Below are 57,671 nucleotides of genomic sequence, written 5' to 3' on the forward strand. Positions count from 1 at the left end.
CGTAAGCTCATCATCATGCTCAACGCCATCATCAAAAACCCAAACTATAAAATAGCATGAGCCAAAACAAAGACAGTCGCTCCAGCGCGCAGGATGAAACATTGAAACGGCAGGGCCAGCTTACACATACGCGCTCGTCATGCGGCGCCAGTAGTAGCCGCGGTGGGCTTCTTCGTTCCAGGTGTGGAGGTTGTGCGGGATGCCCTTGCGGCGGAGGCTGGTGCTGAAGTCCACGTTGTGGCGATAAAAGGCGTCGTCTCGGCCAATGACGATTTGGATGTCCATGCGACGCATAGCTTCGAGGATGTCATGGTCGCGCAGGTTCGGAATGAAGTGCGCCGGCGTATGGTAGTAAATGTCCTGGTCGTAATAGCCGTCGAAGAGGTCGCGAAAGCCATTCATGTGCGTGGTCAGATCGAACCGACCGCTGAATGAGCACAGCTTGCAGAACAGGTGCGGATGGCGAAGCGCAATGTTGGTGGCGTGGTAGGCACCCAGGCTACAGCCAAACGAGATGACTGGCGTGCCCGGATTCTTATACTCCATGAGCGGGAATACCTCTTCGAGCACGTATTGCTCGTATTTCATGTGGCGCTCGATGCGGCCACGCGGCTCAGCCCACCAGCAGTAGAAGCTCTCGCCGTCGATGGAATCGAGGCAGTAAACCTGGAGATGGCCGTCGGCAATCTTGTCGCGCAAGCGGTCGATGATCCGGAGGTCCTCGTATTGATAAAACGTGCCGCCGGCGGTGGGAAACATCAGCACTTTCGTCCCCGAGTGGCCAAAGACAAGTAGCTCCATTTCGCGCTCCAGACGCGGGCTGTGCCACTTGTGATATTCACGGTGAATCTCGCGCAACTCAGGAGCTGCCGGAGCTTTGGCCTTGGGCTGTTTCTTCATTGCAGACGTTTTATGCGCGGAGCGCTTGTCGCGTGTGATGGTTTTCGCTCTGGTAGCTTTAGCAGTGGTGCTCATGAGTGGATTCGTGGTCGAGTGGTGGTTGTTGAAGGGTGGCTAAAGGTCTTCAAAAAAGGCTTCGATCGCGTCCATGATTTCCTGGCCTTGCTGGGCCTCGTTGTCATACGAAAAATGCCCGGCATCCTGCACGTAGAGCTTCTTTTTCTTGCCGGGGATGGCATTGTAGACCGCGAACTGGCCTGGCGGACAGACGTTGGGGTCAAACAGAGCGCAGGCGCAGTGAACGGGAATTTTGATGTGCGTCGCGGCGATGGCGGCGTCGTAGTAAGGCAGTGTCCGCTCAGCGACCCAGGGATGTTTCTGGTGAAACTTGCGGACGGACTCACCGCTGCCCTGCCCCACGCACTGGAGCCGGATCGGGTGGTGGCCAAAGGTCGGTACCCTCAAGTGCGCCTTGCTGATGCGATCATCCCACGGAAGCGCCAGCGCGCCCAGCCCCCCGCCGAAACTACCGCCAAGGTAGCCCACGTGGCCCTCGACCTGCGGGAACAGGTTCAGCATCGCCGTAACGGCGACCCAGATATCCTGCACGCAGCCACGAAGGACGTATTTGTCCGGCTTGTCGATGTCGTGCAGCACGTGATACTGCGACTCGTGCGAGATGGGCGGGTTCATACTGCGCGACCACTGCCCCCGCATGCAGGGGTAAAAGATCACCGACTCGCGCAGCGGATAATGCGTGTCGCAGCCACCGCGACCACCGTAACCATGGCCAATGACGAAGCCACGCCGGATGGGGCCCTTGACGGGGACGCCAACCCAGCCACCGATCTTCATGCCACCGGTCGAGGTGTAATTAAGGTCGTAGATACGCCAGCCGTTCTCGGTCTTGCCGGTGTCGGCAAGCCGCGCCATGGGCTGGGCATTTTTAGCCTCTTCGTAAGCACGCTGCCAAAATTCTGCAAAGCCCTCGGGCTCCGCTGGCGGGGTGATATCCAAGAGCGTCTCCAACGTGTAACCATACGTTGGGTCGAAAGAATAAGGATATTTCTTCGGTACCATAGTGACAGGAAACTGACAGTCCCGCCAAGAACAACGCGCTTGGCAAGACAAACGCCCACCGAAAGCAATTATGCTACCAAATCGTCAAATTTGCATGAAAAGATTTAATGACGAGCCGAGGGTGAAGCTGAAATACCTCTCTCTGAGTCCACGTGTCTTTAATAAGTGAAGCATTACTCGGAAGATTTCCTATATGCCGACTTGACCGTGTGCCTGAAAGGCATACTATTATTCAGTAGTGAAATTCGACTGGAACCCGGAGAAAAACGAATGGCTAAAAGCGGAAAGAAACATTTCATTCGACGAAATCGCACTGCTGCTTTCGGAAGGCCTACTTTGGCGAGTCATGGAACACCCCAATCAGGAGCGCTACCCCAATCAGCAGATATTCTTAGTCCCGATCGATGATTATGTTTACTTAATCCCATTTGTAATGGATGGAGAAACCATCTTTCTGAAGACCGCAATTCCAAGCCGTAAAGCAACGCGAGACTACCGCAAAGAGATGGAGGACATGTAATGGACAGTGAAGAAAAAGAAATTCTCGATAGCTATGAGAAGGGAGAGGCAACACTCTCGCGCCCCTCGCCGGAGCTAATGTCTCAATTAAAAACGGCGGGTGAAAATACCTTCAAAAAGGACAAGCGCATCAACATTCGACTCAGCAGCCACGATCTATTAGGCATACAGCGTAAAGCGATTCAGAAGGGCATCCCCTACCAAGCGCTCATCTCCGGCTTAATTCACCAATACGTCGAAGGCAATCTGACGGAAAAGCGATAACCCCGGTTGCGTCTAGCGCCAGAAGGCTGGCGCACTCCATAACTGAGGCAAAAATCGTGGTATAATACCCGCTAAATCTGTAGGCGGCCTGAGATCGGTGCATCGATGTCGGTTTCGTGGGCGGCGCAGGCTTCGATAGCGGCTTTAAGGCCGGCTACTTGCGTTTCGAGAGCCATGCTGGGGAGGCCGACATTTTTGTCCAGCGCGGCGGTTTCCGGCAGAGAAGGCAAATGGACCCAGCCAGCGCGCACAGGTAAGTCATTCACTGAAATGTGGTGCAACACGCCGAACATCAGCAAGTTACACCCAAAGGTAGCGGCGGTGTCCGAGATATCCGCCGGGACGCCTGCATCGCGCATCGCTCGGACCATGGCGCGCAGCGGAACCGTGGCCGGGTAGGCATACGGGGCACCGGGGACGACGGGCGCGTCCTGCGGCATGTCGCCAACGTCGTCGCTCATGTTGTAGCGTGTGGCGTCGATGATGTTCTGGGCAATGCGCTCCACGGTGATCATGGTGCGGCCATTGTATTCGCCCATGGACAGGACGATGTCGGGCTGATGCTCGTCCATTGCGCGGACCACGCAGGGGATCATTTCCTTGAAAATGGAAGGGGCAATGACACTCGTCACGATTGCCCCGTTGAGCTTGGCACCGTCAAGCGCCTTGGCGACCTCGCCTGCTGGATTGGCGCAGCTGCCGGCCCAATCGCCGAAGCCGGTCAGGAGAACTTTTTTCATGACGCAGAATGCTAGCAAAGCCCGGATTTGCATCAACCTCATTCATCTTTGAGAATAAAGTTATCTTATCGGTGTCCGATGCAGTATTTCCCATTGAAATTCAGCTACGGGTGTGCGTCTTTTTATCAACACTTGAACAAGCGATTACAGGACCCATTATTTAGACGCATCCGCCTGCACGCAGATAAGCGGCTGACCTTTGGTCCCGATACGCCGTCGGGTGAGCGCCTGAAGCAGCTCAAGGAATATCAGCGCCTGGAGCACGAGATGCTGCAGCGCTACCACGACAAAGGCGATGGCGGCCTGCGCGTCGCCAAGGCGCACACCATGATGGTCGATGTGCTGATCGAGCGGCTGTTTCTGAACGCCTTGGCCGTGTATGAGAAAAAGAAAGGCCCGCCCCCCTACTCCGTCGCCATGTTGGCGCTGGGCGGCTACGGGCGTGCCGAGCTTTGCCCGCTGAGCGACATCGACATCATGTTCCTCTACCCGAAGAAGGCTAAGCCGGAGCTGCTCAAGCCGCTACAGGAGGTCATGTCCGATGAGATCCTTTACCCACTATGGGACCTCGGCCTGAAGGTCGGGCACTCCAGCCGGACGGTTAAAGAAACCGTTTCCGAGGCCAAGGCGGACGTCCAAACGCTCAACGCCCTGCTCGAAGCACGTCACATTTGCGGCGACGCCGAGCTATTCGACGAGTTCGAGAAAAACTACCGTAAATATTACCGCCGCACGGATCAGCGTGCCTACGCCAAGCAACGCCTGGCCGACCAGGCGGAGCGCCGCGAAAAATACGGCGGCAGCGTCTTTTTGCAGGAGCCCGACATCAAGAACGGCGTCGGCGGGCTGCGTGATTATCAAAACATCCTTTGGATGGCCGAAGTGCGCATTGGCGACGGCTCGCTGGACGCGCTGGTGGAGAAGAAATTCCTGAGCCACCAGGAGCGCGACCACCTGATCGCTGCCTACGATTTCCTCCTGCGCGTGCGCAACGAAGTCCACTTCAACAGCAAGCGCCCCAATGACACGCTGAGCCTGGAGGCGCAGCCCAGCATCGCCTGGGACCTCGGCTACAAGCAGCACGACATTTTCCGCCGCGTCGAGGCCTTCATGCAGGACTACTACCGGCACGCCAATTACATTTACCAGACCTCGAAGCTGCTCGAACAGCGCCTGGCCTTTAGTAACCTGGACGCCAACCGCGGCTACACATTCCAGGCCGTAATCGACTCCCGCCGCCAAGACCGGCAAAAGGACCTCGATGGCTTCCTGATCACGCCCAACACGCTCTCGGCCGAGTCCAGGAACACCTTTAAGGAAGACAAAACGCGCATCATTCGCGTCTTCCGCTATCTCCAGCAATATGATCTGGAGCCCGATCTCGACCTGCGCGTTCTGATCAGCCAGTCCCTGGATTTGATCGATGCCAAGCTGATCCATAACGAGTCGGCCAACCGCACCTTCCGCTCTATTTTGCAGACGCGGGGCAACGTTTATCCAACGCTCTTGCTCATGCACGAGACCGGCGTTTTGGGGCGTTTCGTGCCGGAGTTTGGCGATATCACCTGCCTCGTGCAGCACGAGTTTTATCACCGCTACACAGCCGATATCCACACACTGAACACTATTCGCAAGCTCGACGAAGTCTTCCGTGAAGAGGGCAAAAACGGTGCCAAATACCACCAGGCGCTGATCAAAACCGAGACGCCGGCGCTGCTGTATCTCATTCTCCTCGTGCATGATCTGGGAAAATCCGACGGCGTCAGCGGCCACTGCGAGAACGGGGTAAAAGTCGCCGAGCCCATCCTGCGCCGACTCGGCATCGACGACAAAAGACGGAAAATAATTTTAACAATCGTCGAAAATCATTTGGAAATGGCACGATTCTGGCAACGGCTGGATATTGATGACCCAAGAACCATCGCTTCTTTTGCTCAATTGGTGGGAGACGAAGATACCCTTCGCTACCTTTACGTGCACACTTATTGCGATGCTTCGGGCACAGCCAGTAGCCTGTGGAACAGCTACAAACAAACCCTCCATGAGAATCTTTTCCATGCTACCCTTGAACACCTTCATCACGAGCCGGATGCGATGGTCAAACGCAGGAAGGAGCGCAAATCGATGATCTACCGCGAAATCATTGAGCGACGCCTGCCCGACATCGAGAAGGACCAGATCGACGCCCACTTCAATCTGCTGCCAGAGCGGTATTTCATCCATAACGACGCGGACGACATCATCCTCCACGTCCAGATGGTGAACGAGCTGCTGGAGACCATTTCGGAGGCGGATAGTATTGGCTCTCTGGTGCCCGTCATCAACTGGCGCACCGATGAGGACCAGGGCATGACGGTCGTCAACGTCGTCACCTGGGACCGCGCCGGTCTGTTCTACAAGCTCGCTGGTGCCCTCACGGTGGCCGGGGTCAACATCCTTAGCACCAAGGCGATTTCCCGCAACGACCACATCACCATCGACACCTTTTATGTGGTCGCCGCTGACGGTGGACCCGTGCAAGACGCCAAGGCCGAAGCCAAGTTCCGCGAACAGCTCGAAAAGGCGCTCCTGCACAATACCGACCTGATGCCAGCCATCAAGGAGCAAGCCCGTAAGCTTGCCTCCGCCTTTGGCTCCGGCAAGATGAACCGCCTGCGCGCACCGATCCCGTCCAAGGTCGACGTCTACCACGAGCTCTCGCTCAAGCGCACCATTGTCGAAGTCCAGGCAAACGACCACCTGGGCCTGCTCTACCAACTGGCGCACGCGATTTTCAAACACGGCTACGACATCAGCTTCGCCCGCATCTCCACCGAGCGCGGAGCTGCGCTGGACACCTTTTACATCGAGCCGACACGTCCATTGGCAATCAGTAACACCGACACCCTCGTTCCGCTCCGAGACGAGATCGAGCGCATTATTTCCCACGACGAGTTCGAAGCCGCTGCGGGATAGCCCGGCCTGTGGCCGGGCGTTCGAAGGTTCGAAAAGTTTGTAATGTTCGAAGGTTGAGAGTTGTAGTCGACATTTGGAGGTTTCCATAACTCGGCACGTCACTTAAGGTTTTCATTTCCAAACCTTCGAACCTTTCGAACTTTCAAACCTTTCGAACCTTAAAAATTCCCCATGGAAACAGCCGCGCCTGAACGCTCCGTTATCGATTCGCTTTACCGCATTAGCCGGCTGGTTAGTGAAACCGATGATGCGCGCGAGGCCCTGGAAGCCATTTTGCAGGAGTTGGTCGATGTGCTCGGTGCCTCCAGTGCGTCCGTTGCGCTGACCAACCCGGACACGAATCTGCTCGAAATCGAGGTTACCCGTGGCCTGCAGCTGAAGAATAAATTTTCACTACCGCTGGGCATCGGCATCACGGGCTGGGTTGCCCTGCACGGTAAGCCGCTACTCGTACCCGACGTCCACCGCGAGCCGCGCTACATTGCGGTCAAAGATTCCGTCCGCTCCGAAATGGCCGCACCAATGCTGATCGATGGCTCACCGGTCGGAGTGGTGAATGTCGACAGTGACCGCGAAAACGCCTTTAGCGAACAGGACCTCAAGCTCCTTTCTCTGCTCACGATTGAAGCAACATCGGTGGTCAGCCGCTTGTGGCTGATCCGGCAACTCAAAGAGAAAAACCACCAGTTGCAGACCCTGCTGCGCATTGGCCAATTACTTGGCGGCAAGCGCGAACTGCGCGACGTGCTGAAGTCGCTCACCCGCGAATCGCGTAAGCTCATGCATTGCAGTATTTGCGCGATTTACCTGCTGACCGAGGACCGCAAACGCCTGAAGCTGGAGGTCGTCTCCGGCACCGAAGGCCCGATCGATTATCAGGAGGAGCTGCCAGTCAACGAAACTGCAGTCGGCGTGGCGATCGACCGCCGTAAGCAAGTGGCGATTCAAAACCTGCCCCAGACCGAGGAGCATCATTTTATCGAGATCACGCAAAGTGCCGGCCTGGCCTCCCTGCTGGCGACGCCCATCATCGTCGACGGACGCGCAATTGGCGTGCTCAATGCCTACACCGACACCCCCCACCGCTTCAACAACGACGAGCGCCAGCTCTTCACCTCCATGGCGTCCATGGGGGCCGTGGCTATCCAAAACAGTAAGCTTTACGCCCGCGTTTTCCAGAGTGAGGAAAGCCTGCGCAAAAACGAACGCCTGACCACGCTTGGCTTGCTTTCGGCGGAGATCGCGCACGAAATCCGCAACCCGCTCACCGTGATCAAGCTGCTCTTTGAGTCGCTCACTCTGGACTTCGACGACGCCGATCCACGCCACCAGGACACGGTGGTGATCAGCGAGAAAATCCTCCAACTTGAGGAAATTGTCGGCCGCGTCTTGTCCTTTGGCAAAAGCCGCACGGGCATGCATTCGCTCTACGACCTGAATAAACTCGTCGAGGAAACCATCCTGCTGGTGCGCCTCAAGGCGGAGCAAACCGGCGTCGAGCTCGTCTGTAAAACCCACAAGGGTCCGCTCAGCGTCGAGGCGCACAAGGGGCAAATCCAGCAAGTCCTGCTCAACCTGGTGCTCAACGCATTTCAAGCCATGCCCAATGGCGGCAAGGTGGAAGTCTCCATCGAGTGCAGCGGCAGCGAAGAAATGCCCGTCGGCCAAGTCAGCGTGCGCGACAACGGTCCCGGCATTCCCGCCAATCTGCGCGACCGCATTTTCCAGTCCTTCCTGTCCGGCCGCGAGGAAGGCTCCGGCCTTGGTCTGGCCATTTCCAAGCAGATCATTAAGAGCCACCGCGGCGACATTTACCTGGTCGAAACCGGCCCACAGGGCACGACCTTCCAGTTTTCAATTCCCCTCGCCGACTGATCAGCGCGGAGAGTCTTCTTTCGGTTGCTTCTTAAAAACGAGGCGGCATCTGCTCGAGAAAAGCTACTCCGGAAACTTCCGTTCGCGCACTTCACTCACATAGCGGCCCAAGGCCTCGACCGCGATTTCGCGCAGGTCGACATATTTCTTCGCAAAGCCAGGATACTTGCCAGCATTCATGCCGAGGGCATCCGAGATGACCAGCACCTGGCCGTCCACCCGTGGCCCCGCCCCGATGCCAATCGTCGGGATGCTGACCGCATCGGTAATCATGCCGGCCGCGTCTTCGTCGACCATTTCGAGCAGCAGCGAGAAAGCACCCGCGTCTTCCCAGGCCTTGGCCTCGTCGAGCAAGGCCGTGCGGCTGCCATCAGTTTTGCCAAACTTGCGATAACCGCCGAGTTGCAGCACGTCCTGTGGCTTCAGGCCGATGTGGCCCATCACGGGGATACCGGCACGCGCAATAGCAGCGCACTTTTCCGCGCGGCGGACCCCACCTTCGATCTTCACACACTCGGCCCCGGCTTGCTGGAGCATGCGCGCGCAGACATCGAGCAGGTTATCCGTGGAATGCCCCGCGACGGCAAAAGGCACGTCGCACATCAGCAGCGCATTGGGCTTGGCGCGGGCAACCGCGGCGCAATGGTGGAGCATCATATCGACGGTCACCGGGATCGTCGAATCGAAGCCCAGCGCGGTGTTCCCCAGCGAATCGCCGACGAGAATCATGTCCGCCCCAGCCTCCCCCGCGAGTTGCGCAGTAATGAAGTCATAGGCCGTCAACATGGCGATCGGCCGCTCGCCCTTTAGCTTACGAATGGTCTGCGTGGTTGTTTTCACGGAACCAGTTAAGCCAGTTTCGCCAGCTTCGTAAACAAGTCTTTGTAAATGTAATCGCGGTCGATAGCGGTGACTTCGTGAATGGTGTGGCGGCGCGGATCAATGCTCAGGGTCAACTCCGCATTAAGGATCGGGCTAGGCATGAGGTGGCTTTTAAAACCGCCTTGGTTGACGAGCCAGCCGATCGGAGCCAGATCCCAGACCACCTTTGAGCAGCCGGGATTCTTAAGGCGCTCTTCGTAAGTCGAAAATATCTCAAAAAGGTAAGCCCCCGTCTTGCCGCAAGGCTTGGCGTAGCGCTCCATCTCGGCAATGGTCGAGGTTAACGACTCCGCGACAAGCGCGCAGGGGAATCGCACCAGCGGCACCCCGCAGTCGAGAATATATTGCGAGGCCAGCACATCGCCCTGCATGTTAAACTCGTTCGCTGACGGCCAGTAGACGGGATGCCCACCCAACCAGAGAACCACGATCTTGCGTGCGATATCGGGCGCGGCAATCAGCGCGGCGGCAACATTGGTAATGGCCCCGATCGCGACTACATAAAGAGGCTGGTCCTCGCTGTAACTGCGGGCGAGCTCGATCATGTGATCCACAGCTTCGCTCTGCGGCGCAGTCTGCTTGTTGGCGAGCCACTCGGCGGAGCCGCGGAACGCAAACCCGCTGGCCGGCGTTTCCATAAACTCCAGCAAGCGGAGGATTTCCTCGTAGCTCTTCTCCATGCCGTCGCCGGGGCCACTGGATCGCTGGTTATGAAACGGCGCGGCGTAGATCGCCTTGACGTTCATCCGTTCGGGCGAAAGCAGTGAATAAACAAGCGCGAACTGGTCGTCGATCTCGTTGTAGGTATCGGTATCGAGCACCATGTCGACCGGGCGTTCAGGCCATTGCAGCTTGCGCAGCAGTTCCTCGGGGGTAAGCGGGAGATTCATGTCAGCGAATTTATTTGCGCAGCATATTGTGCGTGTCAAATGGTAAGCGCTCGCCAAGAGTAGCCCATCGCGATATTATTGCGCCCATGATTAAGACTTTCTTTCGCTGGCTCTACCACCGCCGCCAACGCCGGGCCGCGCGGGACCGCCTGCATGGCAAGCGAAAGCTCATCCCGAAGTTTCGCCGTTTCAGCTACAGCGCCTTCGAGCGCGCTACTTTCGGCAAGTATGACTCAGGCCGTATTAGCCGCTGGAAAGCGGCGCTGGTCTACCTGCCTCTAGCCGGCTTTGCGATCTGGTTCATGGTGGAAAGTGCTCGCGCCGTTACGATGTTTCAGCCGTGAAAATGGATTGAAACTAAGCTGAATATTCGCACCGAAAGATAATTACAGCACTAAGTTATACAAAAGGTGTTATCCTTCTGCCACAGCAAATCTCCAGAAAATCGGCGACCTTATTTACGAGTTTAGGGTCCTGTGAAACGACATTTAGAATTAGTGGGTGCATAGAAATAGGGTCGACATCTATGCGCTCACCCATCTGTGGCCTTTTCTCTAGCGTTAGCTCAGTCCACTCTTGGTCATCTGCAAAACTCGAATCGCCGTCGGAGTCAATATCGACTCCTTCTCCCCAAACGTGCTCTGCAACCATATAATAAGGTGGTCGGGGACCTAAGATTTCAACTTTTGCAGAGTATTCCTGCATTAGAACGAAGTCATAGTAAGCATACGCTCAGCTTAAAGACCTGCAGTCCACTGGCCTTTTGCATTTTGAATACTGAGTTTTACCTTTAATTAAACGAACGCCCGCAGCCGCAAGTGGAGGCTGCGTTGGGGTTGTTAATTTCAAAGCCCTTGCCGTGCAGACCGTCATCAAAGTGGATGCGGCAGCCGTCGAGGTAGGAATAGCTGTCCGGGTCGACAAGGAACTCAATCCCCTGGTCGGCCAAGCGATGATCGTTGTCCTTGGGCGCATCGAAAGTCATCCCGTATTCAAAACCCGAGCAGCCACCTGGCTCAATGAACACGCGAAGCAGTTTGTCGGCCGCATCGGCGTCGGCTTGCAGCTTACGAATTTGGGCGGCGGCGGATTCTGTTAAATTGATCATCCAAAAAATGTGACTAATTGCCGCCGCAATGTCAAACGTGGAGCGGATTCTCAGCGCTGAGCAAGAAACGTGCACATTTCGATATTTCCGCTTGATTGAAACGCTTCGTCGTTTATCTTGCCCAACAGTGGAACGGTTAAAACACCTCTTCAACGAAATACACTACGAGCTAACCCGGAAGATCGCCGAAGGCGGTATGGGCGTGGTGTATGAAGGCCGACAACATGGCAGCGACGAGTTTTGCAAAGTTGTCGCCATTAAGCTCATTCGTGAGGAGTTTTCGGTGTTCGACGAGTTTCGCAGTAACTTCATCGGCGAAGCCCGTCTGGTCGCTGACCTTATCCACACCAACATCGTCCAGACCTATCATCTGGGCGCTCTAGGTGACCAGTATTTCATGGTGATGGAATATGTAAACGGCCTCAACACCGAGGAGTTTATTAACCATCATATTGAGACCAATCAGCTAATCCCCGTCGATCTGGCGGTGTTCATCGTCTCCCGTGTGGCCCGCGGCCTCGCCTACGCGCACAACAAGCGCGACGTCCATGGCCGCCCCGTGGGCATTGTCCACCGCGACGTCGGCCCGAAGAACATCATGCTCGCTTATGAAGGCGACGTGAAGTTGACCGACTTCGGCATCGCGAAGGCGCTCGACCTGATGTATAACGAGGAAGGCGAAGTCATTGCCGGTAAGGACGAATACCTCTCCCCCGAGCAAGCACGCAAGGAAGTCACCGACGCACGCGCCGATATTTTCCCTTGCGGCATCGTCCTCTCCGAGCTGCTGCTGGGCTACAACATTTTCGAAGGCGAAGACTCCGAAACCACCCGTGAGCGCATCCTTACGCTGGACCTGCCGGACTTCCGCCGCATGCGCGACGGCGTCGATGACAAGCTGAACGACATCCTGTATCGCACCCTCGCCCGTAATCGCGAGGATCGCTACCAGTCTGCCACCGAGCTACTCACCGCGCTCGAAGTTTACCTTTACAGTGACGGCTACGGGCCGACCAATGAGAAACTCGCCCTCTACTTGCAAGACCTCTTCGGTCCCGAGGGCGATTCCGCCGCCGAACGTCACGCACAACGCTAACCACACCGTAACGCGCACCTAAATACCCCGACGTGAGCGCATATTTTCCAGTAATCCATGGCACATCAGGGACTTCAACAGGTTCAGAAGCAGACGCAGTCGCTTGTTCTAGCGCCGCAGCTGCGTCAGTCCCTTAAGATTTTACAGGCAGCTACGCTCGAGCTGCGCAACTCCATCTTGGAGGAACTCCAGCAAAACCCGACGCTCGAAGAGCTGCCCGTGGATGGCATCAGCATTGAGCAGCAAGCCAGCGAGGACAAGGAGACCAACGACAGCGAGCCCGCCAGCACCGACGAAATGCAGCTCAGCGAGGAGGACTACTCCAAGCTCAGCCAGCTCGACGAGGATTACCGCGAATACTACACGCAGGAGGCCTCGAACTCGCAGTTTACCAGTGAGGACGCCCAACGCCGCCAGCACTTTTTCGACTCGCTCGTCAGCGAAACATCCCTGCAGGAGCACCTCCTTCGCCAAGCCGACCTCTGCGACCTAACCCCGCAGCAAAAGGAAGGCGTCGACTACTTGATCGGCAGCCTGGACGACCGCGGTTTTCTCACCATCAGCCTCTCCGACGCCGCGCTGATGACCCAGCTCCCCCTCGGCGAAATGCAAAAAGCCGCCGACGTGCTGAAGTCACTCGACCCGCCCGGCATCGGTGCCAAGGATTTGCAGGATTGTCTCCTCACCCAACTCAAGCTGACCGAGCGCGACGACACCCTCGCCGCGGAAATCATTCGCGACCACTACGAGCTCCTCCTGCGCCACCGCATCCCGGACATCGCGCGCAAGACCAGCTCGAAGATCGAGGAAGTGCAGTTCGCTATTGAGGAAATTGCCACGCTCGACCCGGCCCCCGGCAGTAAGTTCAGCGACGACAACAACCGCATCGTCGTGCCCGACGTCACCGTCGAAAAAAGCGACGACACCTGGCAGATCATCCTCAACAACGACTACATCCCGCGCCTGCGCATCAGCCCCGCCTACAAGGAGATGATTGCCACCGGGAAAATCATCGGCAAAGACAAGGAATACATCCGCGAAAAGATCCGCGCCGGCCGCTTCCTGATGAACTCCATCGAGCAGCGCCAGCAGACCATCGAGCGCATCACCGAAGAGATCTTGAAGTTCCAGTTGGACTTTTTCGAATACGGCGTTTCCAAGCTGCGCCCGCTCACCATGAACCAGATCGCGCAAACCGTCGGCGTCCACGAAACGACCGTCAGCCGCGCCATCGCCAACAAGTTCATCGAGACGCCGCACGGCGTGTTTGAGTTCAAGTATTTCTTCACGCCCGGCTATCAGGGCAAGGACGGCCAGGCCGTCTCGAACAAGTCCATCAAGGACCGCATTGCGAACATCATCAGCAACGAAAACCCCGCCAAGCCGCTCAGCGACCAGGAGGTGGTAAAAATCCTTGCCCAGGACGATGTAAAAATCGCCCGCCGCACCGTCGCCAAATACCGCGAAGAGCTCGGCATCCTGCCCACGAATTTACGCCGCCGGTTTCAGTAGGACCGGGGGTGGGACTTCTCAATAGCCTTACCCCACTCGAAAGTTTTTCAGCGGAAAGACTTTGGCGATAAAGGAATAGTCCCGATCCTTCTCCAAGATCGTAAGATCATATTCGAGCGCCAACGCGGCGATCAAACAGTCTATGATGCTTCGAATCGTGAGCCCCTGCTTCCGGCAAGTATCGTAAATTTCCGCCGCTTGAATATGCGTATCGAAAGTTGGGCTAATCAGAATAAAGTGACTGAGCTCCTTGATAACTTTCGCCCGGTCTTTCTTGGCTTTCACTCCCGTCAGAATTTCCTGAACAATGATCCCCGTGATGAAGACGTCCACCTCATCGGCAAGGAGCGCTTCCAGTGTCGCGACTTCTTTGGTTTCTCGCCCTTGCAGGAAATCGATCCAGACAGTGGTGTCGACGATGACCATGCCTAGGTTCGCTTCGCCCGCAATGAGTCGAGATCGCCTTCCCAGCCGACCTTGCCCTTGAGCTTAAGAATGCTCTTTTGCTCCTTACGGCGAACCAATTCCCGCAAGGCATAATCAATCAAACCCTTTTGAGTATCAATTCCGGTGAGCCGCATCCCCTTCCCAACGAGCTTTTCGTCGAGTACTATATTCGTTCGCTTCATACACATACAATAGCACAAACGTGTGTATCTGTCAATGCATTCTCTAGAACTGGGAAGACGTTAGGCTCACCCGCCTCCCTCGCCACATACCGCGAATACTCCGCATCCTACAAACTAATTCATGCTGTGTTTCTAATTTTGTTTTTGCGGAAGGAAGCTAGCATCATGAAATCGGTACCCCTTCATATTCATAAAAATCTGTTTTAGGTCAGACATCATTGAATAGTAACCTTGATGCCATAAAATATAACAGGTACAATTAAAGCCAGAATAACTCTGAGTGTGAATTTAATACCAGATAAATGGAGATTAGTTTTCTGCAATTCTTCCAAAATACGACTTTCCGCATATTGATTCGTTACAACATCATTTTCTGGAATATCACTAGTATCTGAGAATTTCAGCTCAGATAACCCTCCTTCGCCAGCATCATGAATCGGTGTTGCCTGACCTAGAAAATATGTTTTATCACCATCAACATGGTAGAAATCACATGATAAAAATCTACCATATTTCCGTTCTATAATAGTCAATGCTTGTTCTCTTGATTTTGCAGTTACTTTTTCTTCAGTTTCAGATCCGTCCAACAAAGTCAGGTCGCAAAGAATAATCATATGATTAAACCACTAGAACAGTATCAAAATTTGTCAATTCGATCCTACCAGTAAAAACAATATCAACCATTAACATTTATAAGACATCCTTCCATAGCCAAGCATGATTCGGACCTGGCCTTTTATGTGATTCTGACCAACCCCCTGCTGTCTGCGCAAAGAAGTGTCGCCGACGCTATAGATTACAATTGGCGATACTTAACGAGCCTTGGAGGCTTCTGGTGGGCCGACTTTTCATGCTGAAAGTATGTCGAAAACCCCCGTTGAGGGCAAGAGCGGAAACGATGCTTTAGGAAATAACTGTTGGGGCATTGAACCTTAAAAGGTGGAGTCCGGCACCCCGACCGGGCTTGCGGTTGGCCGCTATTCAGCGGAGAACAGATGCTGGTATTGAGGCGGAATTTCACCATGGCGGAAGCCGCCACTACCGAGAGTATAACTTTTACGCATTACGCTGTAGCCCCATCCTGCTGACTCCTTTTCCCCTTGAAGATAGAATTTTCGAAAGGTGATCGTGCGATCGACGCCCCAGCGCTCACGAAACGCTTCTTCGGTGACGTTCGGTAGCATGATGTTGGCCGCCTCCTCCCCCACCGCAGCCCGTAAATCGACGCGCAGGCGAGCCAGCGCGGTCTCGATCAGCTCGGGGTTCGCCGTGACTTTGACCGTGAAGTTTTTCGGTGTCTCTTCAACCACCTCATAATGCTCCACCTCGTAAGTGCGAATCTGCGTCCAGAGGTTATCCAGCGCGGTTTCGATGCCCTGCTTCTGCTGGTCATCGAAGTTAAAGAACACCTGCGACATGACCCCCAACGCCAGCTCTTTATCGAGCCCAATACAGTCGCGGATTGGCTCGAGCATTGCGTTGTGCTTGACCTGCAACTGATGACGCTGAGTCAGCTCTTCCATCGCTTCTCCTTCGAAGCTCTTCGTGCTCGTACCGGGAGGCTCCCTGAGCATCAAGGCCTCGCGACGCTGCAAATCATCGCACTCGACTTGCAGTAGGTCCCGCCGTTCCTCCGCCGCAGCTAATAGACCGCGCGCCTCCGCCAACTCGGCTGCGAGCGCTTGGCTGTTGGCATCCTTGGGCAGCGCAGCGCGCGCTGTCGACGACTCAGTCGCTACGCTTGTTGGCGACTTCTCCGCTGCGGTGTTCCACAGTGAGCCCACCAACTTGCCAGCCATCAAACCGATCAGCAAACACAAGGCACCCGTTATCAGAAGTTGTTTCATGCTAGCGTTCGATCATTCGACGGTGAAAAGGTGCTGGTAGAGTGGCGGCACGGTCGCATCCGCAAAGCCACCGCCGTAGAAGAGTTGTCCGCCTCGACTTTCATTGATATTCCAGTTGCTCCACTGCTTGCCTACTCCTGACTCAATGCATGTAAAAGTGATCGTGCGTTCTCCGCCCCAGCGCTCGCGAAATGCCTGCACGCTCGCATCCCGCAGCATGATGTCCGCAGCTTCTTTGCCCACGCTGGCCTGCAGATCTGCGCTCAGTTGGGCAAGCGCCGCATCGACGAGCTCAGGATTCGCCTTAACTTCTATCGCGACCTTCATGGGAGTCTCTTCCACGATCACCGCGTTCTCAGCCTCGTATTCCCGAATGGGCGTCCAGAGTTTATCCAAGGCGTTTTCGACGCCCTGCTTTTGCTCGGCATCCCAGTCGAAATACTCCTCAGCGAAGACGCCCAGCGTCATTTCTTTATTAAAGCCAATACCGTCGCGAATGGCGTTGAGCATCGCATCCTTTTTGGCCTGAGCCTTTTGACGCTTGTAATGATCGCCCGCGCTCTCGCCGGCTATGGCTTCCGTTTTCCTTCCCGGCGGAACGGCCAGAAACATCGCTTCATGGCGACGCAATTCATCGCGCTCTGCTTGCAGCGCCACCTCCTGCGTCTCGATCTCGGCCAGCATGTCGAGCGTCCACTCCAGCTCAGCTTCCAGCGCATTGCGGTCGGCGCTAGTAGACCGTTGCGCGACCTGCGACGCCTCATCTAAAGATGTCGTCTCTATCGTATACCCTTTCGAGCGCAACACAACGCCCACGGAGAAACCAATAAACAGGCACAGCGCGGCGGTTATCCAAAGGGGTTTCATGCGACTGAGTGTTCAGGAGATGGCGGCATTCTATTGGAATCACGGAGTCGTTAATAGAGATATCACACCAAAAACTAGGCACAGGCCAAGTTTCGGTAAAGTACAATTTAGCTGCAGCAATTAGCCGTGCAAAAACCGCATCAGTGCAAAACGCGCTGGCAATCTCCCCGTAAACCGGTCATACCTAGGAGCATGCAGGTCATTTCCAAGCGCAAGAAACACTACCCGGTTAATGCGGACTTGCACTCGTATCTGAGCCAATACGGGCGCGAGATCGACCTGCCGATTCTTTACTCCGGCCTCACCTCGCCTTACGAATCCTTTCCCCTGCTCGACAAGGATGGCGAGGACACGCTGTGGCAGACCTTCATTTACGAGCCGACCATTTTCCGCGAAATCAACGAGGCGTTGACCCGGATTTACGCGCTGCTGCAGATCGCCGGTAACGAGAGCGTCGAGCACCTGCGGGTGGACCGCGTGGACTTCTGTTCGTTCGGCAATTCGCAGCCGTTCCGCATCCGCATCATTAACCAATACAACGACAACTACGACTACTTCTACGTCAAGAAGGCCGACGCCTCACGCATCTACGGACTGGAGCTGGAGGAGATGCTTTCGCCGTCGAGCATCAATTATCTGGTGCATCAGGATACCCTGATCGAAGAGCACATCGTCGGCGTGCCGGGCGACCAGTTTATCCGCGAATACATGAACCGCGACAGCCTCAACCGCGTTCGCGTCGCCAAGGAGTTTATCAAGTTTAACGAGCGATGCTTCGCGCGCCTGCTCGGCGACATGCGCTCGTATAACTACGTGGTCGGCATCACGCCCGACTTCGACAACGAGCAATACCGCGTGCGACCAATCGACTTCGACCAGCAGAGCTACGAAGGCCGCCACAAGATTTACCTGCCGCAGTTTTTCAAGGACAACCTGCCCGTCGTGCAGCTCTGCACCGGCCTGCTCAACTACGAGACCATCCAGCAATACCAGATCGAAGAACGCGCGCTCATGGCCCGCCGCGCCAACACCATCCCCTACCGCCTGAACAACCTCCGCGTCGTCATGGGCGAGGACACCATCTCGCCTCACGAAAAGCTCGAGCAACTAAAACGCGAGCTCTCCGACTACCACCACTACAAGGGCTTCCTCGACTGCAGCACGATGGGCGATCTGGTGTTCCGTCACATCGATTACCTGCTATTCGAGCAGGACTTGGGGTGACGTTTTTGAACTACGAATAGCGCGGATGACAGCAGATATTTTTAAAGCGAAAGCCGCAGAACGTTGAGGGTTGTTTCAGCGAGATTTCCCTCAGCTAGGATCATTATACGCATTTATGGATCTGCGTTAATCTGCGCCATTCGTAGTTCAAAAAGCGCGTTACCCCAGCGGCTCAATCGTATTGGCGGCATTGAGAATACACTGCCCCAAGGAGATGCCGCCGCGATAGTTGCCTAATAAGTGGAGACCGGGGAATTCCTTTTCGGCTTCGTTAATTGCTTCAAGAAAATCGCCGTAGCCGACGTTGTATTGCGGGATGGCCTGGGGCCAAGTCGTCCCCTCGACAAACTCCGGTTCGCCGGAAGCACCGAGCAGGTGGTTCACTTCACGCACGGCAATGGCGCGAATATCTTCCTCCGCTGTTTGGGCAAGCTCGGGCTGACGCGCGCCGCCGATGAAAACGGTGAGCAGCGCCTTGCCCTCTGGCGCGCGCCCCGCAAAAAGCGACGACGAGAACAACACGCCCAGCGCATCGCGGTCTTCCAACTCCGGTATCAGGCCACCGAAACCATCCAGCGGATGACTAATGTTTTTGCGGTCATAGCCCAACGCCACCGAAGCCACGGGTGGATACTCGATTGCCGCGAGCGGTGTCAGTGTTTCGCTTACTTTGCATGGCAAAGTAAGTTGGTCCAACGCGTGCGAGGGCGTCGTCAGATAAAGATCAGCAGCGGTCTCCGTGTGCGTGTTACCATCGCCATCTTGCCAACGGACCGACCAGCCAGACGCGGTTTGCTCAATGGACTCAACGCTCGCGGAGAGCGTCAGCGTATCGCCGAGTTTGGCGGCCAGCGCATCGGGTAGTGCTTGCAGGCCGTCTTTGAAGGAAAGCGAATAAGACTTGAAAGTGTTGCCCGCCGCGCGCTTGGCCTTGCGCTTTTTGATCATGCCACGAATCACCGAGCCGCATTCGTTCTCGGCCTCGGCCAGCATCGGGAAGGCGTGCTGCGCCGACAGCTTCCAGGGGTCGCCCGCGTAAATGCCGCCCACAAACGGGTTCACGACGTAGTCGAGAATCTCCGGGCCAAAATGCCGCTCCACAAAACTGGCCAGGCTTTCTTCACGCAGCCCCTCGGGCTTTTGGGCAAAGAATTCACCGAGCAAACGCCACTTGGCTCCACCGGAAATGAGCGGCGTCGAAAGCAGCTCACCGGGCCCCATCGGCGCAGCGACGAATTCACCTTTTTTGAGGATGTAGCGATTCCTGGCAGCCTCCTCCGGCTTGAGCATTTGCGGGCCCAGCCCAAGGCCACGGAAAAAGTTTTCCAGCACCACGCTGTTCACGAGCAGTGAGTTGGGCCCGGCCTCGACGAGGTAGCCATCGCGGCGAATCGTGCGGATCGCACCGCCGGCTTGAGCAGACTTTTCCAGGACGCGCACTGGGCGGCCAGCGCGTTGCAGCGCCCAGCCGAGGGTGAGCCCGGTGATGCCGGCACCAATGACAATAGCGCGTTTACTCATTGCTCGTAATCAAAATAAAATTCCACCTGAGACCAGGCCGGGTCTTCCACGATCTCATACTGCACCGGGCGGTGCTGCGTCTCCGCAAATTTCTCCAACCGCTCATCGACGGGGTCTGGATCGTCAACGAAGAAGTTGAACTCGCGCACGCAGTTCCACGACGTGTTTCCGATGTAGTGGCCCGCGCCTCCCTTGCGAATCGCGGCCAGCAGCGCGTCTTCGATCGAGCCAAGCGTGCGCTCTTCTTTCGGCGTTGGCAGCCCCTGGCAATCGTCGTTGGATTGGTAGCCGATGGCAACGCGCACGAGGTAGGGAAAATCATCCGTGGCGGCGTATCCCTTGAGCGCGGTGTTGACGATCATCAGTGAGGGCAGCCCGTCCATATCTCCCTCGCGGCGCATCGGCGCGGGCTCGGGAAAGCGGGTGCTTTTCTTGGTTTGTGGTCGGGCCATACGATTTCTTTAATGACGCCAAGGCTTACTCATTGGCGTCTTCAGGCGGCGTCATTGGCTGACCGCCACTATGGTTTTGCATATCACCCTCGGCTTGCTGGATCTGGCGATAAGTCGCCGCAAATTTCACCAGGGTGCTCACCGGCGCACTGACTTTATCCGTCATGCGCCCATCGCCCAAAGAGGTGACGCCGGTGACTGGCTCAAGGTCGCTACTGGCCAGGGATTTATAAGCCTGCCTGGCCACTTCGCTTTCCGATTCAAATTCACTCGTGAAAAGATTCATCAGGCTGCGAACATCTATCCGATAAGCCGAAGACTGCCCTGCTTTCAATTGTATGCGGCTAGCAATGCTGTCTTCAACTGGCGTTTGCTCAGCGACATTCTTCGCTAGGCCCTCAAGAACCTCCAAGGAGGCGGCGCTCAGCATGTCGCCATTGATCGTCAGGAAGAAGCTGTTGTCGGTGGTCACATCCGACTCTTCGCTGCCTTCATCTTCATTCAGTTCGACCTGAATATTGCGATAGGTACTTACTAACTCACTAATTGATCGATCGTCAATCTTAGCCACATCAGTGCGGTATTCCATGTTCATCATTGGGCTGTCGGCAGCCAGAGTTTTGATGGCATAGGGAAAAAATTCATTACAGTAAAACTGCATGACTTCGTTGAACGTGTCTTCATCGATATCTCCTCCCAAGACGCCATTACCGACAACTGACTCATCAAACATGGGAAAAACACCGGCCGCCGTGCCGTCCATTTTGGCGAACAGCTTGCGATTGTATTCGCCGAGCTTGGTGATCCATTCACGGCCCTCATCGGTGGCCATCAGCATGCCGCGCTCTTCGAGCACGTCGTAATATTTTTGCACTGCATCCATGTCCAAACGATAGGCGTAGGAATACGTCGAAGCAGGCACGTATTGCGCAACCGGAACCTCGCCACCGGCTTTCATGGAAAGCAGCTCATACTCCGGAGTGCCCTCTATGGCTTGCACTGACCAGCCCACCGCAACGGTTTCCGGATCAATATCGATACCGCCGGAGAACCATTCCAGATTTTGGGCAATAGATGCAAAAAAATCGGTCCACTGGTTCATTCTCAGCAGCTCGGGGTCGCTTTCGCTGCCGCCTTCGAGCAGGTGCTCATCAGCCAATTTATTTTTAATTTTCTCTGTCCACATCGCGGCGTTTTCCGGACCGATAAAAATACGCAAATTGATGTCGAAGCCCGACATCTGGTCGGCAATTTTCTCCAGAGCGTCCATATCACTCGCGTAAGTGAAGTTGGCCTCAGTGTCGGAAAACAAGGTCCACCCATCGCGATCAGTCGTGACAAAGCCGGGCGTCAGCATGCCAAACATTGAGCCAGTATTCTCAGCCTTCGCAGTAAGCGCATTCTTAAGCATGGCGTCGTTATCCATTTTTGCCATGATAACGAAAGGCTCGGCCTCGCCCTTTTGAGGCTCAAAGATAAACACGGTCACGTTTTCCGTCTCCGAGACACCGGGAAAGGACGGGTAACCAAACTGGCCCAGCACCATCATGGGCAAAAACTCCGTTTGCTGGCCGGGGACAATTTTCCGCGCCAGGCCCATCAGATCGTCGGACAGGGATTTCGGCGGAGGAAGCTTGATCGCCATCAGCACCTTGGGTGCCTCTTGAGCTTGGATGGCGGCGGCCCCGCCGAGCAGCAAGGCCAATGCAACCAAGCAGCTTGACATGAATTTCTTTCTGGGAAACAGGCAGAACATTTATCGGGTCTAGTGGCGCAGTCAGGTGGTGACAACACTTTGTTAGCGAAGGAGCAGGCTTTACAAATTGCCTGCCTTCGGGCAGATGATAGAGGTCCCGGCTATGATAAAAAACCTGCCACTAATACTGTTGCTTTTAATCGGCGCGCCGCTTTTCGCGCAGGACGCACCCGCCGCCCCCACGGAAACACTCGCCAAAAGCGAGATCAGCTACACGGATGCGCTCATCCTCGGCGTCGTCGAAGGCATCACCGAATACCTGCCCATCTCGTCCACCGGCCACCTGATCCTGACCAACGCGGTGCTCGGCCTCGACACAGATACCGTGCTGACTGATGACAATGGCAAGCCGATCGAAACCGAGGACGGTCTGCTGACGCTCAAAGATGTCGCCAACGCCTATGCGATCATCATCCAAGCCGGCGCAATAGCCGCCGTGATCATGCTCTACTGGAGCCGCCTGGTCGACATGCTCATGGGCGTGCTCGGCAAGAGCAAGAGCGGCCTACTGCTGTTGAGAAATATCCTGACTGCCTTCATGCCCGCTGTCGTGCTCGGCCTGCTGCTCGATGACTTTATCGAAAGTAAACTCTTTCACCCGATTCCTATCGCCATCGCCCTCATTGCCGGTGCCTTTCTGATGCTGGGGGTGGAATGCTGGCGCAAGAAGCAGCCGCCCTCCCCCGAAGATGCCGGGCATGACCTGCACGAGATCACCATGCGCCAATCGCTCATTGTGGGCTTTCTCCAATGTGTGGCCATGTGGCCGGGCACCAGCCGCTCGATGATGACCATTGTCGGCGGCTACGTCATTGGCCTCACCCCCAAGCGCGCGGCGGAGTTCAGCTTTCTGCTGGGCCTGATCACGCTTTCGGCCGCGTCGGCCTACAAGGCGCTCACGCTGGGCCCGGTCATGATGAAGGCCATTGATCCCGGCCCGGCGCTATTTGGTATCGTCGTAGCGTGGATCTCGGCGATGCTCGCCGTCAAGTGGCTCGTCAATTACCTGTCCAAGCACGGCCTGGGGCTCTTCGCCTGGTATCGCATCGTGCTGGCGATCGTGGTGCTGGCCTTTTTCCTTTAAGCTCTATTCCCCCCGAAAGGTGGGAATGGGTGCCAGCTGTTTGGCGTCCAGTTTTACCGGGTCACCGAAGCTAACGTCTTCTTCCACCTGAACATTCTTCGAGGGGGTGGAAATGAAGTTGCTCGCGGCACCGGACTGATAGGACAGGACCGGACCACTGATCATGACAGCGCCAGAGCTGGGTGCCTGCGCTTCCAAATGCACCAGGCTATCCCATTGCAGCGGCGGCTGCATGCGGTCGTCCGTGGCAAAGGATTCGTAACGCCAGCCCTTCCAGGTCACCGGGCGGGGCTTGGGTTGAAAGACTTTACCCGTCGCGTCTCGCCAACGCACGGAAAGCAGATTACCCGAGCCGTCACCATTGATCCAGAGTCCGAGCGAGGTCGGCTTGTCCACAATGGGAACATTTTGCACCGCAATGGGTTGCAAGCTGGTCGACGCGCCCGGAGCATCAAATTTATAGGCGATCATGGCCGTCTGCACGTCCCACGGGGCTCCGGATGGCGGATTGCCCGAGCGCACTTGTGAGACCACCTCACCAGCATCCACCAGTTGCCAGGCAACCGGAGTCTTGTCCGCATTGGGGTTCAATCCGGGGACGTTCACAAACTGCAAGGCAGGCGTCTGCGTCAGGACAACCTCCCGCCGTGGATCGCCGATATATTGCGAAATCGAAAGCCGGACGGGCTGCGGCAGCGGCAGTTGAATCCCGAGGGGCACCTCAAGTGTTTTAATCGTCTCCCGCGCTCCCATTTCGACGGGAAACTCAAACGGCAGCTGGTCGGAATCCTCCAGCTGCAAAGTCATCCGACCGGCAAAGGGATCACCCAGCGGGTTCAGCAATTCCACAGTCAATTTACCGGGCAAATTCGCCTTTACGTCGATCATCAGTGGATTCTCTTTCTCGATTGTGACGGTTTGGAAAATGCCCGATGCGCCGACCAGCACCTGCTGCGGCTCGAATGAGCGACCCACCGCTACTTCGCGGGTGACGGTGTGCCGATCCCCCGGCTTGAGCGCCACGCTCTTTTTACCCGGCATATTCAGCACGAGCACCTGATCCAGCGGATTCACAAACTCGCAATCGAGGTAGATCATTTGCGGGCCGCGAACGGTGATTGACCGTTGAATACGCTCAGCCAGGGCAGCGACCAGCAGCATCCCGTTTTCCCCTTCCGGCACGTAGATCGCGGGCTTATCGCCGAGGATGACCGGGAGGCTGTAGTCCTGCACCGGCATTTGCATGACCTGGTTGCCCTCGGTATCGTAGATCAGGAAAGTGCCGGGCGTCACGGGGACCGCCGCCGTCTTGGTCGGCCCGGTGGTCCAGGTCACCAGGGCGCAGCGCCGCCCTTTCGTAAAGAGCAGGATATGGTCCTCCAACGTCGGCCCGGAGAGGCGTTTATTAAAGGTAAAACCAGGCAAAACCTTGGCTACACCGTTGGCGACCTGTATTTCCTGATTGGACGCAGTCAGGGGGCTAACGAGGAGAAAAAGCGCCAACGCCGAAGCACTGAGCATTTTGGCAAAGAAATTCATAATTGAAAGATGCGGTAACGCTGCCGGAGCATTTTGTCGATGGATATTCGCGATAAGGGAAGCGTCGAAAGTCTGAAAGTATGTTGGGTATAATCAAGTGTTGTCTCGACAAAGGTGGGGAATTTGCCCTAAATGAAAGATTCGACTAACAGTATACCATCCCCAAAATGGAACCGGAGCTCACCCCCAACGAGCGTCCAACCCCCAAAGCCTTATCGCCCTTATCTATCACCTCCGACAATCCGATTCCGGAAAGCGAGGCTAGTTTTCGTGCCGCCTTTGACGCAAGCGGCATAGGAATGGCGATATGCACACTGGAGGGGCGTTGGGTGCGCATCAATGAATCCCTGTGCCGCATCCTCGGCTACAGCAGGGAGGAGCTGCTTGGCATCACGTTTCTCGAAATCACCCACCCGGAAGACATCGCCCTGAGCCAGCGGTATCTGCGTAACACCGTCAATGGCGACGCCGAAGAATACCGCCTCGAAAAGCGCTACATCCATGCCGATGGCCACGCGATTTGGGCCAAGCTGACCGTCTCCAGCGTCTTTGATCCCGAGGGCAAGCTGCGCTTTTTCGTCTCCCAGATCGAGGATGTCACCGAACACCACCGCCTCCAACGCGAGCTCAAAGCCGCTAACGAACGCCTGGAGCTCGCCACGCGTGCGGGTGGCGTCGGCGTTTGGGATTGGGATGTCGTCACTGATCGTATGACCTGGGACGAACAGATGCTGCGCCTTTACGGCATTAGTAGCGGACAGTTTGGCGGTAGTATCGATGACCTGCGGAAGTGGATACACCCTGAGGACGTCGATCTGTATTTCGACCGTTTGCAGGAGGCCTTGCACAACGGCCACCCGTTCAACTTGCCCTTTCGTGTCGTGCGCCCCGACAACGAGGTCCGCCACTTGCGCGCCTTTGCGACCGTGGAGCGTAACAACAAGGGCACGGCGACCCGTATGGTTGGAACCAATTGGGACATTTCCGAGTCCATCCATCAAAAAGAAGACCTTCGCCGCCTGGCCGAACAAGCCAAGGAAGCCAGCCAGGCCAAGAGCCAGTTTCTCGCCAACATCAGCCACGAAATCCGCACGCCGCTCAATGGCGTGATCGGCATGACTCACCTGCTCCTCGACAAGCCCGATCTAACCGAGGAACACCGCGACACAGCTGAGCACATCCTGACCAGCAGCGAATCCCTGCTGACCCTGATCAACCAGATACTCGACTTCTCCAAAGCCGAGTCTGGTCGGCTGGAGCTCGACATCCACCGCTTCAACCTGCGCGCGCTGATTCGCCAACTATCAGCCGCCTTCAGCCTGCGCGCCGAGAAGGCTGGCATCCAGTTTACCAGCCAGATCGATAAGCACACCCCACAGCGGCTCAACGGCGACTCCGGCAAGCTCAAGCAGGTCATCCACAACCTGATCGACAACGCCCTCAAGTTCACCGCCAAGGGCAGTGTCCACCTCGCCATTGATCTCGTCGATCAGAGCAAAGAGCGCTGCCAACTGCGCATTGCCGTGCGCGACACCGGCATCGGCATCGCACCCGAGGTCCACGACCGCCTTTTCCGCGCATTCACCCAGGCCGACCCGACCACCACGCGACTCTACGGCGGCACTGGCCTGGGCCTGGCCATTTCCAAAGAAATCGTCGAGCTTATGGGCGGCGAAATCGGCGTGATCAGCAACCCCGGCGAAGGCTCGGAATTTTGGTTTACTGCTGACTTTGAGAAAGCGCCCGAGACGGCCTCGGGCTTTCCCGGTTCGTTCTCCCGCTCACCGTTTCCGCCGCAGCCCCAACCACTCGATCAAGTGGAGGTCGTCCGTGAGTGGATGAAGAAACACGCCGCCCATGCCCTGCTGGCCGAAGACAACCGCGTCAACCAGCTCGTTGCCCGCGGCATGCTCGACCGGCTGGGCGTCTCGGTGGACACCGCCGCCAACGGCGTCGAAGCAGTGGAATACTTTCGCCAAAACCAGTATGACCTCGTTTTCATGGACGTCCAGATGCCGGAAGTCGACGGGTTAGAGGCTGCGCTGGCCATCCGCGAGTGGGAGACCGAGCATCGCCGCACCACGACCCCCATCATTGCCATGACCGCCCACGCTCGGGCTGAGGACCACCGCGCCTGTCTCGCTGCCGGGATGAATGACTGCATCGTCAAGCCACTCAGCCCGGAAAATGTCGCGGCGGCGATCAATCGCTGCCTCGGTGAGGTCAGCGGCAAGCGCCCCACCCATACGAAAAAGGATTCGCGGCTATTCGACCCGGAGTTGCTGAATCGGCGGCTAAGTGGCGACCCTGCTCTCATTCGCGAAGTCCTGGAAATGTCCGTACTGGACTTGGGTAATCTCCTGCAACGCTATCACTCCAAGCGCAAAGCTGGCCACATCAATGAATCTGCGCGCCTGCTCCACAGCATGATTGGCATTGCCGCCAGCGCCTGCTTCGAGCGCTTTGCCGCCGCCGCATCCGCTGAGGAAAGCCACCTGATCGACACCGGCGATTTTCTGCCGACGGAGCAATCCGCAAACCTCGACGAGCTCCTCACCGAATCCCAACAAGCCGCCAACACCTACCTCACCGGCACTAGCGAGGAGCCCCACCAGTAGCGCCAGCAAGGCACCCCAAAAAGCGGATCCAAGGGAATTTTCGAATTCTGTTAGCATGCCCCGTTGGAGCAGTTTGCGAGGCGATGCATTATGCTGTTTTCATTTTGATAGAGCTCACTAAGTTAAACGACATGAGCACCCTCGCCTTTCTCACTGATTTCGGGGTTCGCGACTGGTATGCGGCAGCCATGAAGGGCGTCGCCCGGTCTATCGCCCCACAGGCTGCGCTGGTTGACATCTCCCATCACGTCCATCAGGGCGACATCGCCGCGGCCTCCTTTATCCTGAGCCAATGCTGGCTCGACTTCCCCGCGGGGACCGTCTTCGTCACCGTCGTCGATCCCGGCGTTGGTTCGGAACGGGCCGCCGTCGCACTCAAAGCCGAGGGCCGGTATTTCGTCGGACCGGATAACGGCCTCTTCGGTTGGCTCGGTCGCAAGGTCACGCGTTGCCATCGGATTACCAACGAAGACTTTTTCCGCGACAACGTCTCCCACACCTTTCACGGGCGGGACATTTTTACGCCCGTCGGCGCGCATCTGGCCAGTGGTCAAGCTTCACTCGAGCAAGTCGGCCCCGAGCACGGAGAGCTGGTAACCGCCCCTTGGCCCAAGCCCGAATACGAGGACGACCGCGCGTTTGGCCGCATTCTCTACATCGACCACTACGGCAACGCGATTACCAACCTACAGCAAACTGCGCTGGAAGAACGCTACGCCCTCAGCGGCACCAGCGTCTCCCTACACCCGCGACGTATCCCCCTGCTCAAGACCTTTAGCGATGCGCCCGCGGGCACGGCGCTGGCATACTTTGGCAGCGGCGGTCTGCTCGAAATCGCCGTCAACGGCGGCAACGCGGCGCAACAACTGGATCTGCGCCTTGACCAGCATGTCGAGCTGGTCTTGAACTAACCTATGAACCAAGCCGAACACCAAGCAATCCACCGCATGCAGTTGGAAAAATATTTCTGGCTGCTGGCAGCGCTGGTCGTCCTGCTGGTGCTCGTACCCGTGTTTGACAACGATACCTGGGGCGCTCCGGTGCTTGGCATCATCAGCATGCTTACCCTGGTCTTGGCGCTGCGGACCATCGCGCACGAGTTGCGCACACTGATCATCGGGCTGGTGCTCGGCGTCGCAGGTTACGGTGCCAGCACTTACGCGTATATCATGGATACCTCCCCACTGCTTGCCCTGCCCTTCCAACTCGCGTTTTATGGCTTCGTAAACCTCTCACTGCTTCGAGAAATCTTAACCGCACACAAGATCAACGCCGACACCATTTGCGGCGGCATCTGTGTCTACCTGCTACTCGGCCTAAACTTCGCGATCATCTTTTCGGCGATAGAATTCATCCAACCCGGCAGCCTGATGGTCAGCAACAGCTTCGACCAGGATGGCGTCAAAACGCCAATGGATTTCGTTTACTTCAGCTTCGTCACGCTCACCACGCTGGGCTACGGCGACATCGTGCCCGTCTCCAACGCCGCCCGCTCCGCCGCGATCGCAACAAGCGTCTCAGGCGTGCTGTTTATCGCGGTCTTCATCGGCCGCCTGGTCGGCCTGACGACCGCTCAAGGCATGCCGTATCTGGATACGGAAGAATAGCTTTTAGGCTGGCGGCGCGGATCGGCGCAGATCAGGCTTTGGACAAAGAATGATGATGAAGCGAATATCAAAATACTTGGTCTTGTTGCTCATTACGATTTCGGGGTGCGATCAACAATATTCGCAAGTGGAGCAAGGGGACCTTAATGAGATCTTTAACATCAACTCATCTCCAACATTCATAGGCGACTTTTACGAAGGAAGTGATCAAGAGTTTCATTACTTCAGCAGTAGGTGGAAAATAGAAGGAGACCGAAAAGTAAAGGTACCTAAGACTGACCTCCAAATCACAAAAGAGTTTAATTTTGGTTCTGAGGAACTTCGCGTTACTGTTATAAACTCACCAAGTCCCAAAACAGTTTTTTGTGAAATCGAGGGCGTACCAATCTACATTGCAGAGTAAAATCTATCGATCCGATACTTGCGGTGGAAAACCCGCCATTAAAAAACAGTCAAACGAGTAGACCGCACTTCTTTCATCACTCCACATGAGCCACCCATCTCCCACTGAGCCGACCGACTACACCGGCACGCCCACCCGCAAGCAGACCATCTCGTGGGCGCTGTACGACTGGGCCAATACCGGCTATGCCATGGTGGTGCTCGCGCTCATCTTCCCGAAGATGTATAAGTCGTTTTTCAGCGCGCAGCTGAGCGACGGCGAGTCGACTTATTGGTTTGGCAAAACGGTGGCCATCGCGAGCCTGCTCGTTGCGGTGGCCGCGCCGTTTCTGGGGAGCATTGGTGAGCTGGGTGGCCTGCGCAAACGGCTGCTGCTCAGCTTTTGCAGCGTGGGGGTGCTCGCGACGGCGGCGTGTTTTTTCCTGGGCGAGGGCCAATACATGCTCGCCAGCGCGGTGTATATCGTCGGCACGGTGTGCTTTTATTGCAGTAACATTTTTTACGACTCGATGCTGGCAACGGTGTCCTCTCCCAAGAAGCGACACTTCGTCAGCGGACTCGGCTTTTCCTTTGGCTACGCGGCGGGATTCATCCTGCTGGTCGTCACGCTGCTGGTCACGAAGTCCTCGCTGCCGGCGAATTCGATGTTCATGATCGCGGCCGTGTGGTGGGCGGTGTTCACGATTCCGCTAGCGCTAAACATCCCGGGGCAGCCGAAGCCCGACCGCCCCCCGGTTTTTCAAATGGCCAAGGAGGGTGCCGCCGACACCTGGAAGACGTTTAAGGAGATCCTGGGCATCAAGCCGATCCTGCTCTTTCTGCTGGCCTACCTGTTCTACATCGACGGCGTGAACACCATCATCATGATGGCCTCGTTTTACGGGACCACGATTGGTTTCAGCGAAGCGCAGATCATCACGGCATTCTTCATCGTGCAGGTATTCGGTGTGCCGTGCGCGATTCTCTTTGGCTGGGCCGGGGGTAAAATTGGTCCGCGCAAAATGATGTTCATCGCGATCGTGCTCTACATGGGCGTCACCGCCTACGGGGCAAAGATCAGCGTGGAGCCGATCCATGTCTTCGGCGTCGAGATCTCGGAAATGTTCGTGCTGGCGGCCTTGATCGGCCTCGTCCAAGGCGGCATCCAGGCGCTGTCGCGGAGCTACTTCACCACGCTGATCCCGCCCGGGCGCGAGGTGTCGTTTTTCGGTTTTTACAGCATGATCGGCAAGAGCGCTGCCGTGATCGGCCCGTGGCTGATGGGCTTTGTCGCGGCCACCTTTAACAACCCCGAGGACCCCACCTACTCCACCCGCCTCGGCATGGGCTCGGTGGCGATCCTGTTCGTGATCGGCGGCTTTTTCCTGATCCTCGCCGGCCGCTACGAAAAGCGCAATGGCGGCCAGTAAAACCGGGCTGCGACGAACGATATTTCGCACAAAAAACGCGACCAGGCATCACCCAATGCACACCAATTGCCCCGGCTTTGGTTCACTCCAACCAAGTCCTGTTTCTACCGCGATTACCCGGTGTGGTTCCCCTTTACGTCCATGGACGTAGCCCATCTACGTCCCGGGACGTAACCCTCCTACGTCCATGGACGTAAGACGTCTACGCCCCCGGGCGTAAGAAGCCAAAACCGCAGGCTTGCCAGTGAAACAACCGGTGCTCCGTGGCACCAACCACAGCGCTGATTCGCCTCAACTGAACACAGGAAAAGTCAGTAAACAGTAGGCTCCGGAGACCGCGAGGCCAGCCCGCTTCCCGCTCTTTCCGATCTTCCGGTTACAAGATATTCCGCATGGCTGCCTCGACACGAATCCGCAAACTATCTTCACATCAAGACTTGTGCTTTTGGCGAATCTGACTTACCTGCCTGCTATGGATACATTAACTGCCATCAAGGCGCGCCGCGCCGTCAAACACTACGACCCCGAACACCGCTTGACCGAAGAGGAAGAGCGCACCCTGCTCGACGCGGCCATGCAGTCGCCGACCGCATTTAACATCCAGCATTGGCGCTTCGTTCTCGTGAAGGACCCCGCCCTGCGCCAGCAGATTCGCGAAGTCGCCTGGGATCAGGCCCAGGTCACCGACGCCTCGCTGCTCATCATCATGACGGCCAACAAGGACGCGTGGAAGACGCCCGAGCGCTACTGGGCCGGTGCCCCGCAGCCCGTGCAAGACATCCTGGTCCCCGCCATCGACGGCTATTACAACGGCAAGGACCAAGTCCAGCGCGACGAATGCATGCGCAGCTGCGGCATGGCCGGCCAGACCATCATGCTCGCCGCCAAGGCCATGGGCTATGACACCTGCCCAATGGACGGCTTTGACTTCGACGCGGTCGCCAAGCTCATCAAGCTACCCGACGACCACATCATCAGCTTCATGATCGCCGTCGGCAAAGGCACCAAGGAAGCCTGGGCCAAACCCGGCCAACTCGGCTACGAAGAAGTCGTCATCGAGGATACGTTCTAGCAACATACCAGCCTGACCTGGGCCTACCGAAATCAAGGCCCGGAGTTGCGCGACTTCTCACATATTTATGGCGAAAATAAAGCCGCGGTTCTGGCAACCGCGGCTTTATCGGAAATTAACTTCTGCCGTAGGCTATGCTTTGCGCATTCGACGCCAAAACGTCACCCCAAAAATGCCAAGGCCAGCAATGATCGCATAAGTAGACGGCTCGGGAACGACCGCACTGGTGATGTCCACATTTCGGGAAACGCCATCGGCAGCGGTTCCGATGCTTGCTCCGTCAAGCAACGATAGAGAAAAAGTTCCTGCATCGGTTGGGCTGGTGCTAATGGAAAAGGTGCCCGTAATGCTGTCGGTTGTGCCATTACCGATTTGCACTAGCTGATTTGGCACCGTTTGCGTGTCGAAGCCAAAAAACGAAAACAGGTTCAAACCATCAGGATACATTTCAATCATGTCAGTCCCTACCCAAGTGGAGTAATCTACTGGGTTACCATTGTAGGTAGCGGACGGCGTCGTCGACAGTCCGGTAACGGTCAGTGCAAACCTGCCAGCGGCGAGGGTATTTGCCGGCGCGCCAGAATTATTGGTTAAAAATCTTGATAAGGAGGTATTTGAAGACGTGGCAGACCCCGACAGACTGAATGTGCCCGTAGTGCCGAAGTTCAGACTATCCTCATTAAAGTTAAGGCTCAGATTTAAGACACCGTAAGATGTAGCTAAGCTCGAAAGAAGCAGCGTGAACGTTGTAAGTAATATTTTCATATATAGTAAGGATTACAGAATTCATAAATGAGCTATTCAACCCCACCTCATCAAGTCCATAAGTTACCCAAAGCACAGATTTTGAATAAATCATATAGTTCGGTGAACACCTAACCTTTGCATCTAATTAATCGATGACTATCGATCTCAGGCGACTTCTTTATAGCCGTAATAATTCTCGACCGGTCTCCTTTTCATGCATCGATCACATTGGTAATCTCAATGCATCCCGCGCTTGATCAGTGAATTTTTGGCAGCCGGTGCTTGCGACCACCACGGATTTGGCAAAGGATCTGCATATAATCCACCTGCATGAGCGAGAAACCCGCTGACGAAAATCAGTCCAACCCACCCGAAGAACCCACGCCCAAGTACGAGCACGCCGCTGCGGACGCGCCGACGCCAGAGCCCGCGGTAGCAGCTCCGGACCAGGACGACCTGGAGAAAGGTATGCGCAATCTCGTGATCGACGCGATTTGTGCGCGGGTCATGACGGTGCTCACCGGCGGGGCGTTTCTCGTGGGCATGGGCTTGGCGCTTGGCGCGAGTAACCTCGTGATCGGGATTCTGGCGGCAATCATGCCGCTGAGCCAAGTGGTGCAAATCCCAGCCATTCTGCTCGTCAACTGGACCCCTTCGCGCAAAAAGCTCGTGATCGCCGCCGCCACGCTGGGGCGCATGTTCTTACTCGGCATTGCGGCGATCCCGTTTTTCGCGCCGGAGGGCTGGGCGGTGCCCGCGTTTTTATTCTGCCTGGCGATGTTTTTCATGCTCAGCGCCGTGGCTGGCTGCTCGATGAATTCCTGGATGCGAGACCTGATTCCGCAAGACCAGTTTGGCAGCTTTTTCGGCAAACGCCTGGCCATTGCTACGCTGGTTGGCGCAGTGCTGATGGTTTTTGCGGGGGTGGCCGTTGACCAGCTCCAGAAGGCAACCGGCAGCAGTGGCTACGCCTATGCCTCGGTGTTTGTGATCGGCGGGGTGTTTGGCATCGCGGGTGCGCTGTCACTCAAGGGCGTGCCCGAGCCCGCCGCCGAGCGACGCAAGGGCTTGTCGTTTCTCAAAATCATGATCGAGCCGCTGAAGGACAAGCGGTTCCGCCGACTGCTGTGGTTCTCGGCGACGTGGAATTTTGCCATCATCATGGCGGGTGCCTTTGCGGCGGTTTACATGCTGGAGCGGGTCAAGATCAGCATCGGCGTGGTTGTCGCGCTGGCGGTGCTCAACCAGCTCATTAATGCGTGGTTCTTCCGGCTGTGGGGCATCCTCGCCGACCGCACGAGTAACAAGGCCATCCTCCAAGTGGCCTGCCCGATTTTCATTTCGACGATCGTCATGTATCCCTTCACTACGATGCCGGATTACTGGGCGGGCAGCATCCCCATTCTGATCGTGATCCACGTCCTGGGCGGCATTGCCACGGCGGGCTTCCTGCTCTGCACGGCGAATATCGCCCTGGAATTTGCGCCAAAAGGCCAGGCCACGGCCTACCTCGCGACCAATGCCACGCTTGCCGGACTCGCGGCCACCTGTTCGCCGATTCTGGGCGGTTGGATGGCGGACTATTTCAACGAGCGCGAGTTCCGCATCACCGCGACTTACCGTGCCCCGGAGGGCGAGGTCGACATCCCCGCGATGATCATGGGCGGGCTGGATTTTGTCTTTATCCTGGCGGCCTGCGTGGGGCTGCTCGCGCTGCATTTCCTCTCCAAAATTGAGGAGGAAGGGACAATCGAGGAAAAGGAAATTCTCAACCAGGCCTACGCCTCGGCACGCAGCAGCATCTTCGGGCTGTCCAACATGGTGGGCATGCGGCGCTTCGCCTACTTCCCGCTGGAAATGCTCGACACCGTCGCCGTGCAACCGACCCGACGCGTGGCGGGCGCAGTGCACAAAGGCTTCTCCGATGCGACGGGTGTTTTCCGCGGGCAGCGCAACAACGGCGACTCAAACCAGCAGAATGATCCGCACCAATAGCCGTCAACAATTGTCATTGTATTTTAATACGCTGACACTAGCTTGTAAGAGATGTCCCGTCTCCTGCTGATCACCGCCCTCTTCACTTTTGCCCTGGCAGCCTACGCTGACCAACTGACGATTTATCAGATCGAAAGCCCCGCCAATGATGACGAGACACCCACTATGTCACTGGAAGGCAAATCCGTCACCGATCTGCTGGCCCAGTTGCCCGAAGGTGCCAAAATCACCAGCGAGGCGCTCCTGACAACATTCAGCAACGAGCACTTCTACCTCAACAATACCTACACGATGCCCTACGTCGTGGCGCAAGATGCCGAAGGGAATCCGACACAATGGACATCGCGCAAAGTCGGCATTCTGGCGAATGCGCACCTCAGCCGCGATGACCTGCTGACCATTAACTATGAGAACACCTCGCTGTCAGCATGGGCGCCCTCGCAAGACACAGCAAAACCGCCACAGCCGATCTTCTCAACGTTGGCTTTCAACAGCGATATCTACCTACCGATCAATCAAAGTATGGTGATGACCGGTCTAAAGAATGGCAGCAAACGGAATTACACCGTCATTGAGCACAGTAGCGGAAACAACCCCCAGCCAGGCCAAATTACCGTCGATCAACCCATCCGCCACGAGCGCTATCAGATCAGCGTCTATGAAATGGCGTTCGACGGCCCAAGCCGTAACCCCGACACTGGCGAGATCGTCCCCCGCAATCCCGACTTGGTCCGCGAGCAAGGTAAGCTGATCGACTTCTACGAGTTACGCACCGACAACGGGGTCAATTACTACTTCGACAACACACGTGGCGTCCTTGGCGGCGGAAAGAACGCCAGCGGCGAGCCAGTGCTCATGGAGTCCACCATCGGTGCCCGCATCTTGCTCTTTGCGGAAAACGATTTCGCCTCCGTCACTTTCAGTCGACGCACCCTTGATCGCTGGCGGCAGATAAAAGGCGTCGATACCCCGAGCCCAATCATCAACGAAGAGTCATTCCAAGCCAGCGTCAGCCTAAGCCCCGGCGAGCAAACTGACGAAGAGTCCATTGGCGGCATCGAAGGCACGGAAAGTCACGACGGAGTCGCCTCGCCCTACGTGTCGCGCATCTACTACCTCAAGCGCATTCCAGGTGAGCCCACCGACACCCGCGCCAACCCTTTTGGCGACTAGGCTAACGGGAAATCGCTGCCGGTTTTGCGATTCGCACTTGATCGCGGGCGGGCAAGTTTCATGCTCTTACTATGCGATTCCGCATTTTGGGCAGCAGTAGTTCGGGGAACGCGGCGCTCCTGATAACGCCGCAAAGCAAGGTGCTGATTGACGCCGGGTTTTCCGGGCGGCGCCTACGCGAAAAGCTGGCCGGTATCGGCGAGTCGCTGGAGTCCATCGACGCTGTTTTCATCACCCACGAACACGGAGACCATACTGCCGGGCTCAAAGCGCTGACCCGCTTGCCGCACCTCAAGTTTTTCGCCAACCGCGACACCGCCCGCGCGGCGCAGGCCAAGCTCGACCGCAAAGTCAACTGGGGCCTGTTCGAGACCGGCGTCGGCTTTCAGTTTAACGACCTCAAGGTGCATCCGTTTGCCATTCCGCATGACGCCCACGACCCGGTCGGCTACGTCTTTGAGTGTGGCGACGGCAGTCTATTTTCCCCGTTTCGCAAGCTGGCATGGCTGACCGACCTCGGCTACGCGCCGCAGCTCGTCAAAGAGCACATCCGCGATTGCGACATGCTTGTGCTGGAGGCAAATTACGATCTGGAGCTGCTCGAACGCTGCGAAAAGCGCCCCTGGAGCACCAAGCAGCGCATCCGCGGCCGCCATGGACACCTCTCCAACGAGGCCGCCTTCGAACTGCTCGCTGAGGCCGCCAATCCGCGCTGGCGCCACATCTGCCTTGCCCACCTGAGCAAGGACTGCAACTGCCCCAACCTCGTCCACCGTCATTTCGAGCCCCTGCGCAACGGTAACCACAACCTGCGCATCGATGTATTCGACCCATCCAGCGAGATCGGCGAGGAATACAACCTCGCCGCTGGCTGGTAGGGCCCATTAGCCGCGATAATTTTGCAAATTGTGACATCGTGTCGCTTGCGAAATGCCCGATTTGCCCTATTTTGTCTACATGGCAAAAAAGAAATCCAAGAAAACCTCTACATCTGCTAATCCCGTCGCCGACGCTCTACGCCAGATCGTGGCTGACACCTACGCTTTGTTGGGCCAGACCCACCTCTGCCACTGGAACGTGGAAGGGCCCGGCTTCTTTGCACTGCACACCGCTTTCGAGGAGCAATACACCGAGCTGTTCACTGCCGTGGACGAGATTGCTGAGCGCATCCGCGCACTGGATGCCTACGCCCCGGGCGGCCTGGGTAACCTCGCCAAAATGGCCGGCTTTAAGGAGCTGAAGGAAGATGCGACTGACAAGGAAATGGTCAGCCACCTCGCCTCTCTCCACCAAGCCACGATCAAGAACCTCGTCTCCGCGCGCGATCTCGCCGGTGACGAAGGCGACGACCAGACCGAAGACCTGATGATTGCCCGTATTCAGGTTCACGAAAAGACGGTCTGGATGCTCCAAAGTTACCTAAAATAAACTCAGTAAAACACTGTATTTAATGGGAACCCGGCTCATTGTGAGCCGGGTTCTTATTTGGCCTTAATTTTCAGTAATTCAGAGGCTGTTTAGTTATTAACATGGAATTGTGAATAACTTTTCGTTCACATTAACCATTTATTACCAGCGATTTACTATTTATAAACAAGCCGCTATAGTGAATGCACTTTACAAAATTTAGAAGATTCGCCTTATTTGCGCTCCCTTCAGGGACTGACTTTCTGACTGACAAATGAAGAGCCTATTGCGAATCACCGCGACAAGCCTGCTTCTGCTGACCGCATCACAAGCGCAGGCGGATAATGCGGAGCTTACGCACTATGAGCGACTTGTGGTGGCTTCATGTTTAGTCCTCGAAGCGGCCTCCGAAGGCTCGGAGGGTATGCAAGCAGTATTGAATGTTATTCACAACCGCGCCGAGGGGGATATTACCCGCGTCATGGGGGTCGTCTGCCGCCCCAAACAGTTCACAGCGATGAACAGCGCTACCGGCGTGCGCAACCCCGACTACGGCCCCCTCATCGAGCGGGCTACGCTTGACCGCAACTTCAGCATCGCTTACGATCTCGTCGTGCTCATGGAAAGCGGACAGTTGGAAGACATCACTGGCGGTGCCGATCACTACCATGCTGACCATGGCGAAGCCCCCATTTGGTCCGCCTCTATGAAGCCAACCCGCACCATTGGCAGCCACACTTTTTATCAAAGCACTTCAGCCGACCCCGCACTTCTTGCGCAGGTCGAATAATCACTTTTCGCGTCGTCGCCAGGCATCTTGCGTTAGTTAGGTAAAGAAAATCCAGTCATTACCACCCTTGCCAAGCGACGGCGCAGCTTTTGACCCGGCAATCTTCGGATTGCCGGGTTATTTGTTGGACGGTTTCGTCGGATAGGCGTCGTGCTGGCGGGACTGCTGACGCTGCCGGTAGCGCAGCGGCGAACACCCGAAGCGACGGCTGAACTGCCGCGAGAAATGGAAGGCATCGCAGAAGCCGAGCGCCTCCGCGATCTGCCCCACCGGCTCGCTGCTGGACTCCAGCTTCATCGCCGCAGCCACCAGGCGCTCCCGCACCTGAAACTGCCCGGGGCTGATCCCGCAATCGCGCACGAACCGCTTTCGAAAGCTTTCGTAGCCCATCCCGAGGTCTGCCGCCGCCTGGCGCACGCAGTCTTGCTCGGCAATCCGACTACGGATCAGCTGGCAGGCCCGCCCGGCCCAGCCTGCCTCGGCGCGCGGTGGCGCTTCCAACGCCGTTTCCGCCCAAATCCGCTGAAGCTCGCAGACTACGCGTAGCTCCCCGGCTTGCTCGCCTTCTCCCTGCTTTGCCAGCCGCAGGATGTCCCGAAAACGCTCCACCCAGACCTCCACCGGGCCAAGGCTGCGCACGCGCGGTAAATCCGGCCACAGACCGGATCGCTGCCACAGCTCGAACACCGGCCCTTCAAATAAGAAATACACCTCCGACCATAAGCCATCGCTCGACGCGTAGCGGTGCCCCAGGCCCGGCCAAAGATAGATCAAGCTGCCTTCTGGCACACTGAGCGACTGACCGGAATCATCTTCGTATCGGCCGTGCCCACGGTAAATATAGACCATCCCATAATTGTCATAATGCCGGAAAGCCCGCATATCCATGCCGGCATGCTCCATTAACTCACCGCAGAGCGTAACTTCGCCAATGCGAACATTGCCCGAGGGACTATTTTCACCGCGATTCATTTACCAAATAACACATAAAAATTACCAAGCACGCTATGGCGGTCAATCGCATTCTAATATAAGCTATAAGCATGATGACCACCCTGGCCCCCACTTCGCAAAATCTCCCAATCGACCTCTCGCCGTCTGCATTCGGATACCTGCGGGAAACCGACCCCGCGCTCCCTGCCGAAGAGCTCCTCCACCGTCTCGAAACCGATGGCTACCTGTTCCTCCGCGGCATGCATCCGCGCGAAGCCGTGCAGGCCGCCCGGGATGAAATCCTCACCATTCTGGGCGAGATGGGGCTCACCCATCCTGACCATCCTGCGACAGAAGGCATCGCCCACCCCGAGGCGCGTAATAACTTCACCCCGGACGCCGCCGCCCGCTGCCAGTCCATGCGCGAAGTTGTCTTTGGCCCGCACATGATGGGCTTCTGCGCCAATCTATTTGGTGAACCGGCCCTGCATTTCGACTATCTGTGGTTTCGCTCCATCGGCCCCGGCAAGGGCACCACACCCCACTGCGACTGGGTTTACATGGGCCGTGGCACGCGTCGCCTTTACACCGCCTGGACCCCCTATGGTGACACCGATATGCAGCTCGGCGGCCTGATGCTCCTGGAGGGCACCCACCGCGAAGGCGACCGCATTCGCAATTACCTCGACCGCGACGTCGACGCCTACTGCGTCAATGGCCGCCATGCCGCCGCCATTGAGTCCGGCCAGCTACAAGGGGAGTTCAATGGCCAACTGAGCAACAACCCCGTCAGCCTTCGCGAAAAATACCAAACCCGTTGGCTGACCGCGGAACAATTTCGCATGGGCGATGTGCTGATGTTTGGCATGGAAATGATCCACGCCAGCCTGGACAACCAGACCGACCGCCTGCGCCTCTCCTCCGACAGCCGCTACCAACGCGCCTCCGAGCCCGCCGACGAGCGCTGGATGGGTGCCAACCCCGTCGGCCACACTCTCGCTGGCAAGCGCGGGCGGGTGTGCTAAGGATTCTCTACCACACTGTCCATGTAGGCCTTGATCCGGCTAAAGCAGTCCTCCCGATTCGTCAGCATAAAGAAGTGATCGCCCGGCACTTCCTCGTATTGGAGCGAGGGAATGCGCTTCTGGAATTGGCCCACCATCTTGCGCACGTCTTTGATATCGATTCGGTCGTCGGTCGCACCATTAAGCATGTAGATATTTAAGTCAGAGCGAAAGTCATCCGCCCTCAACCCCAGGGGTGCCGACGCCAGGCAAACAAAGCCTGCGAAATCCTCCGGTGCTGCATTATAAATGCGAAACCCCGCCGGACCACCCGCCGACAGCGCAAAGAGCCAGGGCTTGTTTAACTTCACATCCGGATAACGCTCGACGAAGTCGGCCTCAACTTCACGCAGATAATCGAGCGAGCCATCGAACCACGAATAGGTGTAAGTCGGCAACAGGATGATGGCGTCCGGAAACTCCTCTTTGAGCAGCCACGTGTAGTAAAGAAAGTTCCCGCCAAAGCCATGCAGGAAGACAATGCTCCGCGTGTCAGGTGTCACCTCGTCTGGAAAATACGCGTAGTAATGCCCCTGCGTCGGCGTCACCGATTGATACGAATACCCCAGCGAATGCGGTACCCCACGCATGACCTCGTCCTGCGCGATCCTCAGATACACGTCGTTGAAGCCTGCCATGAGCGCCTGCTGTTGCTGCGGCGAAACATTCGTCTCCTGCGACCCAAAGCTGATCACGCTTAGCACGACCAAGCCCTCCGATAGGAACGGCAGTGTCTTTTGAAATAGCGCATACTCGCGCGCCATCGATGGCGGCGGCTCAAAAACCGGCAGCGCCTCTTGCGTCGGGAAATAGTGCGACTCGACCTTGCCCGCCATAGCCACACCAGCCAGACCGACCAACGCCATGGCTGTGCAGGAAACTACCTTCAAAATATCCATTGCTTTCCCACAGACAAACTTTGTGATGCAAAGTTCATTCATTCTAATAGAAGAACACTTTCAGCCAGCGCCGTGCAATCCGTTTCGCAGTTTGCGCATTGCTGAATGTAAACGCAGCATCATGTTTGCCCCATGCCCTCTCCTTTCCCTTGCCAGCGCCCCGCTGCCCCCGAACGCACTTTTACCAGCAACACCGTCGAGCGCGCCATTGCAAGCACCGTCGACGCGATAGCCGACCCCGAGCTAGCATGGCTGTTCAGCAACTGTTTTCCCAACACGCTCGATACGACAGTCGACTTCGAGCTCATCGACGGTCGGCCCGATACATTCATTATCACGGGAGACATTGATGCGCTCTGGCTGCGGGATTCGACTGCGCAGATTTGGCCCTATCTGCCGCTGATTAACGAAGACGCCGCACTGCGCGAGATGGCCATCGGGCTCGTCCACCGGCAGGTGAAATGCGTGCTGCTCGATCCCTACGCCAACGCGTTCTATAAAGACTTCGGAAAAGTCTCCAAACACAATGCCGACCGTCCCTCGCCAAAGCCCGGCGTCCACGAGCGCAAGTGGGAAATTGACTCTCTGTGCTACGTCGTGCGGCTCGCGCACGAGGTGTTTCGGCTGACGGGCGACCCTGCAATTTTTACCGACGACTTCGACCGCGCGATGCGACTTATTGTCGCCACCTTTCGCACTGAACAGCGCCTCGACGGCCAGACCCCCTACCGCTTCGAGCGCACGGTGGATATCCCCATCGACGCGCCCCCCTTCCAAGGGACCGGCCACCCGGTCAAGCCCTGCGGGCTCATTTGCTCGGCCTTCCGCCCCTCGGACGACTCGACGATTTTCCCCTTCCTCGTGCCGGCCAACCTCTTTGCGATGCTGTCACTGCGCCAGCTGTCTGCACTCTATAGTGAAACGCTAAGCTGCCCGGACTTTGCCGCCGAGTGCGCGGCGATGGCCGATGTTATCCATACCGCGATCCAACGCCTCGCCGTAACCGAACACTTGGACTTCGGCCCGATCTACGCCTACGAAGTCGACGGCTACGGCAACCGCATTTTTATGGATGACGCCAACGTGCCCTCGCTCATGTCCCTCGCCTACCTCGAACCGGCCTTTGCCAGCGATCCCGTTTACCAGAACACCCGACGCTTCTTGCTGAGCGAGGCCAACCCCTACTACCTGCGCGGTTCGGCCGCCGAAGGCCAAGGCAGTCCGCACACCGGCAAGGACAGCATCTGGCCGATGGGCGTCATCCTACGCGCCCTCACCTCCACCGACGAGGCCGAGATCCGCGCCTGCCTGCAAACGCTCGCGAACACTCACGCGGGCACTGGATTTATGCATGAATCCTTCCACCGCGACGACCCGGCGGTGTTTTCGCGTACGTGGTTTGCGTGGGCAAACACGCTGTTCGGGGAATTAATTCTACAAATACAGCGAAATTGCCCGAAATTGCTCCAAGAAACTTTTACTGATTAAAACAGGGGTTACAGCCGGCCTTTGATTAGCTATCCTTATACGAGCTGAGCGAATTGGCAACGTTTACCGTTTCAATGGGAAATGCCATTGACTCTGTGTGTAGGTGCCCTATCAGCAATGCTTACCATGACTACCATCGTAGATATCCACGCACGTGAAATTATGGACTCGCGCGGCAATCCGACCGTTGAGGTCGATGTCGAGCTCGACAGCGGCGTTATCGGCCGCGCCGCCGTTCCCAGCGGTGCCTCGACCGGTGAGCACGAAGCGCTTGAAATGCGCGACGGTGACTTGCCCGCGAAGGACTTCCCCAAGGGCTTCGACCGCAAGGGTCGTTACCTCGGTAAGGGCGTTCTCAAGGCCGTAACCAACGTCAACACTTCCATCGCGGAAGCCCTGATCGGCATGGACGCCTGTGACCAAGTCGGTGTCGACACGGCCATGTTCAAGCTCGACGGCACCGCCAACAAGAAGAACCTCGGCGCCAACGCCATTCTCGGTGTTTCCCTGGCGACTGCCAAGGCTGCTGCTGAGACCCTCGGCCTGCCGCTCTATAAGTACATCGGCGGCCCGAATGCGAAGGTTCTCCCCGTTCCCATGATGAACATCATGAACGGCGGCGCTCACTCCGACGCTCCGATTGACTTCCAGGAATTCATGATCATGCCGATTGGCGCGCCGACATTCCGCGAAGCGCTCCGCTACGGCGCGGAAACGTTCCACAGCCTCAAGAAGGTCCTCAAGGGCATGGGCATGAACACCGCTGTCGGCGACGAAGGCGGCTTTGCCCCGAACATTGAGTCCACCGAAGCTGCCATGGACGCCATCGCCATCGCGATCGAAAAGGCCGGCTACAAGCTCGGTAAGGACATCGTCTTCGCACTCGACGTCGCTTCCTCCGAATTCTACGACAAGAAGAAGAAGAAGTATGTCTTCAAGAAGTCTTCCGGCGACGTTCTCTCCGGTGACGACATGGTCGCCTTCTATCAGGACCTCTGCAAGAAGTACCCGATCCGCTCCATCGAAGACGGCTGCGACGAAAACGACTGGGACACCTGGAAGAAGCTCACCGACGCAATCGGCGACACCACCCAGCTCGTCGGCGACGACCTTTTCGTCACCAACACCAAGTTCCTCAAGAAGGGTATCGATCTCGGCGTGGCCAACTCGATCCTCGTCAAGGTCAACCAAATCGGTTCGCTTACCGAGACCCTCGACGCTGTCGAAATGGCCAAGGAAGCCCGCTACACCAGCGTTCTTTCGCACCGCTCCGGTGAAACCGAAGACAGCACCATCGCTGACATCGCCGTTGCCACCAACTGCGGTCAGATCAAGACCGGCTCCCTCTCCCGCTCCGACCGTATTGCCAAGTACAACCAGCTCCTCCGCATCGAAGAAGAGCTCGGCGAACAAGCGATCTTCGGCGGCAAGCTCTAGCAGCATCCCGCTGCACCCGAGATCCAACCTTTGGTTGATCCGAGAGGCAGATTACCAAGTTTTCAAACCGGCGTCCACATGGGCGCCGGTTTTTTGTTATAAAAAAAAAAGAGCTGAGTGGATGGTTTATCATCGAATCAAGCGCTAGACATAACAGTCCAGAGTCGATACGCTAGGTTCTTTCCCCGTTCCCTCATGCATCCCCCTGCCCGTTTATTTCGCTGCTGCCTGGCAGCTTCGTTGCTCATCGCCGCCCCCCTGTTGGCCCAAACCCAGCTGGATTACCCACCAGGCCGCGTGCTCGCTGATGACATTGCGCAGATGGACTTCCAGCTAGCGCCGGACTATGCCACCCAACACCCCCGGCTGCTCTTTTTTGAGAAAGACCGCGCAGCACTTCAGCAACGCGCCAAGGATGAGCCCGAGCTCTGGCGCGCCGTCATTGCCCACGCCAACGGCATAAAGCACAACCCGCCCGACGAGGCTCGTATCCGCAAGGGCGACAAATACTGGCGCGCGGAATACATGCAGTCCGGCGCGCTGGCGTGGTTCGTGACTGGAGACGCCGCCTACCGCGACGGCACCATTGCCTGGATGAAAGCCTTTTGCGCCGTGGACGTGTGGGGGACGGGCTTCCGCGACAATGTCGACCTGCAAGCCGCGTGGTATCTCTACCACATCTCGATCGCCTACGACATACTTTACGACGAAATCCCCGCCCATGACCGCACTGCCATCGAGCAAGGAATCATCGACCACGCCGAGGCCTTGTATGCCGTCCACGCTGGCGACGAGGGACATAAAATCCGCTACGACCAAAACCACACCTACATCCCGACCACGGCGCTCACTGCCGCCGCGCTTACTTTGTATGGCAGAGTGGACGCTGCCAAAAAGTGGCTCAACCAGTCCGCCGCCATCCTGCGGCGGAGCCGCTACGTCCAGAGCGAGGACGGCTACTATTACGAGGGCTTCGGCTACTATGTTTACGCGCTTCACTGGCAGGTGCGCGCCGCCGAGCTGCTCTCCCGCGCCACCGACGAAAACTACTTTGAGCTGCCCGTGCTACGCGACACCTGGATGAACGCGCTCTACCTGAGCCTCCCCGGTGACGCCGGTGCCTATGATATCGGCGACTGCTTCAGCTGGTCCAAGACCGGCGAACGCAACGGCCTGTCGGTCAACAACCACACGATGATGTGGGCCATCGCCTCGGCCAACGGTTCCCCAGAAAACCAGACAGCGGGCAACTTTTATCAGGCGCGCAAGCCAGACCTCGACTACCCAGCGGCGGCCTTTCTGTGGTTTGACCCCGCCATTGAGCCCGCACCGTTCGACACGATCCCGCCCTACCATTATTTCCCGGATCACGACATCGTCTCCTGGCGCTCCGGCTGGGACGACGACGCCACGTGCGTGCTCTTCCGCTGCGGTCCGCCGCTCGGCCATGCCGCCATGGATAAGCTCGGCGAGCTTGATGACTGGATCATGAACTGCGGCCACGTTCACCCCGACATCGGCGCGTTTTGGCTCTACGCCAAGGGGCAATACCTCGCGCTCGACACCGGCTACCTCGCCCGCAAATGGACCGAGGACCACAACACACTCCTCATCGACGGCAAGGGCCAGGGCATCGACGGCAGCTACTGGAATGACCGCGGGGCCGACTACGGTATCTTCGACCGGGCGCATATCGACGTCGTCGAGCTGACCGATGAATACTTCCTGGCCCGGGGCGAATTCGGGTCGGCCTACACGCCGCAAGTCGCAGGCGTGGAGCTGCACCGCACCGTGGCCGGCACCAAAGACTGGATGCTCGTCTTCGATGAAATGTCTGCCAACGACGCCCACGCGCTAACCTGGATTTGCCACACCGAAGCGCCGTTCAAGCAAGTCGGTGAAAGCTATGTTGCCACCATGTCGAGGGCCAGCCTCGCGGTGACGCCACTCTCGCCCCGCGCCCTCACCCCGACCATGCAGCCGGCGATGGTCGAGTTTGGCAGTGGCCCGCAGAACCCCCAACCGGTCCAAACCGGCTACGAACTTTTGCTGACTATGCCCGAACCGCAAAGCAAGGCCTACATCGCGAACTTACTAACACCGCTGGACCCCGACGAAGCGCCCCCCACAGCGAGTTTACGCTTCGAGCACGGCAGTCCAATCGTCCTTGAAATCCGGTTTGCCGATGGCACGCAACAGCAAGCAGCCATCGTCCCCGACGCACCAAAGGGCACGCCCAAAGTCATTCTCAAGTAGCCATTTGAATCACTCTTAGCGTTTGTAATTTCGGCAGACTGCGGCCATGATCGGTTTCGTTTACTGAAACCCGCGCACCACCGGCGGGCGTGTTATCATGCACCTGCTACCAATAGTCGACGAAGCCTGCTGCGACGTTTGCCGCACGCAAACCTCCATCTATGTCCAGACCGGTAAAAACTTTATCAAAACCCGGCACCCTGCGGGTTATCAAATTGATCAAAATGCCGATTAACCGGCTAATAAATCGGTTATCACTCAAGAAGTTACAGTCAAGCACCGCCGAGTAGAACCAAGCGCCGCCATCCAGGGAGTCTTTTGGCGAATGCTCTGGATAAACATGGTGCTGCGCATGGCCTTTGTCGCCATCGGTGCCTTTCTGGGTGCCGAAGGTCGCGGTATTCTGGTGGGCGGGCTCATCGGCCTGATCATTTACGGTTTTGCCGTGCCGCTGCTCAAGCGCAACCACTGGAACTGCGTCATCCTGCTGACCAGCCTGGAGCTGTGCTTCCAAGTACGGGAGTGGATGCTGGCCTTTGGCTGGCTGGCTGGCTTCCAAACGCAGTTCCTGCTGCTCACGGCGATCACGCTGCTCTTTGACCACTTAAGCTTAAAGCGGCGCATCACACTGGCCCTGCTCCCCATTGCCTTGTACTGGATCAGCGGTTTCATGCTGAGTGGTCTAATCCCCGCCATTTCCTTATCGGAACCATCGCTGCTCACGCTACAGGCGCTAAACGTCACCTGCTTCGTCGTCGTAACGATGATGATCGTCGTTTATTTCGCGCAGACCGCGACGCGGGAAAAGGAGCGCGCGCAGCACTTGGCGGAATCCCGGGCGCGGGTCGTCGCCAATCTCAGCCATGAGCTGAAAACGCCCGTTGCCGCCATCCTGACCACGGCTCAGTCCATGCTTCGTCATGAGCGCACTAGCGATAAATACAAGCAAGCACTGCGGCTGTGCGAACGTAACTCGCGCAGCATGAGCCAGCTGATCCGGCGCATGCTGGATCTCGCTAAAGCCGGCTCCGACGCCTGGGAGCCCAACCTGCAAACGCTCGATCCGCGCGAGTTGCTGGCGACCTCGATCGACCTGCACACCCCCCTCGCCCAAGACGATGGCGTGGACATGCTGCTGGTTTGCAAGGAAGGTAAATCCATCGAGTCCGACGCCGACTTACTGCTGATCATGGTCAACAATCTGCTCGGCAACGCGATCCGCTACACACCGCGGGGTAAGGCGGTCATCATCCGCTACTCGCCCGCCACCAAAGAGCATGGCCCGATGATCTCGGTGATCGACGAGGGCCCGGGCATTCGCCCCGAAGTGCTGCCCCACATTTTTGACGCGTTCTACCAGGATCAGGAAGCCCGCAGTCGGCAGTCGACCGCGCATTCCAACTACGGCCTCGGCCTCGCGCTGACGGCCGAGCTCGCCGAGCGGCTGAAGATAAAAATCGAGGTCGAGTCCAGCCCGGGCGACGGCGCGGCGTTTCATTTGATTTTGCCCACCACACTTTAATGGCTTTTCCGCGCCGAAAATTGCCGCTACCTCATTTTCAAGCAACCATCCCTACATGTCATTTAAAAAGATCATCATCACCGGAGGCAGTGGCAAGGCAGGCCGCGCCGTGGCCAACCACCTGCACAACGGCGGACGCGCCATTATCAATGTCGACATCAAAGCGCCCGAGCCCAAGCTCGCCTGCCGGTTTATCCCCGTTGATCTGACCGATTACGGACAAGTCGTGGACGTCCTGGAAGGCGCGGACGCAGTGGTCCACTTTGCGGCAATTCCCTCTCCGAGCCATGGACCGCAGAGCGAGATTTTCCGCAACAACACCGTCTCAACTTATAATGTGTTTCAGGCCGCCCGGTTGCACGGCGTTAAGCGCATCGTCTGGGCCTCGAGTGAGACTTGTTTTGGCCTGCCGTTTCATCAGGAAAAACCGGATCACGCACCGCTGAGCGAAAACGCGCCGCTCTATCCGGAGTCAGCCTATGCACTGACCAAAGTGCTGGGCGAAGAGATGGCGCGCCAGTTTCACCGCTGGTCCGGCATCACGATCATTGGCCTGCGCCTGTCCAACGTCATGGACCCAGACACCGACTATGCGAAGTTCAGCAAATGGCAGGACGACCCCAAGCTCCGCGCCGTTAACATGTGGGGCTACATCGACTCACGCGACGTCGCCCGCGCCACCGAATGCGCGCTTTACTGCGACTTCAACGGCGTTGACTTCTTTACCATCGCGGCGGCAGACACCGTCATGCGCATGCCGAATGATCAGCTAATGGCGGCCGCATATCCCGACGTCCCCTACACGCCGACGCCCGGCCCGAACGATGCGCTCTACGATATTTCCAAGGCGCGCGAGGTGCTCGGCTTCACACCAAAATACAGTTGGCGCGACGAGGTGTAGGCGCGCTACTGCTTCAGCTCGATCTTGCGAAAACGGATGGGTGAGCCTTCGCTTTGCAGTGCGATGGCACCTTTGGCTGGCTTGACCTTGGTGATCTCGTTTACCGTTTCGCCGTTAACGATGACGGTGATGACATCGCCTTCGGCGCGGAGCTCCATCGCGTTCCATTCGCCGATTGGTTTTTCGTTGGTTTGTTTGCGGTCCAGCCGCGTCACTGGCACGCCGGGTGCCACAAACATGGAGCCCTCGCCCACAAAACCAGGCAACTGGCCAATGGCGTAAAAGTCGCCTGCCATGCCATGCTGTAGCTGCACCTCGACACTGCTTGGCCAGGTGCGGAATCCACTCGTGGCTGGCAAGGCATGGAGCAGCACGCCGCTATTGCCGCCCTCCTCGTTGTCCCATTTCCACTCAAAGCTCAGCGTGTAGTCGCCGATGTCTTCTGTCAGTACCAGGTAGCCACGAGGAGCGCCCGAGCAGACCAACTCATCGCCCTCGACCTTCCAGGCATCGGCACCATTGAGCGCGGTTTCGCCATCGTAGAATGCTAGATCGGCAATGGGCTTATCGGGCAAGGTCGTCGTAGCAGCGTGCCCGAGTCCGGCAAGCAGCGTAGTGGCAAGGAATAGGCAGGGCGCAAGGGATTGATTCATAAGCCCGGAGTATGCCAGCAGCGCAGGCGGCATGAAAGGCAAATCGCCCAAGGCGTTAACCGATTCTAAATCTCGACCAAATATTTCAGAAAAGTCTGCGTGCTGCCTACTGCGCAGCCTTCTTGCGGCGGCGGTAAAAGTCCAGCGCCCCCAGCAGGATCAAGCATCCCCCGAAAGCATAAGTCGAGGGCTCCGGAATCACACCCGGAACAATCTCACCCGTGCTCAAAATGTAGGCGTCATAGACCCCCGGAGCCAAGCCATAGGGATTCACGAACTTAATCTTGCTCAGCTGATCAGAGGTGATGCCGTTGCCGTTGGAACCAATGAAAAATTGGTCGAGACCGCCACCGCCGGTGCCAGCACCTTCGCCCGTGCCCAGGTTGAGCGGATTACCCGCCCAGTCCGTCACGTAAAGCGTTTCCGAGCTGGACCAATCAAGACCCGAGCTATCGGCAAAAGCGATCTTCGACGACGTGGTTTCCCCGGTAAAGTCGATGTTGGAGGCCGAATCGAGCGTGAGGCTCAGCGTGCTCAGGGATTCGTTGGCATTACCCACCGCAATCGTGCCGCCGGTAAACTGAACCGTCGTCGTGGAGCCAAACTGGATGTTCGTATCCGGGCTGCTCTCTTCAATGAACAGCGTGCCGCCGTCGATGCTGATGTTAGTCGTGCCACCGCTGTCGAAGCCGAGGCGTGGATTGGTTCCTGTGCCGGACATCTGCAATGTAGTGCCGTTCTGAATCGACAAGGTGCCATCGATCTCGCCGGTCTGCGATCCGCTCAGCACCAACGTGCCACCACCGGTCACATTGACGTCCTGATTGCTGGAAATAGCCGTCTGTATTGTCGCGGTATGGCCGCTATGAACGTTGACGAACGCCGTGTCGATCAGGCCGTTGTTACCCGCGCCATCATCGAAGGCGATCTGCTTACCATTGGTGTCGAAGACGATCTCACCGCCGGAGCCGTGGCCAATCGTCACCGTGCCATCGCGGAAATCCAGACCATAAACATTCTCACTGCCGACCTTGGTCACGGTATAAGTTCCGCTGGCCGCCCCGGTTCCACCGTCGTTGGCGGCAAAGGTTGCGACCTTGTAATCGGTAAAGGTGCCGGTAGTGATGTTGCCCGTTGGGTCGTTGCTCCAGTTGGTGTTCGTGCTGTTCCAGGTGCCAGTAGCGGTGGTCGAATTCGTGGCACCAGCGGTGGAGCCGTTGATATCCCAAAAAACGCCTGCGGTGAAGCCCGCCGTTTGCACGTGGTAAGAACCGGGTGTGGAAATGATGTTACCACCGCCAACGTCGGCACCGCTATCCACCCCACCCCACACGGCCGTGTCCGCGGAAGATACAAACCACGAGCGCGTGGTCGTCGAAGTGCTGGCGTCCGGCATTTGCCACGCTTTGTCGATCGTGCTGGTGCCGTCGATCAGCTGCGTGTAGAGCGCCCATTGCGTATCCGTGTTGATGCTATTCGGATCGTTATCATTGTAGATCCAGACATAAGCCTGCTGGCCCGGAGAAAACGTGTAGCCTGTATCTGCCCCCGTGTAGGAGGAAGTCGTTTGCTGGCTGGAACTCAGGCCCGCACTATCCACATAGAGGCCGAGATTCGACCCGCCTGCCGTGTAGAAAAACGGATCACCGTCGAAAGCGTGCCAGTTATCCGCCCACTGATCGAAGTTGTCCGCGGTCGGGACGAAGCTCCCAAACGTGCCCAACTCGTAGGTGTAGCCGTTGCTGGGTGATGGAACCGAGGTTCCGTCTTGCTGCACGATTCGATTGAACGAAAGACCCGTCCCCCAGTTAATAGTAATCTGGGCGGCCAAGGCTCCTGGCAGCATGCATAATAAGATGAATCTGGCGCGTTTAGTTAGCACTGAACAGTATATCTGGAATAGAGCTTAAGGAGTCGGTTGCGGCACAATCAGCACCGTTTCGTCCCCCTCTGGCAGCTTGATGAGACTCGCGCGATCACTGCGGAACGACAGCGAGTTAGGTGAATCGTTGAGGTCAGTAAATGGAGGCCCGCCGACTTCCGCATAGTTCACCCATGCGTCCTCGGTATCGTCGAAGAGGAAGAACACCGTGGTGCGTCCATCGACTTCCGGGTCCGTCGGCCAGAGAATGATTTCCGCGGCGTTGTCCGGATCGTTGCCAGCCTGGAAGACACTGGAGGTCATGCCGCGGCCATTCTGGCCGGAGTCTGCGCCATCGACCGGCACCTGTGTCACCGGATACATGGCACCAATCAGGTTGAAGCCGGCAATGGAAGGATCGTCGCCATTGTCATTGAGGACAACCGCCGCATCGTGGTTACGCACCTTGCCGTAGGCATACAGCTTGGAGGCTTCCTGGCGGGAAATGATCACGAAGCCGGTGGCCGGATCGATGTCCAGCGTGGCCTGATCTTCAAATGGGAATAGCTGATCTTCGCGCACCCAATAAGCTCCCTCCGTGATGCCGAAGAAGGCGAATTCCGGGCCGTAGTAGGCCAGCATGTAGGCCTCGTATTCTGGAACCGGGCGTCGGTTATTGTAGATGTAAATGTGGGTGGCGAGATTCGGGTCATCGCTTTCCTGACCTTCAAAGATCGTGTCCTTATCAAACAGCTCGCCGAACTGCTTGAAGCGGCGGATCTTGATATCCGACCCACCCAGCGCGGGCATACCGTTGGCGGTGTTGAAGGTATTGTCACTCTCCGAGGTGTAGGAGTAGATGTCCGCATCGGTGCGCAGCGTGATCTCGTCCACATCGCCGGATTCGATCTCGAAACGATGCCCTTCCAGCGCGCCACTGGTTACCTCCACGTAGTGCGTGCCGCCCGAGAGCAGAGCGCCAAGGTCCGCGCCATTGGCGGAGCTGTTCAAGTCGAGCGTCGAGCCAATCACGGTGTCAACCGTGCCGCAGAAAACTTCGTCGACCGTGAACGGCGTGGACCAGGAGTTGGCCTCGGCGGGCTCCATCTGCGTGGCCTGCCAACCATAGGTTTGCGTGTAAAGCGTGGTCGTGCCCGTGGTCACCGCGAGGCGAACCAGACCGAAGTCCGTCGAGACAAAGCCCGAGGCCGACTGGATGTTGCCATAGGTAATCGTTTCCGAGCCGCCGTTGTCCACGCTGGTAAACGGCGCGCCAACTACAGAGTTTGCCGGAATCGTCGCGATATTGAACCAGGTGCCGAGCAGATCGTTCGTGCCTTGCAGCGTGTAGCTGACATTCAGCAGGCCATCCGGGCGGGTGAAGATAACATCGAAGCGACCGGTGTTGGCATTGATCAACTCAACACGCAGCAGCGGTTCGCTGAACACGGCGGAATTGGTGTCGCCATTGAGCGCGCGTTCGAGGAAGTCCGATTCGCAGTCATTGTCGTCGTTGGCCACGGCGCTCGCGTCGTAGAACGAAGTGCCGCTGCTGATCGTGCTACCGCTGGTGACAACGATACCAGTGATGATCAAGTTGTCATTCGGGTTCTCGTCGTCGCCCGTGCTGTAGTAACCAGCTGGATCTGTTTCGCGAATGATGTAGGTGCCGACCGGGACGCTGGCGAAGCTGTAGTCGCCGTTGCCATCGGTGACGGCTGGCGAAGCGTAAACGATATCCACCGGGTCGACGAGGCCATTGCCATTGGTGTCGAGGATCAGGTCGATCACCGCACCAGCCAAGCCGGGCTCGCCGCCATCGAAGTCGCCACTCAGGTTCAAGTCGTTGTAAACCGTGCCGGAGATGGAGCCGAACTGCGCCTCCAGGAAGATCAGGTTCGAAATCTCATCACCCCTGCTTGCGAGCGTGAGCGCAGTCTCGTCACCAATGATGTTGTTAATGGTATCATTCGCGCCATCGGTGTCTGCGATGCTGATGTAGCCAACCGGCTGAGTCAGCTGCACAACGCGATAATCACCGAGCGGAATGTTCTCAAAGGTGAAGGACCCCGAGGCATTGGTGGTCGCTTCCGGCTCCTGCACGCCGCCGGTATCCGGATCAATGTCAATCGGTGAGCCATCAGCATTACGTAGCGTCAGCACAATGCCGCTCAGGCCGGCATCACCGACGCCGTTACCATCGTTGTCCGCCAGCACGGTGCCGGAGATCGTGCCGACGTTGACTGCATTAAACTCAGTCGCGGAAATCGGGCCCGGCTGCTGGTCGCTGGACAGTTCAACGATGTTCTGAACCTGCGCAACGCTGGGGATCGGGCCATCGACAGTCGCTTCAAACTCGATAGTCATGGAATCACCAGCTCCGAGACCATAGTTGGTCGCCAGACTGGACGGATCGCCCGGAGTGCCGCTTTGGGACGCAATAGTCGTTACGGTCGCGGTGATCTGGATGTTATCGAAGTAAATAATATCCGAGGATTCCATCCCGCCTTCGGCAATGATTCGAAGCTGCGCGGTGCTGGTAAAGAAGGCCGACGAGATATTGGTCGTAGCCGTGGCGTAGGAAGTCACGGTCGGGCCACCAACGGTCTGCAAGGTTGTCCAACCACCCGAGCCGGTTGCGCGGATTTGAATGGACGCCTCGTCATCCGCGAAGCCATTGCCGTCGTAGCGCCAGTCGAAGGACAGCGTCACGGTATCACTGGCCGTAAAGGTCGAGAGGTTGATGCCGCGCTGCAGGTATGGCTGAGCGCCGCTTCCATTATCACCAATGATGCGGAATGCGTTGTTGCCGCCATCGTTGACGACCCGCAGGTCACCGTTGTTGGTATTGCCGTTTTCGTTGATCTCAGACCACGAGCCGTTGGACCAACCCGGCGTGCTCACGCTGCCATTGTTGTAACTAGTGCTGGGCCAAGTTTCAGAAACCACCGTCGACGTCGACGTGCCGGAAACGTAGGTTGCCGGAGCGGTTACGCTGACGGAAGATGGTACGTAGGTGATACCAGTTGGCAGCACATCCGTGACATCAATTCCCGTATGCGCGATCGAGTCATTGTTCTCGACGGTAATTGTATAGGTGATCGTTTCACCCGGATCGACGGCGCCTCCATCAACTGCGGATTCATTTGCACCGACCTTGGTAATGGTCAAATCACCGATCTGCGGCTGATAGCCGAAGTCGTTACCCGTATCGTCACCATTGGCCGATACCGTTATGTCGTAATACGGATTGGCGGGCGGAATCGGGAAGGAAATGCTGTAGTTCACGCCATTAGGCAAAGTGCTTTCATCAACACGGATGCGGTATGTCCCAGCAGCCAAGTTGTTGATCGTATAATTGCCCGAGCCATCGACGGTGTCATTCGGTTCGTTGGCGTCGCGGACACCATTGGAATTCAAGTCAGCATAAACAACGACCACACCACTGAAGCCGGATTCGCTGAAATCAAAGCTACCATCGCCGTCATCGTCTTCCCAAACTTGACCGCTGATGCTCGCGGTTTCTGCGGTTAGCAAACTATCGGTGTCGGAGCCACTCACCAGCGTGCCAAACTCATCTTCAGCATTCGTAACGGTGGCGGTGTTAACAATCGGGCTACCCTCACCGATAACGGTAAAGTTGACGGTGATGGTATGCGTAGCACCGATGGCTAGCGTGCCGAGGTCGTTCCAGGTCAACGTCCCCGCAGACGTGGTGGATGGCAGCGGCGAAGCCGATACATAATTCAATTGGGTATCGGAGAAACTATCCGTGAACGGCACCGTGTCGAAGTTGGTGTTACCATCGTTCGTAATCGTGATGGTGTAGGCAACTGAAGCTCCGTAATTAACGGTAGTCGCACCGCCATTGAGCGTCTTGCTGATGCTCAGATTGGGGCCTTGGTTGGTGTCGAGGAATACGTTGCTGCCGTAGGTCGTGTTGGGCGAAACCGTCAGACCAATCTGGTTGTCATTCGCGCCCACAGAGTCCGCCGTGCTCAGGTAGTTGTTTGGATCGATTTCGAGCAGGAGGTAATCTCCGGCCGGAACATCGAAGCTGAAGTTGCCGGAGCCGTCGGTCACCACGGTCGTGTAAACATCTTCATTGAAATCGACCAAGCCGTTTTGATTGATGTCTTCGTAAATTTCAATCGTCACGCCAGCGATGCCGGAATCCGCGTCGCCGGTGTCGCCATCGCCATCAAGGTCGTCGCGCACCTGACCACTGATCGTCGCAGGCAAGCCATCAATGAAGTCGGTGTCGGATTCATCCGCACCGGCACCGAGATTGATGACGGTAATGCTTGGATCACCGCCATCCGAGTCGCTAATGGAAACATAGCCAGAAGCATCCTCGGCAACGATCTGGTAAACGCCGGCACGCAGGTTGCCGAAGCTGAAGACACCGCCGCCGGAGGTCGTTACTTCAACATCAACGCCATCGAAGACGCCGTTGCCGTTGCGGTCGATGAAGACGCGAACGCCGTCAATGCCAACATCGCCGTTACCATCGCCATCGGTGTCGTCCAGGACTGTGCCCGAGATGCTACCAGGCAGTAGCTCTTCCAAGAAGTAGTAACCGCCGTTGAGCCCGATCGTTACCGTGATGGGAGTGATATCACCAATGCGGTTTGCGATACCACCGTCGGAATCGCCCAAGCTCTGGTATCCAGCTGGTTGCACTTGGCGCACTTGGTAGGTAGCACCCGGAGTCAAGTCGCTGAAGAAGAACTGGCCGGAGACATTCGTTGTCGTTGTCGTGGCTTGGATGCCGGGGCTTCCCGGATCGCTGTCGATGCTGGCAGCGCTCGCGTCGAGTAGCTCAATGATTACGCCTGCGATGCCAATGTCGCCATTGCCGTCCCCATCGAAGTCTTCATAGACATAGCCGATGATCGTGGCGGGCTTTTGCTCGACGAAGGTGTTGCCCGTGGTCGAGACGCCATCGGTGATGACGATGAGCGTGACGTCACCGAGGATGTTCACATCACCACCGTCATCTGCGCCTGCTACGCTTAAGAAGCCAGCTGGCTGCGTCTGGCGGACCTGGTAGCTGCCGGGTGTGACGCCTTCGAAACTGTAGGCTCCGTCGCTGTCGGTGCGGGTAATGGTCGGCTGCACGCCGGGCAGACCCGGGTCGCTGTCAATTGGGTCACCGCTGGCGTCGAGCAGCTCGACAAAGACATTCTCGATGCCCAGGTTGCCATTGCCATCGCCGGTGGTGTCCTCGAGAACGTAGCCGCTCAGGATGCCCTGTGCCGGGTCGTAAATATTGTCCGTTACCGTCGAATCAACTGCCACGCCCTGCTGATCGCTCACGACACTGGCGGTGTTCGTAATGGCGGCACCAGCCGGCTCGGCAACGACCTTTACCTTGTAGGTGATGGTGATATATTGGCCGTCAGCCAAGGTGTAATTGTTGCCCAGTTCGTTGTTTGATGGGAAGTTGCCAACGGATCCGGTCTGCGACGCAGAGTCCGTCCAATTAACGCTGATCACCAGATCGTCGAAATAGACGTAGTCGGCATTTTCCAACACGCCGGTTTCGGAGTATATACGCAGCACCGTGTTGCTGGTGAAGAAGCTCGGATCGATCGTGATGGGCGATCCCTGGTCAACGTAATTGGCGTCATCGGCTACATTGCCGCCCTCCGTGCCAAGCGTCGTCCACGGTGCACTGCCATTGGCCGAAATCTGCACATCGACCACGTCGTCGTCGAAGTTCAACGATTCACGGCGGAAAGTATAATCGAGGGTAGCTGAGTTTGCAGCCGAGAGGTCCAGGCCGCGACCGGCACCGAAATCCTGAGACTCCACGCGGAGTGACCACGTCGACGGAGATGAATTGGTGTCGTTGAGGATTTGCACAAAGCCGGAGCCGAAGCCATTGGCCTCGTTGATTTCAAACCAGTTGCCAACCCAACCAGGTGCACCGCTGGCTGCGAGCGGCGTGCCACCCGCGCCATTCTGGGATTCGAAGTTGTCCGTGATGTTCGTTGTAGCGGAGATATCGTATCCGGACGGAGAGGAGAAATTCAGGCTGCCTGCGACGAAGGTAACATCGGCCGGCAAGGTATCGGTGATATCGATGCCTGTATGCATGCTGCCAGAATTGTTCGAAACCGTGATCGTGTAGGTAATCGTGTCCCCTGGTTCAACGTCGCCCGTGGCGTTCGAAGTCTTGAACACGCCCAGACCTGCGAAGGCAAAACCGGTGTCATTCGCCGCAGTGGTCGCACTGGCGCTGACGGTAACACTCTGCGGATCGTTGCCCGTGGTCGGCGTCGTGTCCATGCCGGCTGGCAGGGTCGAAGTATCCACCTTGATCGAGACCGAGCCGGTAGCCGGAATGGCCAGGATGTAATCACCGGCTGCATCGGTTACGTAGCTGACTTCGTCATCGTTGTCCCCGGGGATGTTGTTTGCGCCATCGGGGTCGAGAATGCCGTCGGCGTTGACATCGTAAAATACCGTCACGCCAGAGAGATCGGGCTCGCCCGGATCCAGCACGCCATCACCATCCAAGTCGATGAACAGGTGACCGGAAACGCCTTGCGGCTGTTGGTAACCAATGCCGGTAAACGTATTAACGCCAGCGACTGCGGTGAGCGACTGAGGCTCGTTGTCCACGCCCAAGTCCGTGGTCAGCGTGTAGCCTGCAGGGAGGGACGACTCGACAACGTTCACCCAAACTTCA

46 protein-coding genes (1 of these 46 running past the window's edge) are annotated in these 57,671 nt (G+C 57.1%); 25 read left to right on the forward strand and 21 right to left on the reverse strand.

Annotated features, from left to right (window positions below; translation table 11 throughout):
* Positions 1-120: 120 nt before the first annotated feature.
* Both O3S85_RS10175 and O3S85_RS10180 read right to left on the reverse strand, forming a co-directional pair.
* Complete coding sequence (locus O3S85_RS10175; RefSeq protein ID WP_269540182.1) at positions 121-975, reverse strand: esterase family protein; 855 nt, start codon at positions 973-975, stop codon at positions 121-123.
* Between the two features lie 39 nt (positions 976-1,014).
* A complete protein-coding gene (locus O3S85_RS10180) occupies positions 1,015-1,980 on the reverse strand; it encodes an acetylxylan esterase (RefSeq protein WP_269540183.1) in 966 nt (321 codons plus the stop codon).
* A gap of 238 nt (positions 1,981-2,218) precedes the next feature.
* Here O3S85_RS10180 and O3S85_RS10185 point away from each other — a divergent pair, with 238 nt between their 5' ends.
* Both O3S85_RS10185 and O3S85_RS10190 read left to right on the forward strand, forming a co-directional pair.
* Complete coding sequence (locus O3S85_RS10185) at positions 2,219-2,500, forward strand: BrnT family toxin (protein ID WP_269540184.1); 282 nt, start codon at positions 2,219-2,221, stop codon at positions 2,498-2,500.
* Positions 2,500-2,763, forward strand: a complete 264-nt coding sequence (locus O3S85_RS10190) for a hypothetical protein (RefSeq protein ID WP_269540185.1) — start codon at positions 2,500-2,502, stop codon at positions 2,761-2,763. The genes O3S85_RS10185 and O3S85_RS10190 overlap by 1 nt, the downstream gene beginning before the upstream one ends.
* Before the next feature lie 71 nt (positions 2,764-2,834).
* On the opposite strand, the gene pcp is transcribed toward O3S85_RS10190, so the two are convergent.
* Complete coding sequence (gene pcp, locus O3S85_RS10195; RefSeq protein WP_269540186.1) at positions 2,835-3,503, reverse strand: pyroglutamyl-peptidase I; 669 nt, start codon at positions 3,501-3,503, stop codon at positions 2,835-2,837.
* Positions 3,504-3,635: 132 nt separating this feature from the next.
* Here pcp and glnD point away from each other — a divergent pair, with 132 nt between their 5' ends.
* The gene (gene glnD, locus O3S85_RS10200) at positions 3,636-6,458 is read left to right on the forward strand and encodes a [protein-PII] uridylyltransferase (protein ID WP_269540187.1); all 2,823 of its coding nucleotides are present in this window, start codon (positions 3,636-3,638) and stop codon (positions 6,456-6,458) included.
* A 171-nt stretch (positions 6,459-6,629) separates the two neighbouring features.
* On the forward strand, positions 6,630-8,333 hold the full coding sequence (locus O3S85_RS10205) for a GAF domain-containing protein (RefSeq protein ID WP_269540188.1): 1,704 nt from the start codon (positions 6,630-6,632) through the stop codon (positions 8,331-8,333).
* A gap of 63 nt (positions 8,334-8,396) precedes the next feature.
* Here the strand turns inward: O3S85_RS10205 and panB are convergent, their stop codons facing one another.
* Positions 8,397-9,173, reverse strand: coding sequence for a 3-methyl-2-oxobutanoate hydroxymethyltransferase (gene panB / locus O3S85_RS10210; protein WP_269540189.1), 777 nt, complete (start codon positions 9,171-9,173; stop codon positions 8,397-8,399).
* A gap of 8 nt (positions 9,174-9,181) precedes the next feature.
* Entirely contained in the window at positions 9,182-10,105 is a 924-nt protein-coding gene (locus O3S85_RS10215; protein WP_269540190.1) for a nucleoside hydrolase, read from the reverse strand.
* A gap of 86 nt (positions 10,106-10,191) precedes the next feature.
* Here O3S85_RS10215 and O3S85_RS10220 point away from each other — a divergent pair, with 86 nt between their 5' ends.
* Positions 10,192-10,449: a hypothetical protein gene (locus tag O3S85_RS10220; RefSeq protein ID WP_269540191.1), complete on the forward strand. Its 258-nt coding sequence runs from the start codon at positions 10,192-10,194 to the stop codon at positions 10,447-10,449.
* Between the two features lie 446 nt (positions 10,450-10,895).
* Here O3S85_RS10220 and O3S85_RS10225 read toward each other — a convergent pair whose 3' ends face one another.
* Entirely contained in the window at positions 10,896-11,213 is a 318-nt protein-coding gene (locus O3S85_RS10225) for a HesB/IscA family protein (RefSeq protein WP_269540192.1), read from the reverse strand.
* A 127-nt stretch (positions 11,214-11,340) separates the two neighbouring features.
* Here O3S85_RS10225 and O3S85_RS10230 point away from each other — a divergent pair, with 127 nt between their 5' ends.
* Positions 11,341-12,309: a serine/threonine-protein kinase gene (locus tag O3S85_RS10230; protein ID WP_269540193.1), complete on the forward strand. Its 969-nt coding sequence runs from the start codon at positions 11,341-11,343 to the stop codon at positions 12,307-12,309.
* A gap of 57 nt (positions 12,310-12,366) precedes the next feature.
* Entirely contained in the window at positions 12,367-13,821 is a 1,455-nt protein-coding gene (gene rpoN, locus O3S85_RS10235; protein ID WP_269540194.1) for an RNA polymerase factor sigma-54, read from the forward strand.
* 27 nt (positions 13,822-13,848) lie between these two features.
* Here rpoN and vapC read toward each other — a convergent pair whose 3' ends face one another.
* The 5 genes from vapC to O3S85_RS10260 form a co-directional block, all read right to left on the reverse strand.
* Positions 13,849-14,247 carry a type II toxin-antitoxin system VapC family toxin gene (vapC, locus tag O3S85_RS10240; protein ID WP_269540195.1) on the reverse strand — a complete coding sequence of 133 codons (399 nt, stop codon included), beginning with the start codon at positions 14,245-14,247 and terminating at the stop codon, positions 13,849-13,851.
* A 2-nt stretch (positions 14,248-14,249) separates the two neighbouring features.
* Positions 14,250-14,450 (reverse strand): type II toxin-antitoxin system VapB family antitoxin, encoded by a 201-nt coding sequence (locus O3S85_RS10245; RefSeq protein WP_269540196.1) that lies wholly within the window; start codon positions 14,448-14,450, stop codon positions 14,250-14,252.
* Positions 14,451-14,665: 215 nt separating this feature from the next.
* The gene (locus tag O3S85_RS10250; protein ID WP_269540197.1) at positions 14,666-15,064 is read right to left on the reverse strand and encodes a hypothetical protein; all 399 of its coding nucleotides are present in this window, start codon (positions 15,062-15,064) and stop codon (positions 14,666-14,668) included.
* Between the two features lie 363 nt (positions 15,065-15,427).
* Positions 15,428-16,297, reverse strand: coding sequence for a hypothetical protein (locus O3S85_RS10255; protein WP_269540198.1), 870 nt, complete (start codon positions 16,295-16,297; stop codon positions 15,428-15,430).
* Between the two features lie 12 nt (positions 16,298-16,309).
* Positions 16,310-17,164 (reverse strand): hypothetical protein, encoded by an 855-nt coding sequence (locus O3S85_RS10260; RefSeq protein WP_269540199.1) that lies wholly within the window; start codon positions 17,162-17,164, stop codon positions 16,310-16,312.
* Positions 17,165-17,356: 192 nt separating this feature from the next.
* Between O3S85_RS10260 and O3S85_RS10265 the strand changes: the two genes are divergently transcribed.
* Positions 17,357-18,388, forward strand: a complete 1,032-nt coding sequence (locus tag O3S85_RS10265) for a hypothetical protein (protein WP_269540201.1) — start codon at positions 17,357-17,359, stop codon at positions 18,386-18,388.
* A gap of 159 nt (positions 18,389-18,547) precedes the next feature.
* Here the strand turns inward: O3S85_RS10265 and hemG are convergent, their stop codons facing one another.
* The 3 genes from hemG to O3S85_RS10280 are packed head-to-tail and all read right to left on the reverse strand — an operon-like array spanning position 18,548 to position 22,087.
* The gene (hemG, locus tag O3S85_RS10270) at positions 18,548-19,909 is read right to left on the reverse strand and encodes a protoporphyrinogen oxidase (RefSeq protein ID WP_269540203.1); all 1,362 of its coding nucleotides are present in this window, start codon (positions 19,907-19,909) and stop codon (positions 18,548-18,550) included.
* Positions 19,906-20,361: a DUF695 domain-containing protein gene (locus O3S85_RS10275; RefSeq protein ID WP_269540204.1), complete on the reverse strand. Its 456-nt coding sequence runs from the start codon at positions 20,359-20,361 to the stop codon at positions 19,906-19,908. The genes hemG and O3S85_RS10275 overlap by 4 nt, the downstream gene beginning before the upstream one ends.
* A gap of 25 nt (positions 20,362-20,386) precedes the next feature.
* On the reverse strand, positions 20,387-22,087 hold the full coding sequence (locus O3S85_RS10280; RefSeq protein ID WP_269540205.1) for a hypothetical protein: 1,701 nt from the start codon (positions 22,085-22,087) through the stop codon (positions 20,387-20,389).
* A gap of 133 nt (positions 22,088-22,220) precedes the next feature.
* Between O3S85_RS10280 and O3S85_RS10285 the strand changes: the two genes are divergently transcribed.
* The gene (locus O3S85_RS10285) at positions 22,221-23,201 is read left to right on the forward strand and encodes an undecaprenyl-diphosphate phosphatase (protein WP_269540206.1); all 981 of its coding nucleotides are present in this window, start codon (positions 22,221-22,223) and stop codon (positions 23,199-23,201) included.
* A 3-nt stretch (positions 23,202-23,204) separates the two neighbouring features.
* On the opposite strand, the gene O3S85_RS10290 is transcribed toward O3S85_RS10285, so the two are convergent.
* Positions 23,205-24,740 (reverse strand): hypothetical protein, encoded by a 1,536-nt coding sequence (locus O3S85_RS10290; RefSeq protein ID WP_269540207.1) that lies wholly within the window; start codon positions 24,738-24,740, stop codon positions 23,205-23,207.
* Positions 24,741-24,907: 167 nt separating this feature from the next.
* On the opposite strand from O3S85_RS10290, the gene O3S85_RS10295 reads away from it, so the two are divergent.
* The 5 genes from O3S85_RS10295 (at position 24,908) to O3S85_RS10315 (ending at position 31,848) form a co-directional block, all read left to right on the forward strand.
* Positions 24,908-27,358 carry a PAS domain-containing protein gene (locus O3S85_RS10295; protein WP_269540208.1) on the forward strand — a complete coding sequence of 817 codons (2,451 nt, stop codon included), beginning with the start codon at positions 24,908-24,910 and terminating at the stop codon, positions 27,356-27,358.
* A 131-nt stretch (positions 27,359-27,489) separates the two neighbouring features.
* Entirely contained in the window at positions 27,490-28,269 is a 780-nt protein-coding gene (locus tag O3S85_RS10300) for an SAM hydrolase/SAM-dependent halogenase family protein (protein WP_269540210.1), read from the forward strand.
* A 3-nt stretch (positions 28,270-28,272) separates the two neighbouring features.
* Positions 28,273-28,965 carry a potassium channel family protein gene (locus O3S85_RS10305; protein WP_269540211.1) on the forward strand — a complete coding sequence of 231 codons (693 nt, stop codon included), beginning with the start codon at positions 28,273-28,275 and terminating at the stop codon, positions 28,963-28,965.
* A gap of 488 nt (positions 28,966-29,453) precedes the next feature.
* Positions 29,454-30,776 (forward strand): MFS transporter, encoded by a 1,323-nt coding sequence (locus O3S85_RS10310; protein ID WP_269540213.1) that lies wholly within the window; start codon positions 29,454-29,456, stop codon positions 30,774-30,776.
* Positions 30,777-31,248: 472 nt separating this feature from the next.
* Complete coding sequence (locus tag O3S85_RS10315) at positions 31,249-31,848, forward strand: nitroreductase family protein (RefSeq protein ID WP_269540215.1); 600 nt, start codon at positions 31,249-31,251, stop codon at positions 31,846-31,848.
* A gap of 132 nt (positions 31,849-31,980) precedes the next feature.
* On the opposite strand, the gene O3S85_RS10320 is transcribed toward O3S85_RS10315, so the two are convergent.
* Complete coding sequence (locus O3S85_RS10320) at positions 31,981-32,613, reverse strand: PEP-CTERM sorting domain-containing protein (RefSeq protein WP_269540216.1); 633 nt, start codon at positions 32,611-32,613, stop codon at positions 31,981-31,983.
* Positions 32,614-32,925: 312 nt separating this feature from the next.
* On the opposite strand from O3S85_RS10320, the gene O3S85_RS10325 reads away from it, so the two are divergent.
* The 5 genes from O3S85_RS10325 (at position 32,926) to O3S85_RS10345 (ending at position 37,960) form a co-directional block, all read left to right on the forward strand.
* The gene (locus O3S85_RS10325; RefSeq protein ID WP_269540217.1) at positions 32,926-34,590 is read left to right on the forward strand and encodes an MFS transporter; all 1,665 of its coding nucleotides are present in this window, start codon (positions 32,926-32,928) and stop codon (positions 34,588-34,590) included.
* 51 nt (positions 34,591-34,641) lie between these two features.
* Positions 34,642-35,763, forward strand: a complete 1,122-nt coding sequence (locus tag O3S85_RS10330; RefSeq protein WP_269540218.1) for a hypothetical protein — start codon at positions 34,642-34,644, stop codon at positions 35,761-35,763.
* A gap of 71 nt (positions 35,764-35,834) precedes the next feature.
* Positions 35,835-36,641, forward strand: a complete 807-nt coding sequence (locus tag O3S85_RS10335) for an MBL fold metallo-hydrolase (RefSeq protein WP_269540219.1) — start codon at positions 35,835-35,837, stop codon at positions 36,639-36,641.
* Positions 36,642-36,720: 79 nt separating this feature from the next.
* Positions 36,721-37,191 carry a Dps family protein gene (locus O3S85_RS10340; protein WP_269540220.1) on the forward strand — a complete coding sequence of 157 codons (471 nt, stop codon included), beginning with the start codon at positions 36,721-36,723 and terminating at the stop codon, positions 37,189-37,191.
* Positions 37,192-37,444: 253 nt separating this feature from the next.
* Positions 37,445-37,960, forward strand: coding sequence for a cell wall hydrolase (locus O3S85_RS10345; protein WP_269540221.1), 516 nt, complete (start codon positions 37,445-37,447; stop codon positions 37,958-37,960).
* 117 nt (positions 37,961-38,077) lie between these two features.
* On the opposite strand, the gene O3S85_RS10350 is transcribed toward O3S85_RS10345, so the two are convergent.
* The gene (locus O3S85_RS10350; protein WP_269540222.1) at positions 38,078-38,932 is read right to left on the reverse strand and encodes a helix-turn-helix domain-containing protein; all 855 of its coding nucleotides are present in this window, start codon (positions 38,930-38,932) and stop codon (positions 38,078-38,080) included.
* Between the two features lie 71 nt (positions 38,933-39,003).
* On the opposite strand from O3S85_RS10350, the gene O3S85_RS10355 reads away from it, so the two are divergent.
* Positions 39,004-39,918, forward strand: a complete 915-nt coding sequence (locus O3S85_RS10355) for a phytanoyl-CoA dioxygenase family protein (RefSeq protein ID WP_269540223.1) — start codon at positions 39,004-39,006, stop codon at positions 39,916-39,918.
* On the opposite strand, the gene O3S85_RS10360 is transcribed toward O3S85_RS10355, so the two are convergent.
* Complete coding sequence (locus O3S85_RS10360) at positions 39,915-40,856, reverse strand: alpha/beta fold hydrolase (protein WP_269540224.1); 942 nt, start codon at positions 40,854-40,856, stop codon at positions 39,915-39,917. The genes O3S85_RS10355 and O3S85_RS10360 overlap by 4 nt on opposite strands.
* Before the next feature lie 132 nt (positions 40,857-40,988).
* Between O3S85_RS10360 and O3S85_RS10365 the strand changes: the two genes are divergently transcribed.
* From O3S85_RS10365 to O3S85_RS10385, 5 genes are all read left to right on the forward strand, one after another.
* Positions 40,989-42,344, forward strand: coding sequence for a glycoside hydrolase family 125 protein (locus O3S85_RS10365; protein WP_269540225.1), 1,356 nt, complete (start codon positions 40,989-40,991; stop codon positions 42,342-42,344).
* 126 nt (positions 42,345-42,470) lie between these two features.
* Complete coding sequence (eno, locus tag O3S85_RS10370) at positions 42,471-43,781, forward strand: phosphopyruvate hydratase (protein WP_269540226.1); 1,311 nt, start codon at positions 42,471-42,473, stop codon at positions 43,779-43,781.
* A gap of 195 nt (positions 43,782-43,976) precedes the next feature.
* On the forward strand, positions 43,977-46,037 hold the full coding sequence (locus O3S85_RS10375; RefSeq protein WP_269540227.1) for a DUF4962 domain-containing protein: 2,061 nt from the start codon (positions 43,977-43,979) through the stop codon (positions 46,035-46,037).
* Positions 46,038-46,362: 325 nt separating this feature from the next.
* Positions 46,363-47,559, forward strand: coding sequence for a sensor histidine kinase (locus O3S85_RS10380; protein WP_269540228.1), 1,197 nt, complete (start codon positions 46,363-46,365; stop codon positions 47,557-47,559).
* Between the two features lie 55 nt (positions 47,560-47,614).
* A complete protein-coding gene (locus O3S85_RS10385) occupies positions 47,615-48,460 on the forward strand; it encodes an NAD-dependent epimerase/dehydratase family protein (RefSeq protein ID WP_269540229.1) in 846 nt (281 codons plus the stop codon).
* A gap of 5 nt (positions 48,461-48,465) precedes the next feature.
* On the opposite strand, the gene O3S85_RS10390 is transcribed toward O3S85_RS10385, so the two are convergent.
* The 3 genes from O3S85_RS10390 to O3S85_RS10400 form a co-directional block, all read right to left on the reverse strand.
* The gene (locus O3S85_RS10390) at positions 48,466-49,113 is read right to left on the reverse strand and encodes a 3-keto-disaccharide hydrolase (RefSeq protein WP_269540230.1); all 648 of its coding nucleotides are present in this window, start codon (positions 49,111-49,113) and stop codon (positions 48,466-48,468) included.
* Between the two features lie 106 nt (positions 49,114-49,219).
* Positions 49,220-50,959, reverse strand: a complete 1,740-nt coding sequence (locus tag O3S85_RS10395; protein ID WP_269540231.1) for a hypothetical protein — start codon at positions 50,957-50,959, stop codon at positions 49,220-49,222.
* Between the two features lie 60 nt (positions 50,960-51,019).
* On the reverse strand, positions 51,020-57,671 hold the 3' portion of the coding sequence (locus O3S85_RS10400; protein ID WP_269540232.1) for an SdrD B-like domain-containing protein. The gene runs 5,537 nt beyond the window's last position; 6,652 of the gene's 12,189 nt are visible here — the last part of the coding sequence; its start codon lies off the right edge, out of view; it ends in the stop codon at positions 51,020-51,022.

The organism is Cerasicoccus sp. TK19100 (assembly GCF_027257155.1).
Lineage (GTDB): Bacteria > Verrucomicrobiota > Verrucomicrobiia > Opitutales > Cerasicoccaceae > Cerasicoccus > Cerasicoccus fimbriatus.

What these genes read in the sequence shown, in the direction of transcription:
- O3S85_RS10175 (WP_269540182.1), bottom strand. Translation starts at nt 975, where the DNA reads ATGAGCACCACTGCTAAAGCTACCAGAGCGAAAACCATCACACGCGAC.
- O3S85_RS10180 (WP_269540183.1), bottom strand. Translation starts at nt 1,980, where the DNA reads ATGGTACCGAAGAAATATCCTTATTCTTTCGACCCAACGTATGGTTAC.
- O3S85_RS10190 (WP_269540185.1), top strand. Translation starts at nt 2,500, where the DNA reads ATGGACAGTGAAGAAAAAGAAATTCTCGATAGCTATGAGAAGGGAGAG.
- pcp (WP_269540186.1), bottom strand. Translation starts at nt 3,503, where the DNA reads ATGAAAAAAGTTCTCCTGACCGGCTTCGGCGATTGGGCCGGCAGCTGC.
- O3S85_RS10205 (WP_269540188.1), top strand. Translation starts at nt 6,630, where the DNA reads ATGGAAACAGCCGCGCCTGAACGCTCCGTTATCGATTCGCTTTACCGC.
- O3S85_RS10215 (WP_269540190.1), bottom strand. Translation starts at nt 10,105, where the DNA reads ATGAATCTCCCGCTTACCCCCGAGGAACTGCTGCGCAAGCTGCAATGG.
- O3S85_RS10220 (WP_269540191.1), top strand. Translation starts at nt 10,192, where the DNA reads ATGATTAAGACTTTCTTTCGCTGGCTCTACCACCGCCGCCAACGCCGG.
- O3S85_RS10225 (WP_269540192.1), bottom strand. Translation starts at nt 11,213, where the DNA reads ATGATCAATTTAACAGAATCCGCCGCCGCCCAAATTCGTAAGCTGCAA.
- rpoN (WP_269540194.1), top strand. Translation starts at nt 12,367, where the DNA reads ATGGCACATCAGGGACTTCAACAGGTTCAGAAGCAGACGCAGTCGCTT.
- vapC (WP_269540195.1), bottom strand. Translation starts at nt 14,247, where the DNA reads ATGGTCATCGTCGACACCACTGTCTGGATCGATTTCCTGCAAGGGCGA.
- O3S85_RS10245 (WP_269540196.1), bottom strand. Translation starts at nt 14,450, where the DNA reads ATGAAGCGAACGAATATAGTACTCGACGAAAAGCTCGTTGGGAAGGGG.
- O3S85_RS10250 (WP_269540197.1), bottom strand. Translation starts at nt 15,064, where the DNA reads ATGATTATTCTTTGCGACCTGACTTTGTTGGACGGATCTGAAACTGAA.
- O3S85_RS10255 (WP_269540198.1), bottom strand. Translation starts at nt 16,297, where the DNA reads ATGAAACAACTTCTGATAACGGGTGCCTTGTGTTTGCTGATCGGTTTG.
- O3S85_RS10260 (WP_269540199.1), bottom strand. Translation starts at nt 17,164, where the DNA reads ATGAAACCCCTTTGGATAACCGCCGCGCTGTGCCTGTTTATTGGTTTC.
- O3S85_RS10265 (WP_269540201.1), top strand. Translation starts at nt 17,357, where the DNA reads ATGCAGGTCATTTCCAAGCGCAAGAAACACTACCCGGTTAATGCGGAC.
- hemG (WP_269540203.1), bottom strand. Translation starts at nt 19,909, where the DNA reads ATGAGTAAACGCGCTATTGTCATTGGTGCCGGCATCACCGGGCTCACC.
- O3S85_RS10275 (WP_269540204.1), bottom strand. Translation starts at nt 20,361, where the DNA reads ATGGCCCGACCACAAACCAAGAAAAGCACCCGCTTTCCCGAGCCCGCG.
- O3S85_RS10280 (WP_269540205.1), bottom strand. Translation starts at nt 22,087, where the DNA reads ATGTCAAGCTGCTTGGTTGCATTGGCCTTGCTGCTCGGCGGGGCCGCC.
- O3S85_RS10285 (WP_269540206.1), top strand. Translation starts at nt 22,221, where the DNA reads ATGATAAAAAACCTGCCACTAATACTGTTGCTTTTAATCGGCGCGCCG.
- O3S85_RS10290 (WP_269540207.1), bottom strand. Translation starts at nt 24,740, where the DNA reads ATGAATTTCTTTGCCAAAATGCTCAGTGCTTCGGCGTTGGCGCTTTTT.
- O3S85_RS10295 (WP_269540208.1), top strand. Translation starts at nt 24,908, where the DNA reads ATGGAACCGGAGCTCACCCCCAACGAGCGTCCAACCCCCAAAGCCTTA.
- O3S85_RS10300 (WP_269540210.1), top strand. Translation starts at nt 27,490, where the DNA reads ATGAGCACCCTCGCCTTTCTCACTGATTTCGGGGTTCGCGACTGGTAT.
- O3S85_RS10305 (WP_269540211.1), top strand. Translation starts at nt 28,273, where the DNA reads ATGAACCAAGCCGAACACCAAGCAATCCACCGCATGCAGTTGGAAAAA.
- O3S85_RS10310 (WP_269540213.1), top strand. Translation starts at nt 29,454, where the DNA reads ATGAGCCACCCATCTCCCACTGAGCCGACCGACTACACCGGCACGCCC.
- O3S85_RS10315 (WP_269540215.1), top strand. Translation starts at nt 31,249, where the DNA reads ATGGATACATTAACTGCCATCAAGGCGCGCCGCGCCGTCAAACACTAC.
- O3S85_RS10320 (WP_269540216.1), bottom strand. Translation starts at nt 32,613, where the DNA reads ATGAAAATATTACTTACAACGTTCACGCTGCTTCTTTCGAGCTTAGCT.
- O3S85_RS10325 (WP_269540217.1), top strand. Translation starts at nt 32,926, where the DNA reads ATGAGCGAGAAACCCGCTGACGAAAATCAGTCCAACCCACCCGAAGAA.
- O3S85_RS10330 (WP_269540218.1), top strand. Translation starts at nt 34,642, where the DNA reads ATGTCCCGTCTCCTGCTGATCACCGCCCTCTTCACTTTTGCCCTGGCA.
- O3S85_RS10335 (WP_269540219.1), top strand. Translation starts at nt 35,835, where the DNA reads ATGCGATTCCGCATTTTGGGCAGCAGTAGTTCGGGGAACGCGGCGCTC.
- O3S85_RS10340 (WP_269540220.1), top strand. Translation starts at nt 36,721, where the DNA reads ATGGCAAAAAAGAAATCCAAGAAAACCTCTACATCTGCTAATCCCGTC.
- O3S85_RS10345 (WP_269540221.1), top strand. Translation starts at nt 37,445, where the DNA reads ATGAAGAGCCTATTGCGAATCACCGCGACAAGCCTGCTTCTGCTGACC.
- O3S85_RS10350 (WP_269540222.1), bottom strand. Translation starts at nt 38,932, where the DNA reads ATGAATCGCGGTGAAAATAGTCCCTCGGGCAATGTTCGCATTGGCGAA.
- O3S85_RS10355 (WP_269540223.1), top strand. Translation starts at nt 39,004, where the DNA reads ATGATGACCACCCTGGCCCCCACTTCGCAAAATCTCCCAATCGACCTC.
- O3S85_RS10360 (WP_269540224.1), bottom strand. Translation starts at nt 40,856, where the DNA reads ATGGATATTTTGAAGGTAGTTTCCTGCACAGCCATGGCGTTGGTCGGT.
- O3S85_RS10365 (WP_269540225.1), top strand. Translation starts at nt 40,989, where the DNA reads ATGCCCTCTCCTTTCCCTTGCCAGCGCCCCGCTGCCCCCGAACGCACT.
- eno (WP_269540226.1), top strand. Translation starts at nt 42,471, where the DNA reads ATGACTACCATCGTAGATATCCACGCACGTGAAATTATGGACTCGCGC.
- O3S85_RS10375 (WP_269540227.1), top strand. Translation starts at nt 43,977, where the DNA reads ATGCATCCCCCTGCCCGTTTATTTCGCTGCTGCCTGGCAGCTTCGTTG.
- O3S85_RS10380 (WP_269540228.1), top strand. Translation starts at nt 46,363, where the DNA reads ATGCTCTGGATAAACATGGTGCTGCGCATGGCCTTTGTCGCCATCGGT.
- O3S85_RS10385 (WP_269540229.1), top strand. Translation starts at nt 47,615, where the DNA reads ATGTCATTTAAAAAGATCATCATCACCGGAGGCAGTGGCAAGGCAGGC.
- O3S85_RS10390 (WP_269540230.1), bottom strand. Translation starts at nt 49,113, where the DNA reads ATGAATCAATCCCTTGCGCCCTGCCTATTCCTTGCCACTACGCTGCTT.
- O3S85_RS10395 (WP_269540231.1), bottom strand. Translation starts at nt 50,959, where the DNA reads ATGCTGCCAGGAGCCTTGGCCGCCCAGATTACTATTAACTGGGGGACG.